Below are 57671 nucleotides of genomic sequence, written 5' to 3'. Positions count from 1 at the left end.
CTGTTTCGTCGCTACAAAGAGACCGGTGATCCGGACGCCCGCGAGCAGCTCGTCATGTCCCATATGAACCTGGTAAGGTTTCTTGCCAACAAATTTAAGAATCGCGGCGAGCCGCTCGACGACCTCATGCAGGTCGGCTATCTGGGTTTGCTCAAGGCTATCGACCGCTTTGACCCCGAGCGCGGACTTGAGTTCACCACGTTTGCCACGCCCACCATCCTGGGTGAGATCAAGCGTCACTTCCGCGACAAGGGTTGGAGTGTGCGCGTTCCGCGTCGCCTACAGGAGCTCTCTGCCAAGGTTAACCAGGCCACCGACAAGCTCACTAACGAGCTGCAGCGCTCGCCTAAGGTTGAGGAAATCGCTGAGTACCTAGACGTGACCGTTGACGAGGTGCTGGAGGCCATGGAATCGTCCTCGGCCTATACCTCGGTGCCCATCGAGGCCCCCGGTGCGTCCGATTCTGACGACGCGCCTTCAATTCTCGACCGTTACGCCGACGACGACAACGAGCTCGACTTTACCGATGACCGCCTGGTGATTGAGGAGGCCATCCGCGATTTCTCGCCGCGCGAGCGCGAGGTTATCGAGCTGCGTTTCGTACAGGGCATGACCCAGATCGAGATCGCCAAGAAGCTGGGTATCTCGCAGGTGCAGGTCTCGCGCCTGCTGCGCCGTACCCTTAAGAAGGTTCAGGACAAGATCGACCCCGACGGAGTGATGGTTCGTTCATGAGTGAACACCCCCAACAAACCGATCGCGCGCTGCGCGATACCCGTATTCTGACGCTTCGCATTTGGGCCGTCGTCGGCTGCATTGTCATCGCCGCCGTCATCTTTAACCTTATGGGTATCTTGGCGCCGGTTATCGAGTTTCTAGCTGTCGGTTCCATCATCGCTTTTGTGATGTCGCCGATCACTAACTGGCTCGAGCATCACGGCGTCAACCGTGGCATTGGTTCGCTCATCGCGCTGATCGTGGTCGTTGCTGTGCTCGTCGGTGTCGTTTGCATCTTGTCGCCGATTCTCTTTGGCCAGATCATGGAAGTCTTGAGCCGCCTGCCTGAGCAGCTTCGTGTTGCGGGCGGTGATCTCAACGAGATGGTCTCGCATGCTAAGACGCTCAACAACACGCCGCTCAAAGAGTATCTGGACGATAATCTTTCTTCGCTGGTTACCGTGGCGTCCAAGTATGTGTCTCAGATTGCCGCTGAGCTTGGTCGCGGTGTATTCCCGTTCATTACCAATACGGCCTCGCAGCTGTTCGTCATCTTCCTCGGTCTGGTGCTTGCCTATTGGTTGGCCTGCGACTATCCCCGTATGCACCACGAGGTCTGCACCATCATTGGTCAGGAAAAAGAGACCTCGTACCGCTTTATGGTCGCGATTCTTTCGCGCTCGGTCGGCGGTTATATGCGTGGCATGGTCGTGACGTCCATCTGCGGTGGCATCCTGGCCTTTATCGGCTTTACGCTTATTGGCCATCCCTACGCGGCACTCATGGCCATCTTTACGGGCATTATGCACTTGGTCCCGGTTGTTGGCCCCTGGGTGAGCGCGGCGATTGCTACGGTGCTCGGCTTTATGTTCAGCCCGATGCTGGCTTTGTGGACCTTGGTCGTGACCATGGTGGCACAAAATGTCACCGACAACGTCATTTCGCCTAAAGTCATGCAGAGCTCGGTGCAGGTGCATCCCATCATGAGCCTGACGGCACTCGTTATCGGTTCGGCGCTTATGGGCGCCATCGGCATGGTTATCGCCATTCCGCTGTGCGCGGCCCTCAAGGGCATTTTCGTCTACTACTTTGAGAACGAGACCGGCCGCCAGCTCGTGGCATACGACGGCGCCGTGTTTAAGGGCACGCCGTATCGCGATACCGAGGGTAACCCGGTCGCCGCTTATGACGCGCTTGGAGACGATACGTTCATCTATGAGTCCGAGCTCATCGGTAACGAGACTGCGCCCGAGGCCCAGGCCATGCCCAGGCCCGAGCTCGATAACCCCTGGATCAAGCTCTCGGGCCTTCAGCCCGATGCTACGGGCTTTTTCAAGAATCCCTTCGCCAAAGACGACGATTCCAACTCGGACGACGATACCAATACCGGCATCGACGGTTCCATGAACGATGATGAGCAGTAAGTCATTTCAAGTTCAAGTTCATAGGCAATAACGTGCAAATTCGCTGGAGGGTCGCTGTTTGGCGGCCCTCCTTTTTGCACAGGCGCGGTGGGATGGTAATATCGTTACGTTTGAACTGTTTCGATGTGAAACCGAGGAGATTCCCTCTATGAGTGCTGACTACCCGTCAATGACTACGGCTGAGATTCGCTCCAAGTTCCTCAACTTCTTTGAGGAGCGCGGTCTTAAGCTCTATCCTTCTTCGTCCCTCGTCCCCGACGATCCTTCGCTGCTGCTTGCCAACGCCGGCATGAACCAGTTTAAGGAGTATTACCAGGGCAAGAAGACCATGAAGGAGATCGGCGCGATCTCCTGCCAGAAGTGCGTCCGCACCAACGACATCGACTGCATCGGCGAGGATGGCCGTCACCTGTCCTTCTTTGAGATGCTCGGCGACTTCTCCTTTGGCGGCGTCTCCAAGCAGCAGGCCTGCGCTTGGGCCTTTGAGCTCATCACCAAGGAGTTCAAGCTGCCGCTCGACCGCCTGTACTTCACCGTCTTTACCGAGGACGACGAGACCCATGACGTGTGGCGCTCTCTGGGCGTTGCCGAGGATCACATCTCTCGTCTGGGCGAGGATGACAACTTCTGGGCCGCCGGCCCCACCGGCCCCTGCGGTCCGTGCTCCGAGATCTACTTCGACATGGGCGAGGAGGTCGGCTGCGGCAGCCCCGACTGCAAGCCCGGCTGCGACTGCGACCGCTTCCTGGAGTTCTGGAACCTCGTCTTTACCCAGTACGACCGCCAGGAGGACGGCTCCATGCCGGAGCTGCCGCACCGCAACCTCGATACGGGCATGGGCCTGGAGCGCATGGCCGCTATCATGCAGCACAAGACCGCCAACTACGACGGCGATCTGATGCAGCACCTCATCAAGCTTGGCGAGGAGATCAGCGGCAAGACCTATGACGCCGACGATTACTCCGGTGCCAGCCGCTCGCTGCGTATCATCGCCGATCACTCCCGTGCCGTCGACTTCATGATCTCGGACGGCATCCTCCCCGGTAACGAGGGCCGCGAGTACGTCCTTCGCCGCCTGCTCCGCCGCGCCGTGTTCCACGGTCGCCTGCTGGGTATCGAGGGCGCCTTCCTGACCAAGTTCATCGACGAGGTCAACGCTCAGATGGGCGAGGCCTATCCCGAGCTGCTCAAGAACGTCGCGCTCGTCAAGGGTATCGTCGCCTCCGAGGAGGAGCGCTTCTCCACGACGCTCGACAACGGCCGCGTTTACCTGGACGAGGCCCTGGCCGCGCTCGCCGACGGCGCTGTCCTTCCGGGCGATGTTGCCTTTAAGCTGCATGACACCTTTGGTTTCCCCATCGACCTGACCGTCGAGATCGCCGGCACCGCTGGCCACGACGTCGACATGGACGGCTTTACCGCCTGCATGGAGGACCAGAAGGCCCGCGCCCGCGCCAATGCCAAGGGCGACGCCTGGGGCAGCTTCAACGACGTGTGGGTCGAGCTTTCCGACAAAGTTGCCGCGACCGAGTTCGACGGCTATGACAACGACGTCATCGAGGGCGCCAAGGTTGTCGCCATCGTGCGCAACGGCGAGTCCGTCGAGTCCGCTGCCGCCGGCGAGGACGTCGAGGTCGTGCTCGACCGCACCCCGTTCTATGCCGAGATGGGCGGCCAGCAGGGCGACGCCGGTGAGCTTTCTGCCGAGGGCGTTGCGCTGACGGTTTCCGATACCAAGAACCACAACGGCCTGTATGCCCACGTCGCCCATGTTGCCGAGGGTACGCTGACCGTCGGCGCCACCGTGACCGCCGCGCTCGACGCCGAGCGCCGTGGCTTCCTGCGCCGCAACCACACCGCCACGCACCTGCTCGACGCCGCGCTTAAGCAGGTCCTGGGCGAGCATGTCTCCCAGGCCGGCTCGCTGGTGACGCCCGAGCACCTGCGCTTTGACTTCACCCACTTTGAGGCCCTGTCCTCCGAGCAGCTCAAGGCTGTCGAGGACCTGGTCAACCAGCAGATCTTCGCTTCCAAGCCGGTCGTTACCCGCGTTATGGGCATCGATGAGGCCAAGGCCGCCGGCGCTGTCGCCCTCTTTGGCGAGAAGTACGGCGACGTTGTCCGCGTTGTCTCCGTGGGCGCCGAGGACCAGCCGTTCTCCCGTGAGCTTTGCGGTGGCACCCATGCCGCCAACACCGCCGAGATCGGTCTGTTCAAGATCATTTCCGAGTCCTCCACGGGCTCCAACGTCCGCCGTATCGAGGCCGTGACCTCTAAGGGTGCCCTCGACTACATGGCCGACCGCCTGGCACTCGTCGACGCCGCTGCCGCTGCGCTCAAGTGCCGCGTCGACGAGGTTCCCGCCCGCGTGGAGAACCTGCAGGCCGAGCTGCGCGAGACGTCCAATAAGCTCAAGAAGGCCCTGACCGGTGGCTCCTCCGACGCTATCTCCAATGCTATCGAGGGAGCCGTCGAGCTCGACGGCTACAAGCTCGTTGTCGCCGAGCTCCAGGGCCTTGAGGCTGCTGACCTGCGCAACGTCTGGGATACTGTGCACCAGAAGGTTTCCGGCCCCGTTGCCTGCGTCGTTGCCAGCGTGACCGAGAAGGGCACCCCGGCCCTGCTTGCCGCCGGCTCCGATGACGCCGTCAAGGCCGGTTTCCACGCCGGCAACGTGATCAAGCAGATCGCGGGCCTGGTCGATGGTCGCGGTGGCGGCCGTCCCAACATGGCCCAGGCCGGTGGCAAGAACGCCGCCGGTATCGCCGATGCCCTCGCGGCCGCTAAGACCGCGCTCGGCGCCTAAGAACCGAAGTAGTCGCTGTGGTCGCGCTCGCACTGGACATAGGGGAGACCAGGATTGGCATTGCCGTCTCGAGCCGTGATGGCAAGATGGCGATGCCTGTCAAGGTACTCCCTGCCGCCGAGGTCACCGGTATGGCCAAGACGTTCCGTTACCTGGTCGAGGACTATGAGCCCGACATCCTGATAAGCGGACGTCCCTTGACCATGGCCGGCGAGCCCGGCCCCCAGGCCGAGCGCGTTGCCGCCGTGGCACAAAAGATCGCCGACGAGCTCGATCTTCCGCTCGAGTTTGAGGACGAGCGTCTGTCCTCGCAAGAGGCAAAGCGTATCTTGCGCGAGCAGGGCCTCAACGAAAAGCAGATGAGGGGCAAGATTGACATGATTGCCGCCAGCCTGTTTTTGCAGACGTGGCTCGATCGTAAAAACGAGGAGGTTTCGCATGCCTAGCGCTTCCGATCCGCGCCAGCCGAATCGTACACGTCAGCCCGAGTCGCGCCCTGCCCAGCCTGGCCAGCGTCCGGCACAGCCGACGCAGCGCGCAGCTCAGCCTGGCGCGCGCCCGGTGCAGTCCTTCGCTCGTTCGGCCCAACCTGCTCAACGGACGGGTCAGCAGCCTTCTGCTCGTTCGGTTCAGCATTCGGCTTCTCGCGCGGCTCAGCAGCCCACTGCTCGTACGGCCCAGCCTGCAGGCGGTACCCGCTTTAAGCAGCAGGCACCTGTCCGGCGAACGCAGGCCACCCAATCGCATTCGCATCATGCTCGCGGTTTGCATGGCGTTGCTCCGGCGACCCGCTCGAGCTACGACACGCGTGCTCGACGCGGTGCTCAAAAGAAGAGTTCTCCGGTTCCCATGATCATCGGCGTTGTGGTGGCGGTGCTCGCGCTTGCTGCGATCGCTTTCTTTGTCGTGCCGGCCGTCAAGGGCTTCTTTGCCGGTGAGGATACGAAGGTTACGGCTGGTCAGCAGGTTACGGTGACCATTCCCGACGGTGCTTCGGGCGACACCATCGCCTCGATCCTCTCCGAGAACCATATCGTCGATAATCCCAAGGATTACTATGCGGCGGTGAAAAAGCTCAATGCCGATATGTCGCTCAAGCCTGGTACCTATACGTTCACCACATTCATGGATGCGACCAAGGTTGTTCAGCAGCTCATGGAAGGCCCCAATGCGGGCTCCAATGCGCTTACTATTCCCGAGGGTCTAACGGTCGATCAAGTCGCCGACCGTGTGGCCCAGGCCTACGGCAGCATCTCTAAGGAAGACTTCCTCAACCAGGCCAAGGCCTCCAACTACGTGGACGACTATAGCTTCCTTAAGGGCGCCGCCAACGATTCGCTCGAGGGTTTTCTGTTCCCCAAGACCTATTCGCTGGGCAAGGACCCGAGCGCCGATGACGTTATCCGTGCCATGCTCGATCAGTTCAACACCGAGTACAAGTCTCTCGATTTTGCCGGTTGCGAGGCCAAGATCAAAGAGCGTTACGGCGTGGAGATGTCCGATTACGACATCATCAATCTCGCTTCCATCGTTGAGCGCGAGGGTCTCAACGCCGAGCAGCGCGCACATGTCGCCTCGGTCTTCTACAACCGCCTTGCCGGCAAGCTCGACGGTCTGCGTTATCTCAACAGCGATGCGACCATGATGTATGTCACCGGTGGCGAGGTTTCCGCCGACGACCTGCAGAGAGATAGTCCGTACAACACCTATAAGCACGAGGGTCTGCCACCCACGCCCATCTGCTCCCCGTCGCTCGAGGCACTCAAGGCCACGCTTGAGCCGACCGACTCCGATGACCTGTATTTCTACATTACGCAGGACGAGGAGTACTTCTCGCAAACCTACGAAGAGCACCAACAGTCTTGGAATTAAACATGAGGATTTTCAGCCCCAAACGATATGTTGCATCCGTCGACCGCATCGACCTTGATACCCTGTGGGCCGACGGCAAACGCGCCATTCTGCTCGATCGCGATAACACCCTGGTGCCGCGCGACACCGAGCAGGTTCCCGCCGCGGTTTCCGCTTGGCTCGACGCCGCCCGCGCCAAAGGCTTTAAGCTGTGCATGGTGTCTAACAACTGGCATCGCGACCAGGTCATGAGCTCTGCACGCGAGCTGGGACTCGAGGCCATTAGCCACGCCATGAAGCCGGCTCCGTTTGCCCTCAAGGCGGGTCTTAAGCGCCTCGGCGCCACGGCCGACGAGGCGGTGCTGATCGGTGATCAGCTCTACACGGACGTGTGGAGCGGCAATTTCGCCGGCGTCGATACCATCCTGGTAAAGCCGCAGGCCACTCAGGACCTGTGGTATACGCAGATCTTCCGTATCTTTGAGCGCCGGGCCCTGCGCGACCTTCCCTGCGAGGAATAGGTCTCGCTATGTCCCAGCACACCAAACACGGCTGCGACCATATCTTCTTTATCGGCTTTTTGGGCGCGGGCAAATCGACGCTTGCGCGCAACGTGGGCACTATGTTCAAACGTCGCTTTATCGATACCGACCGCCTTGTCGTGCGTCGTTGCGGTAAATCGGTGACCGAGATTTTTGAGACCGAGGGCGAGGAGCGTTTTCGTGAGCTCGAGACCTCGGCGCTCCGTTCGCTCCAAAGCGAGCGCAGCCTGCTGGTTTCCTGCGGCGGAGGTATCGTCGAGACTCCGGTGAATATTGAGCTCATGCACCAGATGGGTATCTGTGTGTATCTCGAAGGTGACTTTGAGGATTCGATTCGCCAGATTCGTCGGTCCGACACGCGTCCCGATTTCCGTTCGCCCGAGCATGCCGCGCGCCTGTTTGAGCATCGCCGTCCGCTATATCGCCAGGCCGCCGATATTACCCTTGATATTCGCAACAAGTCCTTCGAGGACGTTTCCTACCTTTGTGCCGAGATGCTTTTGGAGCGTGGGCTGCTATGATTCGCCGTCAACTGATCAATTTCCAAAACCGCAGTGTCGATGTCCGCGTCGGATTGGGCGCGTTCGAGGAGCTGTCGCGCATGTTTGCCTCGGCTGTGGGCAAGCCTAAGCGCGCGTTGGTGGTTTGGAACGACGCCACGTCAGAGCGTTTTGGCGAGGTCGTCGAGCATGCGCTGGTTGATGCCGGTTTTGTCGTGTCGCAGCTCCCACTTGAGGTCTCGCCTGCTGGTGCCACGCTGGCCGATGCCGATGCCATCTTTGGTGCCCTATCTGCCAACGGCATTACCTGCGACGATCTGGTTGTCGCCGTTGGTGATGCCGCAACCTGCTCGGTTGTTAGCTGGTGTGCTAATCAGTGGTGCGGTCGCACCGAGTGCGCCTTGCTGCCGACAACGTTCGACGCCATGCTCACGGTCGCGACAACCATGAAGCCGCTCGTCGCCTCGTCGTCGAATGCGCTTCCCGCTATCGCGTTCCGTCCCGAATCGGGCTTGGTCGTGTGTGACCTCGACCTTGTTCGCGAGGCGGACCCCGAGGATCTCAAGCTCGGCTATGTGGTGCTTGTTGGCACCATGCTTTCGAGCAGCAAGTCCCGCTGGAATCAGTTTACCGAGACTGTTCCCGAGATTCTTTCCGGCGAGGAGGTCGCGCTCGTCAATGCTGTGCAGTGGTCCCAGACCGCGCGCAAAGATGTGCTCATGGCCACGAACCCCAGTGCTCGCCATGCACTCGATTTTGGTAAGACAGGGGAGCGCACCCTTCGCGCCTGCCTGGGCGAGGCCGCGGCTAACGTTCCCGCATACCAGCTCCTTTCCGAGGGTATGCGCTTTGAGGCGCGCCTAGCACATGATGCCTGCGACTTCGATATCGATAATGTGTTTGAGGTCGACGATTGCCTGGAGGACTTTGGCATCGAAGAGCTTGCCTTCGACTTGGAGCCCACCGCGTTTATCGAGGAGTTCCGCAAGCAGCAGTTTGCCCGCTCAAACCGCAGCATGCTGCCGCTGCCCGCGGCGCTCGGCGCCATTCGCCTGACAAATGTCGAGGACGAGATTCTCGAACGTCATGCGCAGGCGTATCTGGCTTCTCGCAAGGAACTTTTTTAACTTTATTGACATCCATCGTCTTTCGTATCATTTTGAGGGACGGGTTTTCAATCGGTTGCGAATCGCTTGTGGTTCGGCTATTCGTTTGAAGCCCGTCCTGCTCTTTTTGAGGACAATAAGAAAGGAATCTGAATGTCTGAGTTTGCTGCCGGTCCTGCCGGTCGTATCGAGCGTGTCCGTGCCCTGATGGTCGAGCGCGGCTACGATGCCATCGTCGTGCGCGATGAGGCCAACCTCCGTTGGCTCACGGGTGTAAAGGGCGTCTTCGATTACACCTTCGAGTTTCCGCACGCCGCATTTATTACGGCCGATCAATGCCTGTTCCATACCGACTCGCGCTATCTCAACAGCTTTGAGGAGAACACGCCCGCCGGCAGCCCCTGGGTCTACGACATGGACGAGGGCACCATCCCCGGTTGGGTTGCCGACAAGATCGCGGCCAACAAGTGTCGTGTCTGCGCCGTCGAGGATGACATGCAGATTAACTTTTACCAGGGTATTCAGCGTGGTCTTGAGGATCGCTCCGTCGCCTGCATGCTGCCGCTGATGCATGACGACATTCGTAAGATGCGCGCCATCAAGGATGCCGAGGAGATCGAGCTCATGCGACACGCGCAGTCGATCACCGATGCCGCCTTTCAGCACATGCTCGGCTTTATTAAGCCCGGTATGACCGAGAAGCAGGTCCGCAACGAGCTCGAGAACTTTATGTTCGCCAACGGTGCCGACAGCTTGGCCTTTGGCTCCATCGTCGCGAGCGGTCCCAACACCGCCAACCCGCATGCCGTCCCGAGCGACCGTGTCATCGAGAAGGGCGATTTCGTCCTCATGGATTATGGCGCGGGCTACTGTGACTATCGCTCCGATATGACGCGTACCGTCGTGATGGGCGAGCCCACGCAGGAACAGCTCGACCTGTACGAGCTCGTGCGCCGCACCCACGAGGAGTGCGTCGCCGCTATCCATCCGGGCGTCGAGGGTAACGATATCTTCAAGCTTTCCAAGAAGATCATCGGCGATGCCGGTTATGGCGATTACTACAACCATGGCCTGGGCCATGGTGTCGGTATCGACATCCACGAGCTGCCCAACTTCAACCGCAGCAAGAACATCATCGAGGTCGGCTCGGTTGTCACCATGGAGCCCGGCGTCTACCTGCCCGGCGTGGGCGGCGTGCGCTTGGAGGATTACGGTGTTGTCACCGAGAACGGCTATGAGCCCTTCACCAAGACCCCGCACGACTTGCACGTCATCGACTGCTAAGCCATTCAGTTCGATTTTGGAAGCGGGGCGTCCGAAATGATTCGGGCGCCCCGCGTTCTCTTTTTATGCGCTCGCCGCAGGCGCCGCCTGCAAGTGTATAATTTCGCTCGTATGTAATTTGGACGCTTGTGCGTTCTACCCATAACAAGAAAGGTCGCTATGCCTACCATTTCTACCGCCGACTTCAAGAACGGCCTCGGTCTCCGCATTAAGGACAAGGTCTACACCATCGTCGAGTTCCAGCACGTCAAGCCGGGCAAGGGCGGTGCTTTTGTGCGCTACAAGACCCGCGATATCAAGAGCGGTCGTGTCGTCGAGAACACCTGCAACGCCGGTACCAAGTTCGAGAGCGTCATGCTCACCACCCGTGAGTTCCAGTACCTCTACAACGACGGCGCCGACTACATCTTCATGGACAACGAGTCCTACGAGCAGGTTCCCGTTCCCGAGGACATGGTGGGCGAGAACTCCAAGTGGCTGCGCGAGAACGACACCTGTCAGCTGCTCTTCGCCGACGACGAGCTCATGGGCGTGACCCCGCCGATGTTCATCGAGACCACTATCGTCCAGACCGACCCGGGCTTTAAGGGCGACACCGTTCAGGGTTCCACCAAGCCGGCCACCATCGACACCGGTGCTGTCATCCAGGTCCCGATGTACCTCAACGAGGGCGAGGTCATCAAGGTTGACACCCGCGACGGCAAGTTCGTCTCCCGCGTCTAGCAACCAACTCTTCTAGGAGGACTCATGCCCCAGGAAATCAAGATTGACGGCATCGGTATTTCGCCCGATGTTCTGACCGCCATCGTCTCGCGCGCCGTCACGGATGTCGAGGGCATCGCCTCCGTGGGCGTCAAGGACCTTGCCACCAACCTTGTCTCCATGATGCTTTCGTCCAAGGCCCCGGCTTCCGAGCCGCCGGTAGAGGCCGAGGTCATCGGCGACAAGCTCGCACTCACCGTGCGCGTCGTGGTGTTCTTTGGCTATCCGTTCAAGAAACTCGCCGAGGCCGTTCGCTCCGCCGTGGTCGCAGCTATCGATGCCCAGGTAGGCGTCGAGGTCGAGCGCGTTGACGTTTGCATCGACGGCCTCGTTTTCCCCAAGGAGTAACCTTTGAGCCTTAAGGTTTATCGCGGGCGTACGCTTGCCCGCAGTCAGGCGCTGCAGCTGCTGTTCCAGGCCGAGGCGACGGACAGCCCGCTCGAGCGCGTCCTCGAGGGCGATTTCCTGATCTCGAAGGGTCCCCTCGACCCCTACGCTCTGGAGCTGTGCCGCGGTGCCTACGAGTATATCGACCGCATCGACTGCGCCCTGCGCTCCATCGCCAAGAACTGGGATCTTATGCGCATGCCCGGCGCCGATCGCAATCTGCTGCGTATCGCCGTCTATGAGATGCGCTTCCTCACCGACGAGGAGGTCTCGGACGCCATCGTGATCAACGAGGCTGTAGAGCTTGCCAAGGCCTATGGCACCGACCAGTCCGCGTCGTTTGTCAATGGCGTGCTGGGCAAGATCGCGCGTAGCGAGGAGCTGCCGGGCGAGGACCTGTATCAGGAGCTGCTGGCCGAGGACCGCGCCCGCGAGGAGGCCCAGGCCGCCGAGGCTGCTGCCAAGGTTGCCGCCGCTCAGGCTGCGGCCGGCGTTCTCGACGAGGGTGCCGAGGTCGCCGAGGTCGAGACCGGTACCGTCGAGGAGTAGCCATGCCAGAGGGTTCCGTCCGCAACTTCGACGAGATCTCGGACCGCTTGGACCAGATCATCGCTACCGTTCGCTCCAAGGATACGTCCTTGGAGCGTTCGCTCGATTTGTTTGACGAGGCGATCGAACTTGGCTCCCGTGCGGTCGATATGGTCGACAAGTTTGAGTTGACGCCTCGTGAGGCCGATAAGCTCGAGCAGGAATACGATGAGGATGCGGCAAACGAATCCCAGGATAGCCAGGCCGCGTCTCCGGATACGAATGGTTGATGGCATTCATGAAACGCGTGCGTCTCGATGACGAACTGATTTCACAGGGCATCTGCGCCGACCGCGCGGATGCCCTTCGCACTCTTATGGCCGGCTTGGTCTCGAGTGGCGGCGAGCGTTTGACCTCGCCGGGCCTTAAGGTGGCGCCCGGTCTGCCCCTGCACGTGAAGGGCCGTATTCCCTACGTGGGGCGCGGCGGGCTCAAGCTCGAGGGCGCGCTCGATGCGTTTGGGATCGATCCCATGGGACTTGCTTGCCTCGATGTGGGCTGCTCCACGGGCGGCTTTACCGATTGCCTGCTCAAGCGTGGCGCCGCAACGGTCGTTTCGGTCGATGTGGGTCGCGCTCAGTTTGATTGGTCGCTGCGCCAAGACGAGCGGGTGAGGCTCCATGAGCGCACCAACGTGACACAACTGCCCGAGCTTGGATATGGCGGCGCTATCGACTTGGCTGTCTGCGATGTGTCGTTTACGAGTATCGCGAATATCATCGACGCCGTGTTGGCGTGCCTGAAGCCTTTGGGTTCGTTCTGCACGCTCGTAAAGCCGCAGTTTGAGGCGCCGGCTGCGCTGGTGGGCGAGGGTGGTATCGTGACCGATCCCTCCGTCCGCCGCGATACGCTTGTGGCGGCGATTGAGCTCTTTGCCGCCAAGGGCCTGTTCCCGCTCGATGTGTGCGTGTCGCCCATCCATGGCGCCAAGGGCAACGTCGAGTTTTTCCTGTACGGCACGAGGTTTGCCTCTGGCGAGCGTGCCGACGATGAGCTGCAATCACAGGTAACGGCTTTGAGCGAGAAAGCTGCAACGCTATGAAGGTCTTTCTGGTTCCCAATTACTACAAGCAAGAGGCGGTCGAGAGCGGCCTGATGCTCGAGCTTTGGCTTTCGCGCCAGGGCTACGAGGTCGCATGGGCTGCCGATCAGCGTTCCAAGATCCAGCGTGCGCCCGATGTTGACGATGCCGACCTGGTCATTACGCTCGGCGGCGACGGCACGCTGTTGCGTGCCGCCCGCATTCTCAACTACCGCGAGATCCCCATTCTGGGCCTTTCCTATGGTCATTTGGGTTTTTTGACGGCTGCGAGCCCCGAGGATCGCGATATTTTGCAGGTCGTGAGCGATGCCCTTTCCGGTGAGCTCCATGTGAGTCGCCGCGCCACCCTCGCCGCGGATATCGTTTCGGTGCGCGAAGATGGCACGAAGGATGTCGTGCGCACGTTTGCCCTTAACGATATGGCGCTTACGCGCGGGCCCCTGTCCGATATGGTTGAGTTCGACATCACGGTGTCTGGCCATCATATTGACCGCCTGCGCGGTGACGGCGTCGTCGTTTCGACAGCGACCGGTTCCACCGGCTACGCGCTTTCCGCCGGCGGCCCCATCGTCAGTCCCGATTACACGGGCATGGTTTGCGTTCCCATCGCCCCACATACCATTCAGGCTCGCGCCTTTTTGACCTCGCCAAGTGATGTCGTCGAGATTTTTATGTCCGATGACCGCCCGAGCGTGCCTGCGATCGCCATCGATGGACAGTTTATTACCTGCGATGGCACGGTCGAGAGCGTGGCCGTGCGTCGCGGTCCCGGCGATGTACTGCTGCTGGATTACGGCCCCGAGAGCTTCTATAACTCGGTGAGCCGCGTGTTCTACGGAGTTCGTCATGATCGATGAGCTGCAGGTTTCCAACATTGCCCTCATTCGCGAGGCGACGTTGGTTCCGAGCGCGGGCTTAACGGTTCTGACCGGCGAGACCGGCGCCGGTAAGACTGCGTTGCTCTCGGCGCTTAAGCTCATTCTGGGCGAGCGCGCGGATTCGTCGACGGTGCGCGAGGGCGAGACGCTTGCCAACGTCGAGGCGCGCCTGTTTGACGGCCCGCACGACACGGAGGGCTTCACCGTTCAGCGCAGCCTTTCTGCCGAGGGTCGAAGCCGCGTAAAAATTGACGGCCGCATCGCCAGCGTGCGTGAGCTTTCCGAGCGCGTCGGTGTGATGATGGATCTTTGCGGCCAACACGAGCACCAGCGCCTGCTCGACCCTGCGCATCATGTTGCCATGGTCGATGCATGGGCGGGGCGCCCGGCGCTCGAGTCGCTCGATCGCTATCGTGCTTGCCTTAAGGCATCGCGCGCGGCTGCCAAAGAGGTCCGTCGCGTCGAAGAGGCCTCACGCGCGCAGGGGAGTCGTGTCGAGGAGGCGCGCTTCGCTCTGGAGCGCATCGCCGAGGTCGACCCCAAGCCGGGTGAGTATGAGGAGCTCGAGGAGCTGTTGCCACGCTCCGAGCATGCCGAGGTGTTGGTGGCAACGGCCAACGATGCCCATGTGTCGCTTGCTGCCGAAGGGGGAGCACTCGATGCCGTGAACAGTGCCGTCGCGGAGCTTTCGCGCATGGCTACTGTCGATCGCAAGTTGGGTGATATCGCCGATGCGCTTTCTGATGCCTGCATCTCGCTCGAGGATTGTGCCAACGAGCTGCGTGCCTATCGAGATGGGGTCGCCTTCGACCCGCGCGAGCTGGCTCGTATGCGCGAGCGGTATTCCGACCTTAAGGGACTTTTGCGTCAGTGGGGTCCCACCATGGACGACGTGTTTGCCATGCGCGATAGCTCGCGAGAGCTGTTGTCGCTGGTAGACGATGGTGATGAGCGGATTAAGAAGGCGCGCGAAGCGCTTGGCGCGGCAGAGCGCGAACTGTTCGCCGCCGCCAAGGCACTTAAGCGTGCACGCAATACGGCAGCCCCGCGCTTTTGCCACGAGGTTGGCCGTCAGATGGCGCGCCTGGAGATGGGCGGCGCCGAGCTCGTTTGGGACTCGCGCGATCTTCCGCGCGCCGAGTGGACGCCGGCGGGCCCTTCGAGCTACGAGCTTTTGTATCGTAGCGGTGCCGGATTGACGCCGCGCCCCCTGCGCCGCATTGCTTCTGGTGGCGAGCTGAGCCGTGTCATGTTGGCGAGCAAGGTTGTTTTGGGTAACGCGGACGGCGTGGATACGTTGGTGTTCGACGAGGTCGATGCCGGTGTTGGCGGCTCTACTGCACGCGCCCTTGCGAGCGTTCTGGCAGATCTTGCCGCAACGCATCAGGTGATTGTCGTAACGCACCTGGCGCAGGTCGCCGTCATGGCCGACAAACATTACGTGGTGAGCAAAGAGCCCGGCGACGTTCCCCAAACCCATCTGGATGAGGTGGCCGGGGACGCCCGTACCGCAGAGATCGCCCGTATGCTGAGCGGCGATCAATCGGAGGCGAGCTTGGCGCACGCTAAGCAGATGCTCGAGGAAGCGCGTGCTTAGGCCGAGCCGTTACATGTATGTTCGACCCGGCCGCCACGAAACCGGCCCATCTACTACGTTTAATAGGCTATAGGCAACCACGCCTTGAATTGCAAAAAGAAAACCGCAGGTAGAACGCCTGCGGTTTTTCTATTTTCGGTATGTGGTTGGGCCATACTGATAAAACGTAGTAGATGGGCCGGTTTCGTGGCGAGTGGCGTTTGTCGGCTCGCCAAAATTTCTATTCCACGACCTTATCTGGCTGGATAAGCTCCTCGTAGTAGCTAATGTGCTCTCGGGCGTCCTCGATTTCGGGCAGCAGGAAGTTGTAGATAACCTCGATGATCATCGTGGCGCTGATCTTGGAGAACGCAAAGTCGCCCGTGGTGAGCAGCGCCTCGTGGTTCACGGTATTAAAGGTGTAGTCGGCTAGGCGAGCAAGCGGAGACTTGCTGTCGCTACTGATGACGACTACGGTGGCACCACAGCCTCGAGCCGCTTTTGCCATGCGATTCAGTCGACGCGACTTGCCAGAGTTCGAGATCAGCACGATAACGTCGCCGGGGCGCAACGTGAGCGCAAAACCAATCGAGGTTTCACTGATGGTGCTTGACATACAGCGAAGGCCCAGTTGCGAAAACTTAAACGTCGCGTCAAGCGCAACGGCGTTGGTATTACCTACGGCCGCAAACTCGATAGCCCCTGCGTTCTTAAACGCGTGCACGACGGCTGCCAGTGTATCGTGATCAATGCCATCGATGGTCGCATTGAGTTCACTGACCTTTGCGGCGAGGATGTTTTTGAGGCTCTGCTCCATATTATCGAGCGAGACCTCGTCTGTGAGGCCCTCGTTGCGCTGGCTCTCCAGGTCGCGCGCCAGCGAAAACTGAAAGCTGCGAAAGCTTCCAAAGCCCAGCTTGCGGCAGAAGCGCGAGACGGTGGCCTCGGAGGTTGCGGCGGCGCGCGAGAGTTGCGCGGCTGTTAGGAGCGGTGCCTCGGACTGGTGCTCTAGGATATAGTCGACAATGCGCTGCTCGGACTCGCTGTATCCCTTGTGCGTGCTAATAAGGGAGAGTGCGCTCTTGCTGCTATCGGACATGGATGACTCCTGGTTGGCATTAAAAGCTGTCTTGTTGTGTGCCGCTCTAGTATACGGGGATTTTAATTACAAGATACACCTTGCTGTTTCAATAGTTGATGGTAAACTTTCATCGACCGTTTACGGTTGTGAAAGAACCTTTCACCGGAGAAATAGGCTTGATTGCTTCTCATATAAGCGGTGGCTTGGTATCTTTCAGGAGTGGAAAAGCGCGCACCGTAGCGCGTGTAGGGGAGCGCCCGCGGGCGCAGTACTCAAGAAGGAGGGACACATGGCTAAGTTTGACATCATCGCCGCCACCGGTTGCCCGACCGGCATCGCGCACACCTTCATGGCGAAGGAGGCGCTGGAGAAGGCAGCTGCCGAGCGCGGTCTGACCATTAAGGTCGAGACTCATGGCCAGGTCGGTGTCGAGAACGAACTCACGAAGGGTGAGATCGCCGGTGCCAAGGCTGTCGTCGTCGCAGCCGATAAGGATGTCCAGGCGGAGCGTTTCGCCGGTAAGCCCATGGTTTCCGTCGGTGTTTCCAAGGCCCTGTCCGTCGAGGCTGCCGGCAAGCTGATCGACCGCGCTCTCGCCGCCAAGGGCGACGACACGGTTGCGGCTGCTGCCGATGTCGAGGATGAGGTCGAGGAGAAGGAGTCCATCGGTCACATCATCTATAAGCACCTCATGAACGGCGTCAGCCACATGCTGGTCTTCGTCGTTGCCGGTGGTGTTCTGACCGCCGTTTCGTTCCTGTGGGGCATCACGTCCTTCGACTCGACGGCTGCCGACTACAACAGCTTTGCCGCTATGCTCAAGATCATCGGCGGCATCGCCATGAACCTCATGGTTCCCGTGCTTTCCGCCTATATCGCCGAGTCCATCGGCAAGCGCCCGGCGCTCGTTCCCGGCTTTGTCGCCGGTATGATCGCCATCCAGGGCCTGCCCGTTAATGCCGAGACCGGCATGATCGATGCCGGCGGTGCCGGCGTGGGCTTCGGCTTCCTGGGCGGCATCGTCGGCGGCTTCCTCTCTGGCTATGTCATCCTGCTGCTCGAGAAGGTTTTTGCCAAGCTGCCCAAGAACCTGGACGGCCTCAAGGCTATCTTCCTGTACCCGCTGTTCTCGACCGCCATCGTCGGCCTGGTCATGCTCGGCATCTCCGGCCCCATGGCTGCCATTAACACCGCCATGATGGACTTCCTCAAGGGTCTGTCTGCCTCTGGCGCTGTTGTCCTGGGTCTTGCCATTGGCTGCATGTGCGCCTTTGATATGGGCGGCCCGGTCAACAAGGCTGCTTACGTCACCGGTACCGCTATGCTCACCGAGGCCTTGGCTGCCGGTGTCGGCACCGACACCTATAACTTTGGCACCAACTTCATGGCTGCCGTCTCCGCCGCCTGCATCGTTCCGCCGCTGATCACCACCTTCGCCGTCATCGTCGGCAAGAAGTACTTCAGCCAGGAGGATCATGACGCCGGTATCGTCAACCTCATCCTTGGTTGCACCCACATCACCGAGGGCGCCATTCCGTTCATGACCAAGAACATCTGGCCCGTCATGCCCATCATGATGCTCGGTTCCTCCATCGCCTCGATTCTGACCATTATGTTCAACGTCCACGATCCGGCGCCTCACGGTGGTTTCCTGGTCCTGCCCGTTGTCGAGAACGGTCCGCTGTGGGTCCTCGCGATCCTCATCGGCGCCGTGGTCGGTGGCATCCTGTTCGTTGCTTTCAAGAAGTATGACTTCGAGAAGAATCAGAAGGCCGCTCCCGCCGCTGCCGCTAAGCCGGTCGAGGCTCCCAAGGCCGCTGCCGTCGAGGCCCCCAAGGCTGAGGCTTCCGACTTCGTGAAGGTCGAGAACGTTTTTGTCGCCGAGGATTTTGCTTCTCGTGACGAGGCCCTGAGCTTTGTCTCCAACCAGGCTGTCAAGGCCGGTATCGCTGACGACGCCGACGCCGTAATGAACGCCTTCCTGGCCCGCGAGGCCGAGGGCACCACGGGCATGATGGAGGGCTTCGCTATTCCGCATGCCAAGTCTGATGCCATTACCGAGGCCGCCGTCATCGTCGTCAAGGACGACTCTGGCGTGACCGGTTGGGACACCATGGACGGCGCTCCCGTCAACGTGGCTATTGCCCTGCTCATCCCCGGTGCCCAGGCCGGCACCACGCACCTCAAGATCCTGTCCAAGGTCGCCGAGGCGCTCATGGACGAGGGCTTCCGTGCCACCGTTAAGGGTTCTACCGACGCTGCCGAGATCGCTAAGACGATCAACGCCCGTCTGGTCTAATCCCGCAGCTTGCGAATAACATCGCCCCCTGTATATAAGGCGGAGACTCCATCAGGGGTCCCCGCCTTTTTCAAGTAACCCGGTACTGAGGGTCATTTCCTTTCTGCCGACAGTTCGGGATACTCCTCAGTTCACAAGAGGGCATAGATAGCCCCATCAACCAGATCAACCAGGCGAACAAATTATCAGCCAAAATTTCGTTCGCACGATATTGCTCTGGACCAACTGAGTTTCCGCAGCTCGCCTGCCGGACGGGGCGGTTAAGTTTGTCGCGAGTTCCGCACGCAAAGGAAAGCACTTAATGTGCTTTCCGTCTTGCGCAGGACTGTAGAGCAGCAAACTTAACCGCCCCGCCCGGCAGGCGAGCGTGCAGGAACGACATCTGTCCAACAATTCGTGCGAAACATAATGAAAAACCGTTTGATGTGAGTTAATATAATCAACGTCGTGAATATGGCTCCTGTCGCATTGCTGATAGGGGTTAAACACAAAAAAGGAGTCAATTATGGTTTCTGAGAAGGCTACCCTCGTTAATCCTCAGGGTCTTCACATGCGTCCGGCTGGCCTCTTCGCCTCCACCATGGGCAAGTACGCCTGCGACGTGACGGTCGTCACCCCCGAGAAGGAGGTCAACGGCAAGTCCCCGATGGCCCTCATGGCTGCCGGCATCCCCTGCGGTACCGAGGTCGAGGTCAAGTGCGACGGCGCTGACGAGGCCGAGGCTCTGGCTGCTGCCATCGAGCTCATCAAGAGCGGTCTTGGCGAGTAGAACTCAAACGGGTCGCATGTTGAACAACTAAGTTCATATTTGGGGGCGCAGTGACTTGTTTAAAGGGAACTGCGCTCTTTTGTCATGGATATGGCAAAACGCTTTATCACATGACACGGAGAGAGGAATAGGAATGTATCAGGGAGTCAACGCTTCCGAGGGCATCGGTATCGGCACCGTCATGGTTGCCGTCGAACCCGACTTGACGTTTGAGCCGCACGAGGTTGCTGATTCGGCAGCAGAGAAGGAGCGCTATCAGACCGCCCTTTCGGTCTTCTGCGAGAAGACCCAGGCTCAGGCCGACCACATGAAGGAGACGGTGGGCGAGGCCGAGGCCGAAATCATGAGCGGACACATTGTCCTGGCTCAGGACCCGGGCATGACCGACGCCATCAACGCCGCCATTGACGGCGGCACCTGCGCCGAGCAGGCGCTCATGGACACCTCGACCATGTTTGAGAACATGTTCCTGTCCATGGACGATGAGATGTTCCGCCTGCGCGCGGCAGACATCGCCGACATCCGCACCGGTATTCTGGCCGAGCTTTTGGGCAAGGAGGTCGTCGATCTCTCCGTCCTGCCCGAAAACACGGTCGTTGTCGTGCACGACCTTACGCCGTCCATGACCGCCACGATCGATAAGGCCCACGTTGCCGGTATCGTCACCGAGACCGGTGGCCGCACGTCGCACTCCGCGATCATCGCCCGCGCCCTCGAGATTCCGGCTGTCCTTTCGGTTGCCAACAGCTGCACCGCGCTGCGCAACGGCATGACCGTTGTCGTCGACGGTGGCAAGGGTATCGTCGAGGCCGATCCCGACGAGGAGACGCTCGCCGCCTACACCGCCAAGGCCGAGGCTTTCGCTGCCGAGAAGGCAGCCCTCGAGGCTTTCCGTGGCAAGCCGTCCGTGACTGCCGATGGCATCAAGAAGATCATTGCCTGCAACATCGGTAACCCCGATGACGTGCCCAACGCGCTCGATCACGACGCCGAGGCCATTGGCCTGTTCCGCTCCGAGTTCCTGTTCATGGACTCCGCCGAGCTTCCTTCCGAGGAGGAGCAGTTCAACGCCTATCGCAAGGTTGCCAGCGCGCTCAATGGCGCTCCGGTCATCATCCGCACGCTCGACGTGGGTGGCGACAAAGAGATCCCGTACCTGCACATGGTCAAGGAAGAGAACCCCTTCATGGGCTTCCGTGCCGTGCGTTACTGCCTGGCCAACCCCGACCAGTACAAGGTACAGCTCCGCGCTCTGCTGCGCGCCAGCGCCTTCGGTGATGTCAAGATCATGATCCCGCTCGTCACTTGCGTCGAGGAGGTCTTGGCCGTTAAGGAGCTCGTCGAGGAGTGCAAGTCCGAGCTGACCGAAGAGGGCCGCAAGTTCAACGAGAACATCGAGGTCGGCATTATGGTCGAGACGCCTGCCGCATCGCTGATCGCTGACCGCCTGGCCGAGGTCGCCGACTTCTTCTCGATCGGCACCAACGACCTGATCGGCTACACCATGTGTGCCGACCGTGGTAACGACACCATTTCTAACCTGTACCAGGTGTACTATCCCGCCGTGCTTCGCTCGCTCAAGAACATCATCGAGAGCGGCGTCAAGGCTGGCATCATGGTCGGTATGTGCGGCGAGGCCGCTGCCGATCCGCTGCTTGAGCCGCTGCTGATCAGCTGGGGCCTCGAGGAGTTCTCGATGAGCGCTCCGTCTATCCTTCGCGCCCGCAAGACCATCAGCCAGTGGACCAAGGCCGAGTGCGACGATCTCGCCGAGAAGGCGCTCGCCTGCAACACTGCCGAAGAGGTCAAGGCGCTGCTTGAGGCTGCCGCTCGCTAATTTGGTATCAGAGGTAACCGCGTGGTTGGAATGGGCTGGCCGCGCGGCCCTCAAATATACAGGGGGTACTGTAAATGTTCTACACGCTAACCGCTAACCCGGCTGTCGACATGACGGTTTCGAGCTCTCCGCTCGAGCCCGACGAGAACGTCCGCACCGGCTCGGCCAGCTACACGGCTAACGGCAAGGGCCTCGACGTGTCCTTCGCCTTTAAGAAGATGGGCGTCGACACCGTCGCGCTCGGCTTCTTCGCCGGCTTCACGGGCAAGTTCATCGTCGAGGAGGTCATGAACCTGGGTTGCCTGTGCCGCCCGGTCTGGACCGACGGCATCACGCGTATCAACACCTATGTCAACGATGGCCAGCACGAGTACGGCATCCTTAACCCCGGCGCCCCGATTACGCCGGAGCACCAGAAGGAGCTCTACAACATCCTGGACACCGCGGGCGATCTTGAGTGCCTGATCGTCTCCGGCTCCGTGCCTCCCAAAGCTACGCCCGACTTCCTGGCTCAGGTCATGGATCACGCTCAGGCTCGTGGCGCCGACGTCGTCCTGGACCTGTCTTCCGACAAGCTCAAGGAGCTCGCTCACAAGAAGCCGCTGCTCATCAAGCCGAACCATCACGAGATGAAGGCCATCTTTGGCGTGCCGGTCGACACCGACGACGAGGTCCGCGTTGCTATGAAGATGGCTCACGATGCCGGCGTCCAGAACGTGCTGCTCACCCGTGGTAGCCGCGGCGACGCTTACTTCTCCAACGGCGAGGACATCTGGTACGCTAAGCGTGAGTTCAACATCAAGCTGGTTTCTTCCGTCTGCGCCGGCGACTGCACGCTCGCTGCGTTCCTGCACAAGTGGTACAGGGATCGCGACAACGTCGAGGAGGCCATGAAGCTCGCTATGGCCACCGGCGCCAACGTTGCCGAGTCCGTGGGCATCGGCGACTTCGGTCACGTCGATGAGTATAGCAAGCGCGTTGCTGTCCGCAAGCTCGATCGCAAGTAAGCGAAACGCTACATATTCGTGGCTATATGGCGCCCCGGTTTAAGCCGGGGCGCTTATTTGTAAATTGCAAATGAGCTTCAGGGCAAGCACTCCTGATTTTTTTGCCCCGCCTTGCTGCTTTTCTGTCGACCTGCACGCGTTCTACACCGTTCGCCGAGTTGCTATGGTCTTTTCACAAGATGTGGAATATACTTTCATTATCACGTTGCTTTGTGAAAGGAACATTCATGATTTACACGCTCACTGCAAATCCCGCCATTGATTACAACATTTCCTGCGACGGACTTTCCGCCAACACCGTCACCCGCACGCGCAACGCGGTCTATACGCCCAATGGCAAGGGTCTCAACGTCTCGTTCACCCTCGATCACTACGGTGTCGACACCACGATCCTGGGCTTTTTTGCCGGCTTCTCAGGCGAGTATATCGTCAAGGGCGCCGAGGCCCTGGGTGTGCCCGTCAAGCCCGTGTGGACTGACGGCATCACGCGCGTCAACGTTTTCCTCAACGCCGGTCCCGATACCGAGTACAACATGGTCAATGCAGGCGCTGCCATCAATGCTGCCAACGAGCAGGAGATGTTTGAGCTCATCGACTCGCTCGACGACATGACCTGCCTGGTCATTAGCGGCTCGCTGCCCCCCAACACCTCCGAGGGTTTCCTGGCCGAGGTTCTTCGCCGTGTTAAGGCAAAGGGTGCCGAGTTCGTGCTCGATATTTCGAGCCATCAGCTGGCCGATCTCATTGCCATGGAGCCGTTGCTCATTAAGCCCAACGACGACGAGCTGCTCGACATCTTTGGCATTAAGGTGAGCGGTGGCGACGACGAGTCCGTTAAGGGCGCTATGGCTGAGCTGCACGCCAAGGGTGCTAAGAATGTGCTGCTGACCCTTGGTGGCGACGGCGCGTACTTCTCCAACGGCGAGCACATTTGGTTTGCCAAACGCACCTTTGAGGTCAAGCTGCTCTCGACGGTCTGCGCCGGCGATTCCTCGCTTGCCGCCTTCCTGTCCGTGTGGCACGATGCCCCCGAGTGCGTCGAGGACGCCCTGCGCCTCTCGATGGCAACCGGTGCCAACGTGGTCGAGTGCCCTGGTTTGGGCGATTTTGCCAAGGTGGACGAATATAAGAAGCACATCGACGTTCGCCAGGTCTGCTAACCGTTTAGACACATCGTTGCCGAACACCCGCTTTGGATCTCCGAGGCGGGTGTTTTTATCTGTTGGCCGCATGGGCTCTACTGTCTCGTTCGCGCGAATCGACGATGTGATTTCATGTGCGCTCACGCTTGTTTCTTGCTAGACTGCTTGAGAACCATCGTTAACACTCGCAAGCGTAGGAGGCCATAGGTATGTGTAATGTTTCGCTCAACGGTACGCAGCCCACAGATGCCTCCCTGCGTGTGCTACGTGCGCTTGAGGACGCCGGTCTCGAGGCCTGGTTCGTAGGCGGTTGGGTGCGTGACGCCCTGATGGGACGTCCCAGCCACGATGTTGACATGTGCTGTAGCGGCCTGTGGCAAGAGTCCAAGGCGGCGCTCGAGGCAGCCGGCATTGCGGTAGTTGAGTCGGGCATAAAATTTGGCGGCATTACCGCCCTTTGTGACGATGAGCGTATTGAGGTCACGACGTATCGCCTGGACGGTTTTTACACCGATGGTCGCCATCCCCAGAGTGTGGAGCGTGCGGCGTCGCTTGAGGACGATCTGGCACGTCGTGACTTTACCGTTAACGCCATGGCTTGGCATCCCCAGCGCGGTCTTGTCGACCGTTATGATGGCCAGGGCGACCTGGAGCGTAAGCTGATTCGTGCCGTTGGAGATCCCAAGCGTCGCTTTAACGAGGATGCGCTTCGCATGCTGCGCGCCGTGCGTTTTGCCTGCCGTCTGGATTTTATGATCGAGCCTAAGACCAAACAGGCGCTTGCCGAGTGCTCGCCGCTGCTCGATGCCGTGGCACGCGAACGCGTGGGCATTGAGCTCGAGGGGATTCTATCGACCGGTCACGGGGGAGACGCGATGCTACGCTATCCCGAGCTTGTTTGCGCCGCCGTGCCCGAGCTTGCGCCGGCTCGTGGGTTTGACCAGCGCAGCGTCTACCACGCCTTTAATGTTTACGAGCATATCGCTCGCGTTTTGACGGTTGCGGGGGAGCTGGCACTGTGTGACGGCGTGGCGCCTTCGTCGAGCTTAATGTGGGCAGCGTTTTTGCACGATGTCTCCAAGCCCGATTGCTTTACGGTCGATCATGCGGGCAGCGGCCACTTTTACGGTCACCCTGAGCTTGGTGCCAAGAAAGCGCGCGCTATTATGGATCGCTTGGCGCTTTCGCACGATTTGGTTCGCGACGTGTGTCTGCTTATCAGGTATCACGATAAGCCGTTGCGCCCCGAGCGCTCCTGTTTGCTCAATATGATGCGCTCGCTTTCGGGTGAGGGCGTCGACACACCGCGTTTGATTGACGAGCTTATGGACCTTAAGCGTGCCGATACGCTGGGTAAGGCACCGTCGTGCTTCTATTACGTCGAGACGATCGAGGAGATGCGTTCGCTCGCCCACGAACTGTTGGAAGCGGGGGAGCCCTATACGCTTAAGATGCTTGGCATCAACGGAGGGGACCTGATTCGCGCCGGCGTCAAACCGGGGCCTGAGCTGGGACAGCTTCTCAACGTCGCCCTCGACGCCGTGATCGAAGACAACGTCCCCAACACCCGCGAGGCCCTTCTGGCTCACCTCAACCTGGGGTAGCTAATTTGGGACGGGGCTTTTTTAGCTACCCCGCTGTCAATAGGACGAACAATAGTGATTCTGGCAGGGGTAGCTAAAAAAGCCCCGTCCCAAATTAGCTACCAGGTTGACCTGCTTGTTCCATAACCTCACGACAAAATTTGGCCAATTTGGAATTTCTTCTTGCGCTCGCGTTTTTTGTCCCGTAATATATGTCCTCGCAGCACGGCAGTGCAGGTGTCATGTGGCCCGTTCGTCTAGCGGTTTAGGACGCCGCCCTCTCAAGGCGGAGATCACCAGTTCGAATCTGGTACGGGCTACCACTTCTTTTCTGCTGAGGCTTATGGCCCGTTCGTCTAGCGGTTTAGGACGCCGCCCTCTCAAGGCGGAGATCACCAGTTCGAATCTGGTACGGGCTACCAAGTTTTGGATACCCGACCTTCTTTTCGAAGGTCGGGTTTTTTATTACATGCGTGCTTGTCTGTTAATCCCATTTGCCCCATAGCATTACGTTTTGCTTATCTCCCATACGGGTACAATAGGCCAGATACATTGACGGTCAGAAGGAGCCTCATGACGGAGTCCTCTCAGCATACCCCAAAGCCTCAAGTCGATGTTTCGGGCGGCGATGACAACAAGAGCGCACGTCGTGGTGCCATCTTTATTGGCATTGTGCTGGCGGGCTATATCGTCTATTTGGTCGTGACCGGTCAGATGGGTCAGTTCTGGGCCGCCATGGCTAGCGTTCAGGCGCCGTGGCTCGCTGCCGCGTGCTTCTGCATGTTCCTATACTTGTTTTTTGGCATCGTGGCGTACGCGATTGCCGTATGGCTCGATCCCAATTCGCCTGTCGGCATCCGCGACCTCATTTCGGTCGAGGCGAGCGGCATCTTCTTTGGCAACCTGACACCCATGATGATGGGCTCCACGCCTGCCCAGATTTATCGCCTGACCAAAGCCGGCCAAAATGTGGGCGAAGCGGGTGCCACGCAGTTCACCCGCTTTATCGTGTACCAGTTTGGTTTGGTGGCATGGGGTGCCATTCTGCTGCTCGCCCGCATGCCGTTTTTCGCCGAGCGCTATGGCGACATGACGCTGCTTTGCGTCTTTAGTTTTGGCGGCCACTGCTGCATTCTTCTCGGCATCTTTGCCGTGGCGTTGATGCCCAAGACCGTCACGCGCGTCGCACATTGTATTATCAATTGGCTCGAGCGCATGGGCGTTTCCGCTACTAAGATCGAGGGCTGGCGTACCTTTGTCGATGGCGAGATCTACTCGTTCTCCGAGAAATTCAAACTCTCTGCCGGCCATTTTTCGTCCATGCTGCTCACGGTCGTCATCACCATGTTGCAGCTGGCGTTTTTCTACCTGGTTCCGTATTTTTTGATGCTTGCCTTTGGTCAGTACGACGTTGACTTTTTCTCGGTCATGGCGGCGAGTGCTTTTGTACAGCTGTTGAGTTCCGCCGTCCCGCTGCCTGGCGGCACTGGTGGTGCCGAGGGCGGCTTCGCGCTGTTCCTGGGTCACTTTTTTGGTACGGCAGCGACTGCCGGCTATCTGCTTTGGCGTCTGATCACCTTTATCGCGCCGACCATTTTGGCCGCCCCTCTTTTGGGCCTTAAGAGCGCTCATAACGAGAGTATCCATGCGCGCTGGGACCGTATGATGTGCAAGCTCGGGCGCACTCCTCAGAAGCCTTCTGCGTCCGTTAAGGCACATCCAACCTCTCAGGTTACCGTGGACCCCAATCAGCATGCTCAAAAGACTGCTGTGGCCTCTAAACCGGCACGGAAGACCTATGTTCGTCAGACTGGCGACGGTATCCGCGTTTCCCCTGCGGCGCTCAATAAAAAGAAGCGGCCCTAGAGCCCAGTTGGTGAGTCGTGCGTTCTTAATGGTGCTCGTCATTGCGATGCTAGATGTAGGATAATCCTCTTACGTTGATTATCTCCCACTTGTACAGGAGCTATAGGTGGGCAGTTGACATGAAGGGGACACGTCTATGGCCACCACTAAACCGCGCCTTGACCGCCGCATCGTTCGCAGTCGCAATGCGATTCTTTCGGCATTCGAGCGACTGCTGATGGAAAAGCCCCTCGCCGATATTACGGTGAGCGCCATCGCGCGCGAGGCAAATGTCGATCGTAAGACCTTCTACGTGCACTTTGGCACGGTGGACGGCTTGCTCGATGCCATTGCCGTGGATGTGGTCGAGATGATTGTCGACTCAGTCGAGAAGACGCTTTCCTCTATGGGCGGTAACACCAACGAGCGCGCACTCGGAGCGGCGGCGACCTTCTTCAAAACCGTTAACGAGGCGCTGTGCAACAATTTGGTGCTCAATCGCCAGCTGATTGAAAACATTCCGCTCGACGATTTTATGACGCGCTTGCGTGTGCCGCTCGAGCACGAGATTGCCGAGCGCGACCTGCTGCCCGATGGCTTAAAGGACGAGCTGTTCGACTATTATCTGGCGTTTTTGCTTTCGGGCATTATCGGCATTTACCGCACGTGGGCACTCTCCGATGGCTCGGTGCCCATCGAGCGCATTTCGGAGGTCGCTAACAATCTGACGTTGAACGGGCTATCGAGTCTGGAATCTCGTTTCGAATAGCACTAGCGCCTTATCCCCTCTGAGTTGCGGTGAAATAAGGACTGAATAGGCCTTTTAACGGCTAAAACACTCCCTATTTCACCGCAACTCAGGGGGGGATTGCATTACTGGTAGCGCAGGCACTCCACGGGGTCGAGTTTTGCGGCCCGGCGGGCGGGGTAGAAGCCAAAGATTACGCCGATGCCGACGGAGACCGCAAAGGCCAGCAGCACCGTGGCGATCGAAAAACTCGGCGTTATGGTACCGCTGGCACCGAGTTCGCCAAGCACTCCGGAACCCGCGGCGAACATCGCTAGGCCCCAGGCAAGCAGGTAGCCAATCAGGACACCTAGCAGACCGCCGGTGATGCACAGCGCCGAAGACTCGGCCAAAAACTGTGCGGTGATATCGCGACGGCTGGCACCCAAGGCTCGACGAATACCGATCTCGCGGATGCGTTCGGTCACATTGGTGAGCATCATGTTCATGATGCCGATACCGCCCACGAGCAGCGAAATGCTGGCAACGGCGCCCATGATGAGCGAAAACGCGCCCATAAAGGAGTTGAGGGCGTCGATGGCGCTTTTCATTGAGGTCGCCGACACGCTGTCATATTCGTCGTCATCCGCGATGTCCTTCATGCTGCGCACCTTGGATTCAATCATCTTGCACAGCTCATCCATGTCCGTACCCTCGGCGGCGAGCGCCGTTACGCTGGGAAAAGACGGGTTCTCGTCGCCAAAGAGGCCCGAGATGGTCTCGCGCGGCATGTAGAGCGTGAGTGAGCCCATGGAGTCGCTGCCGCCGTCGATAACGCCGATAATCTGCACCTCGCCGTTCGACACCTTGATGGTCTTGCCGAGCGCGTCCTGTTCGTTGCCGTACAGCTGGTCCGCGCCGCCGCGGCTGATGAGCGCCACGCGTGCGCCAGATTGGGACTCAGCCTGGGTATAGGTGCACCCCGCGACGAGCTTGCTGGCGCCCACTGCGTCGAGCATGTCGCTATCGACGCCCTGCGCCATGACGTTATAGCTTTTGTCACCGGCCTTGTACTCGGTATAGGCACTGTCCACGATACCGATCTGCTCGATCTGCGGCACCATCTTGCGAAGCTTCTCAACGTCCGACTCGGTGAGCTCTTGCGACGAATAAATCTGCACCATACGCGCGGCGTTGAGGCCCAGGCTGTTGACCAGGCTGTTTTGGATACCGCCGATAAGCGAGGTCATGGCAATGACGGAGGCGATGCCAATAACAATGCCCAGGATGGTGAGTAGGCTGCGTCCCTTGTTGGCCTCGAGGGAGTGAAGGGCTTCTTGGATAAGGTCGCACGTGCTCATGCCTTCACTCCTTTCGTCGGATTGGCGTGTGCGGAAATCATGGGCAGGTTATCAATGGCGCCGTGCAGGGTCTGCGGTGCGTGCGCGATGTACGCGCCGTCGTGGATTCGGCCGTCGCGAATGGTTACGGCACGGTCGGCCTCGGCGGCGATACCGGGATCATGCGTGATGAGCACAATGGTCTTGCCACGTTCCTGGAGTTTGTGGAAGGTCTCCATCACGAGCGCTCCGGTGGCGGAGTCCAGGTTTCCCGTCGGCTCGTCCGCCAGGATGATGGGCGGGTCGTTGACGAGGGCGCGCGCGATGGCAACCCTCTGCATCTGTCCGCCTGAGAGCTCGGAGATGCGGTGGTCCCAGTGGTCGACCGGCAGCGTGACGGCTTGCAGCGCATGAACGGCGCGCATCTCACGCTGAGCCCGCGGCACGTTGGTGTACGACAGCGGCAGCATGACGTTTTCGATGACCGATAGGCGCGGCAGCAGGTTAAAGCTCTGAAAGACAAAGCCGATGCTCAGGGCGCGGACTTCGGTGAGCTCGTCATCGTCGAGCTCTGCCACGTTGAGGCCCTGCAGGTAATAATCGCCTGCCGTTGGCTTGTCCAGGCAGCCCAGGATGTTCATGAGCGTTGACTTGCCCGAGCCAGAAGGGCCGGTAATGGCCACGAATTCGCCGGGATTCACTGCCAGGCTCACGTTATGCAGGATATGGGCGCAGCCGGCCTCGCTCTCAAAAATGCGATGCACGTTGCGGATGTTGATGACGGGACGCATTACAAGCCCTCGTCGGCAGACATGCTGCCAGAGTCGTCGCCGTCGGCCGTCATGCCTGCGCCGGTGTCCACGATGAGGGTGTCGCCGTCGCGCAGCTTGGTAACCGGTACGTCTGCGTTGATCTCATTGCCCTGGTCGTCGCGCTTGACCTGCGTCTTGCCGACCACGGCGTCGTTATCGTTTTGCGTCACAATGGTCACCTTCACGCGGCGCATCTCCTTGCCTTCACCGTCGGTTGCCACGTTGACGTAATAGTGCTCGCCATCCTCGGTCATGAGCGCCATGGTCGGCACCATCACCACATCGTCGAGCTGCTCGGTTACCACCGAGACCTCGGCGGTCATGCCCGGCTTGAGGCGCGCGTCGGGCGCGTCGATCAAAATATCGACGTTATAGGTCACGCTACCGCCGCCACCGTAGGTGGAGTCGGAGTTTGCCACCGAAGCGATTGTCGTGACCGTTCCCTGGCTCACGATATCGGGAAAGGCCGGATAGGTAACGTTGGCGCTCTGGCCCACTGCGATCTTGGCGATATCCTTTTCGCCCACCTGAACGGTGACCTTCATCTTGGAGAGGTCAGCGATCTGCATGCACTGCTTGCCGCCGGTCGTATCGCCTTCGCCCATAATCATGCCGCCCGTCACCGTGGCGCCGACCTTGGCGTTGAGCTCGACGATGCTGCCCGAGCTGGGCGCGGTCACAGTGCGCTCGGCAGCTTTGGCGTTGGCCTGGTCCAGGGTCGCCTGGGCCGAGGCCAGGTTACGTTGGGCGCTCGAGATGGCGCTCGTGTCGGCACTCGTGCCGGTGCTGCCGCTGGCGCCACTTGCGCCTGCCGCATCTGTGTCAGTCGCCGGAGCGGCTTGGGCGGCAGCTACCGCTTTCTGCGCGTTGGCGAGGTCTTCCTGTGCCGCCGCCACCGCGCGCTGCGCCTCGGCAACGTTGCGATCGAGCTCGTCATTTTTAATGGTCATGAGCACATCGCCCTCGTTAACGGACTGGCCGGCTGATACGTTGATCGATGCCACCGTGCCGTCGACAGAAGGGGAGACCACCGAAGCCGAGATGGGCTTGAGCTGGCCTTTAGCCTCGACGGTGGTCGTAAATGTACCCTCGGTGACCATGTCTGTCACCGGCCCGTTGGTACCTGCGGGCCGTGCGTTAATGACGAAGGTTACGACAACGGCGATGAGCACAATGGCGGCCACGACGCCGGCCGCAATGCCACGTCGGATGAGCTTTTTGCGCCGACGCTCGGCACGCTTCGCCTTGAGCTTGGCGTAGGCCTCTTCGTCAGAAATCTCGGTTGCATCGCTTGTGCTGCCGTTTTGCTGTGTGGCGCGCATGTTTGTTATGAGGGGAAGCGTTTCGGTGGCACCCTCGGGCGCTCGCTCGGTATCATTCGGTCCCGGGGTGATGGTGGGGACATTCGACATGGCGTCTCCTTTATAGAAAGTTCTTCGATAAGTATATGCGCCCGTCGCGAGAAGCGGGCGCATATGGCGGATTCTTTCGGAACTGTTAGATTGGAGCGTCAGTTCCCCGTTGTGCGAAGGCGTGTTTCCCTACGAGTGCACGACCACGCACAGGCCGACGCTGATGCAGTCGTGGAGTGCCTTGGCATCGGCCAGACGCAAGTTGATGCAACCGTGGCTGCCGCACCATTTGTACGAATTTGGGTCGTCAAAGCTCTGATCGTTTTGCCATGTTGCATCATGGAAACCAACCATGTTGCCTTCAAACGGCATCCAATACGACACGGGGCTTTCGTATTTTGGTTTTCCGGTCTCTGGGTCTTTGGCACCGATGAGCTTGCTTGCGCCGTCATTGCTATTGATCTGCCAAACGCCCTCGGGAGTGGCATCCTCTCCCGGTTTGCCCGAGATAAAGTTGGCTTCCCACACGATATTACCGTTCTCGTCATAGTAGCGCGCGTGCTGCTCGGACAGGTCGACGTCGATATACGCTTTCCAGTCGGGCTCTCCCTTCGCGGTATAGGTGTCGGCCTTCTGGGAGTACTTAATCTCGATTTCGCCGGTCTGCTTGTTGTTAATGGCGTCCTCGACCTGCTTGGCGAGCGAGCTGCTGTCGATGGACCAGCCAAAGTCACCGCCCTCGACGGCACATTCTTTGCCGTCGGCACGCGTCCACCAGCGGGTGGTGCCCACGGTATTAAAGCCGTTGGCGAGCTCGGCTGCCCAGCTACCGATCTGCGACGTATCGAGTGTGGGGTTGGCCGGATTGGCAAAGCTGATCCACTGCAACACGGAGCTGCCGTCGACCTTGCCGGCATCCTCGCCGTTGAGCTTGAGGGTCACGTTGACGCCCAAGAAGTTGTTGGCGGCATCGCATGCGGCCTGAATCTGATCATTGGTCAGCGTTTCATTGAGCGGCTCATAGGCATCGTTGCCGAGCTTGGAAAGATCTACGGTCTCGGCCAGCGAGGCAAGCTCGAGCTCGGCATACTTAATGACATGCTCGCGGTTGAGTTTTTCGTTGGAGCGCGCCTTCTCGACGGTAAACTTGCCGGCTTGCTCGTCATAGGAGCTATTGGCCTCGAACGTACCCGAACGGCCCTCGTTAAACTCGTCAATGGCGGCGCCCAGATCCTCCTCAAACTTCTTTTGGTCAAAGGTGTCAGAGAGCATGGACAGGTCGACGTCTTGTTCAAGATCGACTTCGTTGGAGGTAGCGGTTGTTTTGGTCTTGCCGCTTAAGGATTCCACAAGGCGGACCGGCCATATAAAGGCTTCGTTGCGGCTGATGATTTCTTTTGCGGCAGCTTCGCCGTCGACGATGGGTTCATCGGACTCGGGTTGATAGATCCAGTTAAAGTCGTCGCCTGTCACGGTGAGCTTATAGTGCTTCCACGCCGAGTTGACCTTAGTGGCAGCAGACGAAGCGTTGGAGAACGAGACGTCGACGCCGGCAATGGTGGTGTTGGGGTAGGCTACCTGCGAAAATGCGACAACGCCAACAATGTAAACGACAACAATGAGGCCCAGAGCAACGAAAAGGGTCATTTTGGCCCCGGATTTTTTCCCGTCGGCGTGATTCTCTGACCCACGGGGACCCTTGTGATGGTTTTGCGTGTGTGAAGGCGCGTGCTTAGTCGCTTTATTGCTCTGACGCTGCTGATATGCATGAGGGATCTGGCGCTGTGAGGTGTTTCCCGAACCATGCTTTGTGCTACGCGTTGGCGTAATGGGGCGCGGCGACTGGACGCCGTCGGTAGGCCTAGAAGGCTGTTTAGGATCGGGAATCAGTTGGGTGCGGTCGTTTTGCGACATCGTATGCATATCCTTCGAGTTTCGCCTTGCGGCTCATCGTGTTTTTACTGGGCTTGCATTATAGCGATTACCCTGTTGTTTGTGGTATTGAAACGGTGGCATTGGCAAGAGGTTGGACATTTGTCCCACCTCTTGTTTTTGGACTGCTCTTTATCCGCACACACCGCATTTAGCGCAAGCCGAAAGCGCGGCCGGAGCCTGCGCGATGCCGCCCTTGGCCGTCTCTCGTAGTGTAGTTGGAAGTGCGTGTCCAACGGAGAGCATCACATGTGCCATCTGGTCAAACGGCACCAGGCTCTTAATGCCGGCAAGGGCGAGCTGCGCCGAGCTAAATGCGGCCGCCACGCCGATCGCGTTGCGGTTTTGGCATGGCACTTCGACAAGGCCGCCCACGGGATCGCATACAAGACCAAGCAGATTGCTCAGTGCGATAGAGCTAGCGTCGAGTGCCTGCTCGGGCGTGCCACCCAGCATCTGGACTAGCGCGGCAGCGGCCATGGCGGCGGCGCTGCCCACCTCAGCCTGACATCCGCCCTCGGCGCCGGCGACGCAGGCACTTGTGGTGAGGTTGAGACCAATCGCGGCAGAGCAGTAAAGTGCGTCCATGACCTGTTCGTCATCGAGCTGTAGATGGTCGGCGAGCGCCAGCACGCAGCCGGGCACGACGCCCGCAGAGCCGGCCGTTGGGGCGGCGACGATGACGCCCATGGTGGCAGAGCGCTCAAGCACAGCCATGGCGCGGGCTACGGCTTCGGTTTGGACGGCGCCCATCAGGTTTGTGCTCAGATCGTTGCGGCATGTGGCGTCGACGAGTTTTGCCTCGCCGCCGATAAGCCCGCCGAGCGAGCGCTGTGGTGCGGCGATGGGCGTCGTGGTCTCCTCGCGCATGACCTCGAGTACGCGGCGCATGGCGGCGACGGCGTGCTGCTCGCCGGTCAGGCGGGCTTCGCGTACGGCCATGACGGCGCCAATGTTGAGGCCCAGTTCGGCGCAGGCGTCGAGGAGCTGTTCGCCATCGTCGAAGATTTCCTTGGCAGAAACGCCGGGGGAGAGCGATGAGGCCGAGCCGGGAAGCTCAATGAAGGTGGCGTAATCGACATTGTCGAGCATGCGTAGCATGGGAACGACGATGTCATCGGGGGTGCCGTCGGTCTCAAATACGGAATAAGCTTGGCCGCCTACCTCGGTTCGGTAGGTGCGGCAGAAGGCAATGTTTACGTGTGCGTAGGCGAGCTGGTTCGTGAGCGCGGCGAGAACGCCGGGGACGTCTTGGTGCGCCACAAACAGGGTGGAATACATGCCCGAGATATCGACGCCGACGCCGTTGATGCGGCTGATGCGCATCTTGCCGCCGCCAAGGCTCTCGCCGCGGACCTGCGCCGTGGCGCCCGTGTCATCGACCATGTCGATGTCGACGGTGTTGGGGTGGATGGAGGCGTCGTCGCCCTTAATGTCAAAGTGATAGCTGAGGCCCTGCTCGCGCGCGAGGTCAAAGGCCTGCTTGATGTTCTCGTCGTCGGTATCGAGGCCCAAGATGCCCGCGACGAGTGCGCGGTCGGTGCCATGGCCGCGGTAGGTGTGGGCAAAGGAGTTCCACAGGCCAAAGGTGACCTTGGTGATGCGGCCTTCCAGCAGGCTGGCGGCAACCTGGGCGCAACGCAGGGCGCCGGCGGTGTGCGATGAGCTGGGGCCGACCATGATGGGGCCCAAGATCTCGAATGCCGAGGTCGTAGCTAGTGTTTGCGGCTTGCCTGCCATGGCTGCTCCTTTTCTATCCCGTCGTCCCGAGGGGCGGGGCATACGCTGTCCCGCCGTTCCGAGGGCTTTAGTATTTGGTCGCCTGCTCGGACAGTCCTGACTCGCACGGAGAGCACATTAAGTGCTCTCCGGCTCGTGCGGAACTCGCGATCGACCAAATACTAAAGTCCTCGGAACTTAGGATACATGGTAGAGGCGCGCGTGCTTCAAAATTCATCGGTTGGTGACCTATTCGGTGTCCCATGTCGATACATCTTCACCACCTTTAAATAAAAAAGAGGTACCGGTTGTTCCGGTACCTCTTTTTGGTACGTTTTTATTTGGCTGTGGTTTTTGCCGCTGGCTTACAGGCCGCAGGCTGCTTTGAGTTCGTCGATGCGGTTCGTTTTCTCCCAGGTAAAGTCGGCGTCTTCGCGGCCAAAGTGACCGTAGGCTGCCGTCTTTTCATAGATGGGGCGACGCAGGTCCAGGTCGCGGATGATTGCGCCCGGGCGTAGGTCAAAGGTCTTCTCCACGGCCTCGACGATCTTGTCCTCGGCAACATGCGCGGTGCCAAAGGTGTCGACCATGATCGACAGCGGCTTGGACACGCCGATGGCGTAGGCCAGCTCGACCTCGCAGCGATCGGCCAGGCCGGCGGCGACTACGTTCTTGGCGACCCAGCGAGCGGCGTACGCGGCAGAGCGGTCGACCTTGGTGCAGTCCTTGCCGCTAAAGGCGCCGCCGCCGTGACGGCCGTAGCCGCCGTAGGTGTCGACGATGATCTTGCGGCCGGTCAGGCCCGTGTCGCCCATGGGGCCGCCCACGACAAAGCGTCCGGTGGGGTTCACATAGATATCGGCGCCATCCCACGGCATGTTCTCGGCATCCATGACGGGTGCGATGACATGCTCGATGAGGTCAGCCTTGATCTTGCCCATGTCCTCAACTTCGGCAGCGTGCTGCGTGGAGATGACGATGGTTGTGACCTCCACGGGCTTTCCGTCCTCGTAGCGCACGGTGACCTGGGTCTTGCCGTCGGGGCGCAGATAGGGCAGGGTGCCGTCGTGGCGCACGGCGGACAGGCGTTCCGCCAGGCGGCTTGCCAGGTAGTGCGGCATGGGCATGAGGGTCTTGGTCTCGTTGGAGGCGTAGCCAAACATCATGCCCTGGTCGCCGGCACCGATCAGGTCGATCGGGTCGGTGGTGGCGCCGGTCTGGGTCTCAAATGACTCGTCGACGCCCTGGGCGATATCGGGCGACTGCTCGTGGATGAGGCTCATGACGCCGCAGGTATCGCAGTCAAAGCCAAACTTGGCGCGGTTGTAGCCGATGCGGCGGATGACGCCACGGGCGATTTCCTGCACGTCGACGTATGCCTGGGTGCGAATCTCTCCGGCGACGATGACGGTGCCGGTGGTCACGAGGGTCTCGCAGGCGCAGCGGACGTTTTCCACATTGGCGGGCACGCCGTTGGGCGCAATATAGCCCTGCTCCTGCAGCTCTATTTCTTTGGCGAGGATTGCGTCGAGGACGGCATCGCTGATCTGGTCGGCGATCTTATCGGGATGGCCTTCGGTCACCGACTCCGACGTAAACACAAAAGACCCCTGCTGGGGCGGGATGGAACGAAGCTCTTCTGACATGATTGTCCTTTCGAATAACGTGTCCCAGCGACCGTTACCATTCCGCTGGGCTCTGTATGCAGGGGCACATCATAGCGCGTAAATCCAACATTCACACCCTTTCCGCACCTACTCAAAAGGTAGCTAATTTGGGACGGGGCTTTTTTAGCTACCCCGGCTGATTGTTTGCTGGTTTAGCCGATAGCCTGCGGGGGCAGCTAAAAAAGCCCCGTCCCAAATTAGCTACCCGGCTTCGATGACTGGGTCGGTGCCCTTTGTGCGGAGGTGGGCATTGTTGCTTTATACTGGTGCGGTTAGACATCCATCCTGCAATCGAGGAGATTTCCATGGCATCAGACGTTCGCGTCCGTTTTGCACCCTCACCGACGGGCAAGCTGCACATCGGCGGCGCCCGCACCGCTATCTATAACTGGGCTTTTGCCCGCGCAAACGGTGGCACGTTCATCCTGCGCATCGACGACACCGACCCCACCCGCTCTACCGACGAGAACACGCAGATCATTCTGCGCGCTATGCGTTGGCTGGGCCTGGACTGGGACGAGGGCCCCGAGGTTGGCGGCGACTATAGCCCCTATGCCCAGACCGAGCGCCTGGACCTGTACAAGCAGGCCGCCCAGAAGCTTTGGGACGAGGGCAAGGCCTATCCCTGCTTCTGCACCAAGGAGCAGCTCGAGGCCGACCGTAAGGCCGCCCAGGAGCGTAAAGACCCCTTCCAGGGCTATCAGCGCCGCTGTCGCGATCTCGATCCCGAGGAGGCACGCCGCCGCATCGAGGCCGGCGAGCCCTACGTCCTTCGCATCAAGGTGCCCGAGGACCGCGGCGATGTCGTCATCCACGACGCCGTCCACGGCGAGGTGACCTTCGATGCCAAGGAGCTCGACGACTTTGTCATCTTCCGCTCCGATGGCACGCCCACGTATAACTTCGCGACCGTCGTCGACGACGCCATGATGAAGATCACCCATGTCATCCGCGGCGACGACCATCTGTCCAACACCCCGCGCCAGGTCATGGTTTACGAGGCCCTCGGCGCGCCCGTTCCCACATTCGCCCACATCTCCATGATCTTGGGTGCCGACGGCAAGAAGCTCTCCAAACGCCACGGTGCCACCTCGGTGGAGGAGTACCGCGACGCCGGCTACCTGTCCGACGCGTTCGTTAACTACCTGGCGCTGCTCGGCTGGTCGCTCGACGGCGAGACCACGATCATCCCGCGCGATGTTCTTGCCAGTAAGTTCTCGCTCGACCGCATCTCTAAGAACCCGGCGACCTTCGATCCCAAAAAGCTCGACTGGGTCAATGCCGAGTACATCAACAACATGTCCGACGCCCAGTTTGCCGACGAGATCATGGTCCCCGAGCTGCACGAGGCCGGTATGATCGAGGGTAACATCGAGTACGGCGAGGACTGGATCGACGCGCTTGCCGCCATCGTCAAGCCCCGCACCAAGATGCCGGCCGACGCCGTGACCGTCGCCGCTCCCATCTTTGCCACGGCCGAGACGCTCGAGTATGACGAGAAGTCTGTCAACAAGGGTTTGGCCAAGGAAGGCATGGGCGCCATTCTGGATGCCGCCAAGGCCGCGCTCGAGGGCGTGGATGAGTGGACGGCTGCCAACATCGACGCCGCGCTTGAGCCGCTGCCCGAGCAGATGGACCTCAAGAAGCGCGTGGTGTTCCAAGCTGTGCGCGTCGCCGTCTGCGGTAACATGGTGAGCCCCCCGCTGGGCGAGACCATGGCGCTCGTCGGTCGCGACGACTGCTTGGCGCGCATCGACCGCGCCCGCACGATGGCGCTGTAGCAGCTGCGTAAACGCATGTATCCGAGCCCCGTTCACCCGAGCGGGGCTCTTGTTTCTAAAGACGTATGGGATGGGAGGTGCAGAGACCATGGCCGAGCAACTGTCGCTGTTTGGTTCGCCGGAACCTAAGGAAGCTCCGAGGTCCACGGCCCCTGCCGCCGCCCCGGCGCAGCCCGAGCCCGCACCCGAACCCGTCTCCGCCTACGCGAGCGTGGTCCTCGACATCCCGACCCGTGCGCTCTCCGAGCCATTCGACTACGGCATCCCGCAGTCCCTTGCCAACGATGCCCAGATCGGGTCCACGGTCCTGGTCCACTTTGGCAACCGTGCGGCCGCGGGCTATATCGTCGATATCGCGCCCGAGCTGGGCAACCTGCAAGGCAACGACGCCCTCGACCCCTTGCGCATCAAGCCCATCGAGGCCATCCTCAGCAAGCCGCTCTTTACCGCCGAGGCTGCACGCATTGCGCGCTGGATGAGCCACGAGTACGTCGCGACGCTTTCCGAGTGCCTGCGTCTGTTCTTGCCTCCGGGCGGCAGCCCGCGTGTCGTGAAGGGCGATGACGGCGTGTGGACCGTTGAGCGCCCCGCCGTAAAACCCATCCAAAATCGTTGGGTCATGCTCACGCCCGAGGGATTCGACTACACGCCGCCCAAGACAGCGGTCCGTCAGCGTCAGCTCATCGACGCGCTCCAATGCGGCCCGGTCACGACGCGCGACCTCAACCTGCTCTACAACAGCATGTCGGCAACCATTAAAGCGCTCGAAAAACGCGGCGTCGTGGTGGTGGAGGAGCGCCGCGCCTGGCGTGGGTGTAGCGAGCAGACCACGTTGTCCTCGGCAAGCGGCAAGGCGCCGGTTTCTCTCACCAACGGCCAGCAGCAGGCGCTCGCCCAGATTGAACGCGCCCGCCTTGATGCCCATGGCGACGTGGTCCTTGTCGATGGCGTCACCGGTTCCGGCAAAACCGAGGTTTACCTCTCGGCGATTGAGCGCGTGCTGGCTGCCGGCCGTTCGGCCTGCGTGCTCGTGCCCGAGATCTCGCTGACGGCCCAGACCGTCGGCCGCTTCCGCTCGCGCTTTGGCGAGACGGTCGCGGTCTTCCACTCGCGTCTTTCGGCCGGCGAGCGTCTGGACCAGTGGGATATGGTTGCCAGCGGTGCCGCGCGCGTGGTCGTGGGCGCCCGCTCGGCGCTCTTTTGCCCGCTCAGCGATCTTGGCCTCATCATCATCGACGAGGAGCACGAGACCAGCTACAAGCAGGGCTCCAGCCCGCGCTACCATGCGCGCGAGGTGGCTGCCGAGATGGCGCGCCGCTATCGGTGCCCGCTCGTGTTGGGCTCCGCCACGCCCTCGGCCGAGGCTCTCGACCGCTGTTGCCGCGGTATGTACAACGGTGCCACCTGGACGCGCGTCGAGATGCCCGAGCGCCCGGGACACGCCGTGCTGCCCACGGTACGCATTGCCGATCTGCGCCGCGAGTTCGCGCACGGCAGCCGCTCCATGTTCTCTAAACCGCTGATGGAAGGCCTGGAGCGTGTGGTCGAGCGCCGCGAGAAGGCCGTACTGCTGCACAACCGCCGCGGTTTTGCGCCGTTTTTGATGTGCCGTGAGTGCGGCTGCGTCCCCACCTGCAACCACTGTTCTACCGCGCTCACATACCACGAGCGCACGCACACACTGCAGTGCCACACCTGCGGATCTTCCTGGCGCGTGCAGCCCTATCCGGCGCCCACGAGTCGTTGTCCCAAGTGCGGCAGCCGCTACCTGGCAAAAATGGGCCTGGGTACGCAGCAGATCGAGGACGCCCTACACCAGATACTGCCCGAGGATGTCGCCATCATTCGCATGGACGCCGATTCCACACGCGGCAAGGATGCGCACAAAAAACTACTCGAGCAGTTCGATGCCGCCGATTGCGCGGTGCTGCTGGGTACCCAGATGATTGCCAAGGGCCTCGATTTTCCCGAGGTCACGCTCGTGGGCGTGGTCAATGCCGACTTTGCGCTAAAGCTGCCCGATTTTAGGGCGGGGGAGCGCGCCTACGATTTGCTGGAACAGGTCGCCGGTCGCGCCGGCCGCGGCGATCGTCCCGGCGAGGTTGTCATCCAGACGTATCTGCCCGAGGACCCGGTCATTCGCGCCGTCGCAGAGCACGATCGTTCGATCTTTACCGACTACGACCTGAACCAGCGCCGCGACGCGCTATACCCGCCTTTCGTGCGTCTTGTCAACATTTTGGTGTGGTCGGCGAATCGTGATAATGCGCAGGACTACATTGGGCGCATCGCAAAGCTCCTCAAGCGCCGCTGGCATGCCGCCGCGCCCGACTTTTTGCGGGCCGGAAGCGCCGTGCCCCAGGTGCTGGGCCCGGCTTCGTGTGTAATCGAGAGAGCCAAAGACCGTTACCGCTTCCATCTGCTTGTAAAGTCGCCGGTAGGGTACCATGTCTCTGATGATATCGACGCCTGCCTCAAAGAGGTGGGCTCCGTGCGCGGCGTGAGCGTGAGCGTTGACGTCGACGCCTATGATTTGATGTAACAACCCGAAAGGATGGCCATGGAAGCCAACGGAATCGTACTTTCGCCCGACCCTCGTCTGCGCCAGGAGTGCGCCGTTATCGAGGAGATCACCCCGGCGATCGAGGCGCTTGCCGAGAAGATGAAGAAGATGATGTTCGACAACGGCGGTTGCGGCCTGGCCGCCCCGCAGATCGGCGAGCTCATCCAGCTCGTCACCATCGACTGCGACTACACCGACAAGAACGACTATGACCCCTACGTGCTCATCAACCCTGTCATTGTTGAGCAGAGTGACCATCTGGTGCCGTTTAGCGAGGGCTGTCTTTCCATCCCCGGCATTAGCTGCGAGATCGAGCGTCCCGACCATGTCGTTGTCGAGGCATACGATCTGGACGCCAACCTGATTCGCTATGAGGCCTCGGGTGACCTGTTCTGCGTGTGCCTGCAGCACGAGATCGATCACCTGCACGGCAACACCATGTTCGAGCGACTCAAGCCGATGCAGCGCATCAAGGCCGTCAAGGAGTACCAGGACGCCCTGGCCCGCGGCGCTCGACCGGGCGAGACGGAGTAGGTCCCACCGTCCCCTTCCGCCGCAGGGCTTAGGTTTTGCTCCATGCTCAAACAGTCCTGCTCGCACGAAGAGCACATTAAGTGCTCTTCGGCTCGTGCGGAACTGCGCGTGGAGCAACAACCTAAGCCCTGCGGCGGAAGGGGACTGCGTTTTCGTGCTCCTTTTCGCCCGGGTGCCGTCGGGCCAGGGAGGGGCGTCTTCGCTGATAATTGCTTTGTTGGAAGAGCTGCTTTTATTGCGGCTCTTTCTTTGGTTTTGGGTATATTTGTTCTTGTTGAATTGTTATTGCGGATGGGCTGGCGACTTGGCTTTCCGCTGGTATTTGTAGCCGTCTCGGTTTTGTTTGAGGGGAGACGTTCTTTATGCGTATTGTGTTTATGGGTACGCCCGATTTTGCGGTGCCGTCGCTGACTTCGCTTGTTGAGGCTGGGAATGAGATTACGCTGGTAATTACGCGTCCCGATGCTGTTCGCGGGCGTGGTAAAAAGCTGGAGCCGTCTCCTGTTAAGGCCAAGGCGCTTGAGCTTGGTCTGCCCGTTGTTGAGGCAAATCGTATGACGCCGGATGTTATTGATCGCCTTAAGGCTGCTGATGCCGATATTTTCTGTGTGGCTGCCTATGGCTGCATTTTGCCCGATGAGGTGCTGCATATGGCGCCGCTCGGTATTGTGAATGTTCATGCTTCGCTGCTGCCCCGTTGGCGTGGCGCTGCTCCCATTCAGCGTGCCATTCTTGCTGGTGACGAGGTTGCCGGCGTTTCCATTATGCGCATTGGGCATGGCGTGGATACGGGCGCTTATTGCGCGCAGGTGTCGACCTCGGTTGCCGGTAAACATGCCGAGGCATTGACCATGGAGCTTGGTGAGCTGGGCGGTAAGTTGCTTGCCGATACGCTTCCCTTGCTTGCTGATGGCTCGGCTGTTTGGACTGAGCAGGATGAGTTCCTTGTCACGCATGCTGCCAAGATTTCCAAGCAGGAGATGCGTCTGCATCCGCAGATGGGGGTGCTTGATTGCGTGCGTCATGTGCTTGCCTCTTCCGACACCGCTCCCGCTCGCTGCGTGATTGCCGGCAAGACCGTGCGCGTCCTCGATGCCGCGCCGGCAGATGTATCGCTTGGCGAGGGGCTCGTCGCCGTTCGGGCCAAGCGCGTCTACCTGGGCCTGTCCGATGGCGCGGTCGAACTGCTCGAGGTTAAGCCCGATGGTAAGCGTGCTATGGCTGCTTCTGCCTGGGCTGCCGGCCTGCAGGGTGCGGATCTTTCGTGGGGTGTTTTGTCATGAGTAAGCTTTCCCCCGCGCGCAAGCTCGCGCTCGATGTTTTGATGGAGGCCGATCGCCGCGGCATGTACGCGCGCGACGTGCTCTCGTCCCGCGCCTCGGCCAAGGCCATTGACCAGCGCGATTCTGCTTTCGCCGCTCGTTTGGCACTGGGCGTTGCAGCCACCCAGGGCATTTTGGATGAGCTGCTCGACCAGTTTTTCGATAAGCCCAAAAAGGTCGCGCCTCGTGTGCGCATGGCACTTCGTATCTCGGCCTTCGAGATGCTCTACCTGCATACCCCGGGTCGCGTTGCGGTGAGTCAGGGCGTTGAGCTCGTGCGCAGCGGTGCTAAGTCTGCCGCCGGTCTGGCGAACGCCGTGCTGCATAAGGTTGCGAACAACATCGAGGACTTTGCCGCTGCGACGGATGCCGATGAGTCCGAGCGCCGTTTGGTTCGCCTATCTCGCTTGATGGGCATGCCGCGCTGGCTGTGCGCTCGCATTATGGCGTCGTTCGATACACCCGAGGGCGCGCTCGGCTTTGCCGGCAATTTGGCGCCCGCGCCGCTGGCTTTGCACGAGAATGCCTTTGCAACCAAACCCGATCCGTACATTTCGCAGCTTGTGGCACCCGTGTTCCCGGGTTGCCATGCGCCGGTCGACGCGCAGGCCACGGTTGCGTCGGGTGTGTTTGAGCGCGCAGCTGCCGTGGCCTCGGACCTTAACGCCCAGCTCATCGCTACCGCAGCGACCCGTCCCGGGCGTTGTCTAGAGATTGGCGCCGGTCGTGGCACTAAGACCTATGTGATGATGTGCCAGGCCAAACGTGCCGGTTACGACCGTCAGCACACCGCACTCGATTTGCACGACCGCAAGTGCGACCAGAATCTCGCACGTCTGCATAAGGCGGGTATTACGGGTGTTCGTACGGTGTCGGGCGATGCCTGCGAGCTCAATGAGGTCCTCACGTCCTTTGACGCGATGCTTGGCGAGCCTGCCCTGTTCGACACGGTGTTTATCGATGCTCCGTGCTCGGGCACCGGCACCATGCGCCGTCATCCCGAGATTCCCTGGCGCCTTGCCGAGGGCGACGTTACGACTGAGCTGCCCCGCCTGCAGCTGACGATGCTCAAGGAAGCAGCCGCGCGCGTGGCTGCCGGCGGTGAGCTTATCTATGCCACCTGCTCGGTCTTCGACGAGGAGAACACGCAGGTCGTTGATGCCTTCCTAGCCTCTCCCGAGGGCGCCGGCTTTACCGTGGCGCCGCTCTCCGAGGCGCAGATTCTGCAGCTACCCGAGTTCGCCCAGGCCAAGAAACTCGTATCGGTACGCCAGAACGACCGTGGACTTTTCCAAAGCGTCCCCGCAAACGCCGATTCCTACGACGGCCACTTCTGCGCCAGACTGGTCCACAAGTAAAACGGATTCCAAGGGTAGCTAATTTGGGACGGGGCTTTTTTAGCTGCCCTGGCCGCCAGTCGGCCAAACATTTGCGTTATCAGCTGGGGCAGCTAAAAAAGCCCCGTCCCAAATAAGCTACCCTACGTTTCAAGATGATCCGCTTGCCACGAAATGGGCCTATCTACTACATTAAACCCATTACCCTCAACCATGCCAAATTTAGCGAAATCAAAACCGCAGGTAGACGGCTCGTCGATTTTGTAAAAACGCAGGTGTGCTCGGACCATACGGGTCAAACGTAGTAGATAGGCCGTTTTTGTGGCGCAACCCCAGACCAGTCGCCGGGGCGTGGGACATTCCTGAAAAATTCGACCCCGCGATCGGGCTTGAACGCGGGGTCGCTTGTCGCTAGTGGTTATGTGGGCAGTCGGCGCAGCAGCCACTGGTGGCGCTGGTGCTGGACCCGCCACTGCGCTGGTCGGTGTTGTAGAAACCGCTGCCGTCGAACTTAATGCCGCTGGCCGAGAACGTCTTGGATGCCGGGGCGCCGCAGCTGGGGCATACGACCTCGGGAGTCTCGGACATGGGGTGCTCAACCTCAAAAACGTTGCCGCAGCTCGTGCACTTATATTCGTAGCGCGCCATAATACTTCCTTTTCAGCACAAAGCGGGCAGATCGCTCTGCCCGCAAAAATTCAAACAGCTGTAACTGTACCCCATATCGAGGGTTTTATCACGCTTCGCCCCAGAATCTATGGGTGCTGCGCAGGAGCTTCGCAGTTTTCCCTTCGGCCTCCGCAACGTCTGCCTCTTGTGCCTGCCACGTCCAGTTGCCTGTGGCTACACCCGGCACGTTCATACGTGCGTCGTCCCCCAGCCCCAGCACATCCTGCAGCGGCATCATCACCAGGGGGGCGTCGCTTGCGAGCGCGTCGCCCATCAGCTTGGCCGCCACCTCAGCACCGCTCGTCTCGTCGCCGCCTGCAAAGGAGCGCGTGCACCAGCCAGCGAGTGTCGAAGTGTCGTGCGTCGAGGTGTACAGGATTTTGCCCGGCGTGGGATGAATTCCGCAGCGAACGTCGTAGTCACTAAACTCCAGTACGTCCATGCCGGGAAAACCGCAGGTCGAAGCCATAGCTCGAACGCCAGGCGTCAGATAGCCCAGATCCTCGGCAATAAAATTGAGCGGACCCAGCTCGTCGTAGGCGGTCTGGAACAGGTCCTTGCCCGGACCAGCAAGCCAGCGGCCGTCGGCACAGGCTTTGCCAGCGGGAATGCTAAAGTAGTTGTGGAAGCCCAGGAAGTGGTCCAGGCGCACGCGGTCGTAGAGCGCGAACGCTCGGCGCAGGCGATCGAGCCACCAGCGATAGCCGCTCTCCTTCATGTGATCCCAGCGGAAGGTGGGGTTTCCCCACACCTGGCCTTCGGGCGCAAAGTTGTCGGGCGGCGCACCGGAGATCTCGATTGCCTTGCCGGTATCGGACAGCCAGAAGTTCTCGGGCTCGCTCCACGCATCTGCCGAATCGTCCGATACATACATCGGGATATCGCCGATGACCTCGATGCCCTTCTTGTGCGCATAGTTCATGAGCTCGCACCAAGCCAGGTCAAAGCGGTACTGCATGTACGCCTGAAGCTCGGCCTCGTCGTGGAAGCGCTTGTCGTCGATCAGATGCTCGTTGTAGCGCGCGACATCTGCCGGCCAATTGTGGCGCGACTCGCCCTCAAAGTATTTCTTAACGGCCATGTAGACGCAGTACTTCTCGAGCCAATCGGCATTGCGATGTTTAAACGCGGTGTACAGCGGGTCGGCATCTTCGCCACCGTGGGCCTTCCAAGAAGCGAAGTCGGCGGCCAGCTCCTCGTGACTCTCGGGCAGCAGGTCGATGTTACCCGCAAAAGCCGAGGGTCCGGCATAGGGGGAGCGGAAGAAATCCGTCGGGTTGACGGGCAGGACCTGCCAGTAGCGCATGCCCATGGCGGCCAGGTGGTCGATAAAGCGGCGCGTGGGTGCGCCGATCGTACCCGGCTTGCCATCGTCAGTCGGCACCGAGGTAATGTGGCACACGACGCCCGCGCCATGATCGAGCGGCTCTTGCAGGCGCCTCTCGGCATGGTGATAGATGATCGAAGAGCCTAGCGGGTACAGGTCGAGCGTGACCGTGCCGTTGTGGATCTCGCACTCGTGGCCGCTGATCACGTCACTCGCGCATTCACCGAGCGCCGGAATCGTCACGCGGTGCGAATTGCGCAGGCTGCGATTGACGATAACAGTCGCAGCCTCGCCGTCTTTGCCCGTGCGGGTGTAGGCTAGGACGTCGTCGTTAAGCGCGAAGGCCTTGATCTCGCCGTCAACCATAAAAGGCAACGCGCGGCGCAGGGCGGATGCGTTCTTCACGATGGCCAACGTATCGAAATCGTGGAGCTGGTCCTTTGTCGGCAGGGTACGGCGGTTGCCCGGATCGGTGAGGCCCTCCAGGCCGTACTCATCGCCATAATAGATCGAGGGCACGCCGGGGAAGGTCATCTGCATGAGCGTCGCCAACCAAAAGCGCCTCTTGGCCAGGTCCATGGAGTTCTCGTCCAAGCGCCATTTGCTACGCTCGCTCTCGGGTAGCTGCGACTCGTCGGGACCACCGCCGAGCACCGAGATAATGCGCGGACGGTCGTGGCTCGAAAGCAGATTGAGCGCGCAGGCCAGTGCCTCGCGCGGGTAGTTCTCGCGCAGTGTCTCGATGTCCTCGGCAGCCTGATAGGCATCTCTGTAGCCCATCAAAAAGCCGATGACCATGTCGCGGAAGGGGTAGTCCATGGCGGAATCGAGTTCGGAGCCCTGCAGATAACGGCGCAGATGGCCATAGCTGATCTTGTTGGAGGCGTCCTCCCAGACTTCGCCGAGCAGCAGCGCATCGGGCTTCTCTTCGAGCACGGCGGCCTTGATATCGGCCAGGAAGTCATCGGAAAGCTCGTCGGCCACATCGAGTCGCCAGCCGTGGGCACCGGCGCGCAGCCATTTGCGAATGACGCCGTCCTTGCCCAGAAGCTTTTTACGCACGAGCTCGGAATTCTCGTTGAGGGCGGGCATATTGCTCACGCCCCACCAGCAGTCATACGTGCCGTCCTCGTGGAAGGTAAACGCATCGCGCCACGGGGAGTCCTCGCTCTGCCACGCGCCGACGCCGGGATAGTTGCCGTAGCGGTTAAAGTAGATCGAGTCGTCGCCCGTATGGTTGAAGACGCCGTCCAGGATGATGGAAATGCCGAGCTTCTCGGCCGCCTCGCATAGCTCCGTAAAGTCCTGCTCGGTTCCCAGAATCGGGTCGATCTTGGTGTAATCGGCCGTGTCGTAGCGGTGGTTGCTCGCGGCCTCAAAGATCGGGTTGAGGTAGATGGCCGTAAAGCCCAGCTCGGCGATGCGGGGCAGGTCATTTTGGATACCCTTGAGAGAGCCGCCGTAAAAATCCCAAGTCTTGATGGAGCCGTCTTCGGCACGCTCGTACACGGGCGGCTCGTTCCAGTCCTCGACCATGCGACGCTGGATTCCCTTACGCGGTTTTTCGACCTCGGCCAGCGTGCGTTCGCGCCAGTTTTCGTCGCGGGCGTAGCGGTCGGGGAAAATCTGGTAGACCATGCCGTGCTCGTACCAGGTGGGACGGTTCTCGCGGTGCTTGTAGACGGTAATCTGGAAGGACGGAACCTCGGCGTAGTCGTATACAACGCCCTCGCCGCCGGTGCGACCCTGCGGCGCACCCAAGCGGACCTCGGGCTGGCCTTCGATATTGCATATAAAGCTGTACCATACAAGACAGGGCTCGGCGCAGTTGAGCTCACCGGTAAAGATGCCATCGCCCTTGTGCTCCATGGGGATCAAGGTCTCTCCGATGCCGTCGACCCAGGTGCGCAGGGTGAGCGTTGCCTGGTTGGGGTCGGCATCCTCCAAAATCACCGAAAGCGAAACGGAAGTTCCAGTGGTCACAGCGCCAAAAGGAGTGCGAAACTGCGTCAGGCGGCTGTTGTGTATCAATCTCATAGTACGGTCCAGTTCTATACAATCATGGCCAGCTGGTCATGGGCTTAACGCACAGTGCATAAGTATATCCGTTGCACTTTAGTTGTATAAACTACAGTCGCTCACTATCGGCGAACGGTTGTCCTAGAAAATCGTTTTACCAACTATCTACAGAGAAGGGGCGCCCGGTTGGAGCGCCCCTTGTTTAGGGTTTTTTAGGTTTTAGATCGTCCGGACTAGCGGCGCTTGCGAGTGGCCGTTGCCTTGCGGACGGAGGTCTTCTTGGTCGGAGCCTTTTCCTCGGCTGGAGCGGCGGGGGAGACCGGGGCCTTCTTGGCGGGTTCGGTCTTTGCAGTAGCCTCTGGAGCGGTCTTGACCTCGGCGGCCTTCGGTTCCGGCTCGGCCTTTACTGCGGGTTTGTCCTTGGCTTTAGCCTCTGCCTTGGGAGCGGCTGTCTTGGTCGTAGCCTTTTTGGCCGTTGTCGTGGCGCGCTTGCGTGTGGTGGTCTTGGCGGCCGGCTTTGCCTCGACAGCAGCCTCGGCCTTGGGCTCGGAGGGTGCCTCCTCAACCTTGACGGCGGGCTTTGCAGCAGCCTTCGGGGCCGTCTTCGCGGCGGTCTTCGTCGTAGCAGCCTTGGTCGCCGGCGACTTTGTAGCCGTGGCCTTCTTGGCGGTCGCGGTCTTGGTCGCGGTCGTCTTCTTGGCAGCGGTCTTGGCCGGAGCCTTTGCCGCGGTCTTAGCCTCGGCAGTGGTAGCCTCAGCGGTGGCCTCGGCCTTTACCTCGGGAGCGGCCTCGGCTTCGACGGCCTTCTTGGCAGCGGCGGTCGTACGCTTGCGCGTGGTGGTCGCCTTGGCAGCGGTGGTTTTGCTCGTAGCGGCCTTCGTGGTCGTGGCCTTCTTAGCCGTCGTCTTGCGGGTCGTCGTCTTCTTGGCGGCAGGCTTCGCCGTGGGCTTTACCTCGCCGTCGTCAGCCGGCTTCTCCTCGGACTTGGGCTCCTCGGCAGCAGCGGGCTCCTTAACGGGTGCCGCAGGCTCGGCCTCGGCAGCAGCGGGCTCCTTAACGGGTGCCGCAGGCTCGGCCTCGGCAGCAGCGGGCTCCTTAACGGGTGCCGCAGGCTCGGCCTCAGCGGCAACCGGCTCCTCCACAGCCGCAGCAGCCTCCACAGCCACCGGCTCCTCCACAGCCGCAGCAGCCTCCACTGCCACCGGCCTCTCAATCTCCGGGTGCATAAAGAAGTACAGGTCCAGATACTTATCGGCCGAACGTGTCCAGCTAAAGTCCTGGCTCATGGCCTGCGTGACCAGCTGATTCCAGGCCTCGCGGTTATCCCAGAACAGGCGAGCCGCGCGGAACACCGCGTCGCCCATCTCGTCGCCGTTAAAGTGACTAAATGAGAAGCCCGTGCCCTCGCCGGTAAACTCGTTGTACGGTTGCACGGTGTCCTTCAGGCCACCGGTCTCGCGCACAATGGGCAGGGTGCCGTAGCGCATGGCGATGATCTGCGACAGGCCACAGGGCTCAAACTTCGAGGGCATCAGGAACATATCGGCGGCGGCGTACATGCGCTGCGAAAGCGCCGGGTCAAACTCGATACGCGCCGCCATGGTGCCGGGGTATTTGCCCTGGAAGTAGCGCAGGCCGTCCTCGTAGTCGCGGTCGCCGGTACCCAGCACGGCCACCTGAACGCCACCGGACAGGATGCGGTCGAGCGCGTACATGACCAGGTCCATGCCCTTCTGTCGCGTCAGGCGCGTGACCATCACCATAAGCGGGCGGTCGTCGCGAATCTCGAGCCCCAACTCCTCCTGCAGCTTGGCCTTGCATACGGCCTTCCCCGCACGGTCATCAACCGTGTAGTTGGCGGCAATGCGCTTGTCGGTCGCCGGATCAAAACCCACAACGTCAATGCCGTTGAGGATACCCTGCAGAGCGTACGAACGCTCGCGCAGCACGCCGTCCAGGCCCTCGCCAAACTCGGGCGTCTGGATCTCGCTCGCATAGGTGGGGCTCACCGTGGTGATGGCATCGGCATAGTGCAGCGCGCCCAGCATATAGTTAATGCTGCAGGCGTCACAGCGCAACTGCGTGGCGGCTGCCGGAATATGCGCCATACCCAGTATGTCTTCCATCACGGTGTCGCTAAACTGACCCTGGAACGCCACATTGTGGATCGAGAACACGGTCTTGACGCGGTCGTACAGCGGCAGGCCTTGGTAGAACTCTCGCAAGAACACGGGCGCCAGCGCCGTCTGCCAGTCGTTGCAGTGCAGGATGTCGCACTCAAAGCCTTCGGGCAGGTGCTGCAGGCTCTCGGTGATGGCCTTGGAGAAAAACGCGAAGCGCTCGCCGTCGTCAAAGAAGCCGTAGGGATAGTCGCGCGCAAAGTAGTGCTCGTTGTCCACGAACATATAGGTGACGCCGTCGTGCTCGAGCTTCTCCAACCCGCAGTACTCGTTGCGCCAGCTCAGGCTCACGTAAAAGTCGGCAAAGTGCTCCATCTGCGCCTTGTACTCGTCCTTGATGGTGGCGTACTTGGGCACCATCACAATGACTTCGGCGCCAGCGCGCACAAGTGCCGCAGGCAGCGAGCCCGCCACGTCACCCAAGCCGCCGGTCTTAACAAACGGCGCGCACTCTGCCGAGGCAAACACGATCTGCATCTTTTTGCTGGTTTGTGCCATTTTGTCTCCCATGTTGCAATTCGAGAATAGTCGCCTGGCGCTAACCGGGCGACTATTCTACAAGTTACGTGCGATTATGTGGTGCCAACGTTAACGAGCGATGGTGGTATCGGAAGTTAACGGAGCCTTGCCCAGCACCAGGATGTTCTCGGGCGTACCGCGAAGCTCGGTGTTGGTGGGAACCACGTTGTTCTTGTCCAGGATGGCGTTCTCAACACGGGCGCCGCTCTTGATGATGCAGCTCTGGTTGATGATCGAGTTGGTCACCGAGGCGCCTTCCTCGATCACAACGCCGCGCGACAGGATCGAGTTGCGCACGGTGCCCTTGATGATGCAGCCGGCCGAGATGATCGAGTTGCAGGCGTGGCTGCCGGTCGCGTAACGCGAAGGCGGCACGTCGTGGGCCTTGGTCAGGATCGGGCGCTCGGGGTCAAAGAGCCGATCGGCCACGGTCTGGTCGAGCAGGTCCATGCTGCGGCGATACAGCGACTTCTCGCTAAACACGCCCACGACCTCGCCCTTGTACTTGTAGCTGCACACGTCGATGTTGCCAAAGTCGCCCTGGAGTGCCTCGAGCAGGTCCAGATAGTCGGCGGCCTGGTAGTGGTCGATAATCTCGAGCAGCGTCTCGCGGTTGACGATGCAGCAGTCCATAGAGGCGTTGTCGCCGTACGCGACGCCGGCGCTTACGCCCGTCAGGCGGCCGTTCTCGTTGATATCGAGCTTGGTCTCGTCTTCGACGTTGTGCGTGGCCTTGCAGTACACCACGGTCATCTGGGCACCGGATTTCTCGTGCGCCTCGATGATGGTGTTGAGGTCCATGTTAAAGATGACGTTGGTGCCCATCATCACAACATAGGGCTTGTCCGAGCGCTGGAACAGCGTCTTGTTGGAGATGATGTCGCGGAGCAAGAAGCGCATGCCGCCCTTGGTGGTGCCATACGCGTTGCCGGGCACCATGAACAGGCCGCCGTTCTTGCGGTCCAGGCCCCAGTCCTTGCCCGAGCCCACGTGGTCGATCAGCGAGCGGTAGTTGCCCGGCATGACAACGCCTACGGTCTTAATGCCGGCATTCATCATGTTGGACAGCGGAAAGTCGATCAGGCGGTAGCGGCCCAAAAACGGAACGGACGCGATGGGGCGATCCTTGAGCAGCACGCTGCCGTAGGTCGAAGAGTAGTTAGCGGTGATATAGCCGATGGCCTTGCGATTGATCATCGGATCATTCCCCCTTCCCGACAACGACGTCATTTCCAACGACGGCCGTATCCTTGGTGGTATCGACAGAGCCGAGCTTCACGCCCTCTTCGACCGTGGAGTTCTCGCCCAAAATAGCGCGGCAAATGTGCGCGCCGCTCTTAACGTGCGCACCCGGCAGCAGCACGGAGTCCTCGACCACGGCGCGCTCCTCGATGATGACATCGGTCGAAAGGATCGAGTGGCGAGCGGTGCCGTAGATCTTGCAGCCATTGGAGACCAGGCAGTCGTCCAGGCGACCGTCCGGGCCAATGTAGTGCGGCGGACGCGTGGTGATGTTGGACATAATGGGGAAGCTCTTGTCAAACAGATCGAACTCGGGGTTGTTGCCCAGCAGGTCCATCGAGGTCTCGTGGAAGCTGGCGATGGTGCCAACATCCTTCCAAAAGCCGTGGAACTCGTAGCTGTACAGGCGCTTGTTCTCGCCGAGCAGCTTGGGGATGATGTCCTTGCCAAAGTCGTGGCTCGAGCGCTGGTCCAGAGCGTCCTCCTCGAGCGCCTTGATCAGCACGTCGGCCGAGAAGATGTAGATGCCCATGGACGCGAGGTTCGAATCGGGCTTCTCGGGCTTCTCCGTAAACTTGGTGATGCGGCCGTCCTCGGGGTCGGTGGTCAGGATGCCAAAGCGGCTGGCCTCCTCCCACGGCACGGGCATAACGCTCACCGTGAGGTCGGCGTTGTTCTCAATGTGCGTCTTGAGCATCTTGCGGTAGTCCATGCGATACAGATGATCGCCCGAAAGAATCAGGACGTACTTGGGGTCGTTGGACTTGATGTAGTTGAGGTTCTGCGTGATGGCGTCGGCCGTGCCCGCATACCATGCGCCGCCGTTTTGCGTCTCGAACGGCGGCAGGATCGACACGCCACCGTCGCGGCTGTCCAGATCCCACGCCTCGCCAGAGCCCACGTAGGCATGCAGCAGATAGGGACGATACTGCGTCAGAACGCCCACCGTGTCGATGCCCGAATTGGAGCAGTTGGACAGCGAAAAGTCGATAATGCGGAACTTGCCACCAAAGCTAACCGCCGGCTTAGCGATCTTTTGGGTGAGTGCCCCCAATCGACTGCCCTGTCCTCCTGCGAGGAGCATCGCGATGCATTCTTTCTTACTCATCGATTTCTCCTTCTGTCATCGATGTTCCTAAACCCATTAGCGACGGGCGCGGCGCTCGGTCGCGCCCGTCGAGTAATGCCGTGCGGCAAAGGGAACTCGCGGCCTTTAAGCGTGCCAGATCTCGTCGCGGTACTCGCGAATGGTGCGGTCGCTCGAGAACCAGCCGCTCGAGGCGGTGTTGAGCAGGGCCTTGCGGTTCCAGGTCTCCTGGTCGCCATAGCTGCCCGTGAGCTTCTCCCATGCATCCACGTAGCTGCGGAAGTCTGCCATAACCAGGTCGGGGTCGTTGTTGTTCATAAGCTCGTTGTAGATGCTCTCAAAGTTGCCCGAAAGGCCGGCAAACGTGTTGTCCTTGAGCTCATCCATCACGCGGCCCAGACGTTCGCGATCATTGTTGAGCGTATCCCACGCAAAGTAGCTGTTCGATGCCCAGAGCTGCTCGACCTCGGGAGCGGTCAGGCCAAAGATCGCCTCGTTCTCGCGGCCGGCCAAATCGGCGATTTCGATGTTGGCGCCGTCGAGGGTGCCCAGCGTAATGGCGCCGTTCATCATGAGCTTCATGTTGGACGTGCCCGAGGCCTCCTTGCCAGCTGTGGAAATCTGCTCCGAAATCTCGGCGGCAGGGTAGATGAGCTGTGCGTTGCTCACGCGGAAGTTGGGGATAAAGCAGACCTTCATGACTTCGTTGACGCGCGGGTCGTTGTTGATGACCTCAGCCACCGAGTTGATCAGGCGGATGGTCTCCTTGGCAAAGGTGTAGCTCGAGGCAGCCTTGCCGCTAAAGATAAAGGTCGTCGGTGTCACGTGGAAGTTGGGATTGGCGATGCGACGGTTGTAGATGTCCATCACCTTCATGATGTTCATGAGCTGGCGCTTGTAGGCATGGAAACGCTTTACCTGAACATCGAAGACGGTGTTGGGGTCTATAACCAGACCGGTCTCTGCCTTAACGTAGGCGGCAAGACGCTCCTTATTGGTGCGCTTGGAGGCACCCACGGCCTTCAGGAACTCGGTGTCGTTCTGGAAACCTTTAAGTTTCTCAAGCTCAAAGGCGTCCTTCAGCCAGCCGTCGCCAATGGCCTCGGTCACGAGCTTGGCGTAGGTGGGGTTGGCCTCGGCAAAGAAGCGACGGTGCGAGATGCCGTTGGTCTTGTTGTTGAACTTCTCGGGCGTCAGGGCATAGAAGTCCTTGAGCACATTGTTCTTAATGATATCGGAGTGAATCTTGGCCACGCCGTTGACGCTGTGGCTGCAGATCACGGACAGGTTGGCCATGCGAACCTCGCCGTCCCATAGGATAGCGGTCTGGCGCAGGCGCTCCTGCCAGCCTTCCTGCGTAGTATCGAACGACTCATGCCAACGACGGCTGATTTCGTCGATGATCTGGTACACACGGGGGAGGAGCTTAGAGAACGTGCCGATGGGCCACTTCTCCAGGGCCTCGGGCAGGATGGTGTGGTTGGTGTAACTCACGACCTGCGTCACGATGTTCCAGGCGTCATCCCACTCGAGCTTCTTCTCGTCGATGAGGATGCGCATGAGCTCGGGGCCACACATGGCGGGGTGCGTATCGTTGGTGTGGATGGCCACAAACTGCGGCAACAGCTCCCAGTTCGCGCCGTGCTCCTTCTCAAAGGTGTCGAGCAGGCTATAGATGCCGGCCGAGACAAACAGGTATTCCTGCTTCAGACGAAGCAGACGGCCGTGCTCGCCGGCGTCGTTGGGGTAGAGGATGGCGCTGATGGCCTCGGCCTCGGCGCGCTCGGCGTCGGCCAGGGCGTAGTCGCCGCGGTTGAAGGCCTCCAAATCGAAGTGCTCCTCGACCGGCTCAGCGGCCCAGACGCGCAGCTTGTTGACGGTCTCGCCGGCATAGCCCACCACGGGGATGTCATAAGGGACGGCCAGGATGTCCTGCGTGTCCACGGTTCGATAGAACGTGCGGCCGTTCTCCTCAAAGCCCTCGACGCGGCCACCAAACTTAATGGTCACAGCCTTGTCCTGACGACGGACCTCCCAGGGATAGCCGTTGGTGAGCCACTCGTCGGTGGTTTCGACCTGGCTGCCGTTGACGATCTCCTGTTTAAACAGGCCGTAGCGGTAGCGCATGCCGTTGCCGTAGCCGGCAATGCCCTCGGCTGCCATGGAATCCAGGAAGCATGCGGCCAGACGACCCAGGCCACCGTTGCCCAGCGCCGGATCGGGCTCCTGGCTCTCGATGACGGACAGGTCAAGGCCCATATCGTCGAGCGCCTCGGCGACCATGTCGCGCACGCCAAAGTTGAGCAGGTAGTTGTCGAGCAGGCGGCCGATCAAAAACTCAATCGAGAAGTAGTACACACGCTTCTTGCCCTCGGCTGCCGCACGGGCGTCGCTCTTGGTGGCAACGGTGCGGGCCTTCTCGGCCACGAGCTTGGCCAGGGCGTTAAAGCGATCCAGATCGCTGGCGGCCTCGACACTCTTGCCGCTAATGCTCATGACGGCATCGCGATAGAGCTCGGTAAACTCCTGCTTGTTGTCGAAGATCTTATTCATACGTTCCTTCCCCCGGGGATGTTTCTCCCGGAACGGTTGTGACTTGTATCCTACGCCCTGCTGGGACGGGTAATTACAGCTGTAACGGCTTTGTTACGCATCCTTAGGTGACGACTTAACAGAAGCAGACTTGGCTTTGGTAGCGGCCTTTTTGGCAGCCGGCTTCTTGGTCGCGGTAGCCTTGGCAGCGGGCTTTGCGGCGGCCTTAGCCTTGGCCTTGGCCGGAGCCTTCTTGGCGGCCGCTGGCTTGGGCTTTACCGTGGACGTGCGCTTAAGGGTCGCCTTCTTGGGCTCCTCGACCACGGGCGGCTTATAGCTGCTGGGGCCGCGACGCTTAAGCACCACGCCTGCCAGGCTGGGCACCTTAATCTCGATGGAGTCCATCTGCCCGTTCCAGGGATAGGGCTCGCTCGAGCAGGTGTAGGGCTCCTCGCCAGCATAGCCGCTGCCGCCAAACTCGGGACGGTCGGAGTCAAAGATGACCTCCCAGTCGCCCTCACGCGGCACGCCCACACGGAAGCTCTCGTAGGCCGCCGGGTCAAAGTTGATCAGGATCACGAGGTCGTCATCGACGTTTTCGCCCTGACGCACAAAGCTCACGATGGACTGCTTGGAGTTGTCCGCGTCGATCCAGGTAAAGCCGTCGTCATTGTAGCCGCGCTCGTACAGGGCGGGCTCGGCGGTATACAGGTGGTTGAGCGCCTTAATGAACGCCTGATGGTGTGCATGGGTCTCATACTGCTCGGTCAAGAACCACTGAATAGATTCGTAGTAGCGCCACTCGATAAACTGGCCAATCTCGTTGCCCATAAAGTTGAGCTTGGCACCGGGGTGCGTCATCTGGTAGAAGGCGAGCGTGCGCAGGCCGGCAAACTGGCGCCACCAGTCACCCGGCATGCGGCCGATGAGCGAGCACTTGCCGTGCACGACCTCGTCATGGCTCAGCGGGCAGATAAAGTTCTCGGTAAAGGCGTACATGATGGAGAACGTGAGCAAGCCATGGTTGCCGGGGCGCCACGGAAAATCGGTCTGCATGTAGTGCAGGGTGTCGTTCATCCAGCCCATGTCCCACTTGTAGTGGAAGCCCAGGCCGCCGTCCTGCGGCGGATAGGTCACAAGCGGCCACGCGGTGGACTCCTCGGCCATCATCATCACGTCGGGGTAGTGCGCCTCAACAGCGCAGTTGACCTGACGGATAAACGCGCTGGCGTCCAGGTCCTCCTCGGTACCGTACTTGTTGAACTTCTTTTGGCTAGGATCATCAATGCCAAAGTTGAGGTACAGCATGCTGGACACGCCGTCCATGCGAATGCCGTCCACATGGAAGTTCTCGATCCAGTACAGCACGTTGGAGACCAAGAAAGAGCGGACCTCGCCGCGGGCGAAGTCAAACTTGTGCGTGCCCCAGTTGGGGTGAATCTCGTGCTCAAACAGCATGTGGCCGTTAAAGGTGGCAAGGCCGTGGGAGTCGGCGCAAAAACCGCCGGGCACCCAGTCCATGATCACGCCGATGCCCGCCTCGTGGCACGCATCGATAAAGTGCATGAGCTGCTGCGGGTTGCCGTAGCGTGACGTGGCGGCAAAGTATCCGGTCGTCTGGTAGCCCCAGGAGCCATCGAAGGGGTGCTCCATAAGCGGCATGACCTCGATATGCGTGTAGCCCATATCGCGCACGTAGTCCACGAGCTCCACCGACAGGTCGTCGTAGGTGTAAAACTCGCCGCGCTGCGCAGGGAAGGGGTCCATGGGACCGGGGTAGTTGCCGTACTCGTCCGGCTCGCCCTGTGGCTCGTCTCCGTGGCGCTTCCACGAGCCAATATGCACCTCGTAGATGTTGAGCGGCTGCGACATGTGGTTGTGGCCGGCGCGGCGCTTGAGCCACGCGGCGTCGTTCCACTGGTAGCCATCGAGGGTCCACAGCACGCTCGCCGTTCCCGGAGGGCACTCGGCCTTAAAGGCGTAC

General features: G+C 60.3%; 43 protein-coding genes and 2 tRNA genes (2 of these 45 running past the window's edge). 31 read left to right on the top strand and 14 right to left on the bottom strand.

Features of this window, described 5'->3' with window-relative positions; genetic code table 11:
- From ACTQ40_RS03785 to ACTQ40_RS03710, 16 genes are all read left to right on the top strand, one after another.
- Nucleotides 1–735: the 3' portion of an RNA polymerase sigma factor SigF gene (locus ACTQ40_RS03785; protein ID WP_441563380.1), read on the top strand. Its footprint begins 57 nt before the window's first position; only the last 735 of its 792 coding nucleotides appear in the window; its start codon lies beyond the left edge, outside the window; it ends in the stop codon at nucleotides 733–735.
- Nucleotides 732–2141 carry an AI-2E family transporter gene (locus ACTQ40_RS03780; RefSeq protein ID WP_441563379.1) on the top strand — a complete coding sequence of 470 codons (1410 nt, stop codon included), beginning with the start codon at nucleotides 732–734 and terminating at the stop codon, nucleotides 2139–2141. The genes ACTQ40_RS03785 and ACTQ40_RS03780 overlap by 4 nt, the downstream gene beginning before the upstream one ends.
- 148 nt (nucleotides 2142–2289) lie before the next feature.
- The gene (alaS, locus tag ACTQ40_RS03775; RefSeq protein ID WP_441563378.1) at nucleotides 2290–4947 is read left to right on the top strand and encodes an alanine--tRNA ligase; all 2658 of its coding nucleotides are present in this window, start codon (nucleotides 2290–2292) and stop codon (nucleotides 4945–4947) included.
- Nucleotides 4948–4964: 17 nt separating this feature from the next.
- On the top strand, nucleotides 4965–5393 hold the full coding sequence (gene ruvX, locus ACTQ40_RS03770; protein ID WP_441559255.1) for a Holliday junction resolvase RuvX: 429 nt from the start codon (nucleotides 4965–4967) through the stop codon (nucleotides 5391–5393).
- Nucleotides 5386–6819 (top strand): endolytic transglycosylase MltG, encoded by a 1434-nt coding sequence (mltG, locus tag ACTQ40_RS03765; RefSeq protein ID WP_441563377.1) that lies wholly within the window; start codon nucleotides 5386–5388, stop codon nucleotides 6817–6819. The genes ruvX and mltG overlap by 8 nt, the downstream gene beginning before the upstream one ends.
- Nucleotides 6820–6821: 2 nt before the next feature.
- A complete protein-coding gene (locus ACTQ40_RS03760; RefSeq protein ID WP_117646451.1) occupies nucleotides 6822–7319 on the top strand; it encodes a YqeG family HAD IIIA-type phosphatase in 498 nt (165 codons plus the stop codon).
- Between the two features lie 8 nt (nucleotides 7320–7327).
- Complete coding sequence (locus ACTQ40_RS03755) at nucleotides 7328–7861, top strand: shikimate kinase (RefSeq protein ID WP_154515515.1); 534 nt, start codon at nucleotides 7328–7330, stop codon at nucleotides 7859–7861.
- A complete protein-coding gene (locus ACTQ40_RS03750; RefSeq protein ID WP_441559257.1) occupies nucleotides 7858–8967 on the top strand; it encodes a hypothetical protein in 1110 nt (369 codons plus the stop codon). Before ACTQ40_RS03755 ends, ACTQ40_RS03750 begins: the two co-directional genes overlap by 4 nt.
- A 132-nt stretch (nucleotides 8968–9099) precedes the next feature.
- Nucleotides 9100–10230, top strand: a complete 1131-nt coding sequence (locus ACTQ40_RS03745) for a M24 family metallopeptidase (RefSeq protein ID WP_427717316.1) — start codon at nucleotides 9100–9102, stop codon at nucleotides 10228–10230.
- A 159-nt stretch (nucleotides 10231–10389) separates the two neighbouring features.
- A complete protein-coding gene (gene efp / locus ACTQ40_RS03740) occupies nucleotides 10390–10953 on the top strand; it encodes an elongation factor P (RefSeq protein ID WP_154515524.1) in 564 nt (187 codons plus the stop codon).
- 24 nt (nucleotides 10954–10977) lie between these two features.
- A complete protein-coding gene (locus tag ACTQ40_RS03735; protein WP_154515527.1) occupies nucleotides 10978–11340 on the top strand; it encodes an Asp23/Gls24 family envelope stress response protein in 363 nt (120 codons plus the stop codon).
- A gap of 3 nt (nucleotides 11341–11343) precedes the next feature.
- The gene (gene nusB / locus ACTQ40_RS03730; RefSeq protein WP_427717322.1) at nucleotides 11344–11928 is read left to right on the top strand and encodes a transcription antitermination factor NusB; all 585 of its coding nucleotides are present in this window, start codon (nucleotides 11344–11346) and stop codon (nucleotides 11926–11928) included.
- A gap of 2 nt (nucleotides 11929–11930) precedes the next feature.
- On the top strand, nucleotides 11931–12197 hold the full coding sequence (locus ACTQ40_RS03725) for an exodeoxyribonuclease VII small subunit (RefSeq protein ID WP_154515533.1): 267 nt from the start codon (nucleotides 11931–11933) through the stop codon (nucleotides 12195–12197).
- A gap of 8 nt (nucleotides 12198–12205) precedes the next feature.
- Nucleotides 12206–13009 carry a TlyA family RNA methyltransferase gene (locus ACTQ40_RS03720; protein WP_441563376.1) on the top strand — a complete coding sequence of 268 codons (804 nt, stop codon included), beginning with the start codon at nucleotides 12206–12208 and terminating at the stop codon, nucleotides 13007–13009.
- A complete protein-coding gene (locus tag ACTQ40_RS03715) occupies nucleotides 13006–13866 on the top strand; it encodes an NAD(+)/NADH kinase (protein ID WP_427728169.1) in 861 nt (286 codons plus the stop codon). Before ACTQ40_RS03720 ends, ACTQ40_RS03715 begins: the two co-directional genes overlap by 4 nt.
- The gene (locus ACTQ40_RS03710; protein ID WP_441563375.1) at nucleotides 13856–15484 is read left to right on the top strand and encodes a DNA repair protein RecN; all 1629 of its coding nucleotides are present in this window, start codon (nucleotides 13856–13858) and stop codon (nucleotides 15482–15484) included. The genes ACTQ40_RS03715 and ACTQ40_RS03710 overlap by 11 nt, the downstream gene beginning before the upstream one ends.
- A 220-nt stretch (nucleotides 15485–15704) precedes the next feature.
- Here ACTQ40_RS03710 and ACTQ40_RS03705 read toward each other — a convergent pair whose 3' ends face one another.
- A complete protein-coding gene (locus ACTQ40_RS03705; RefSeq protein WP_154515542.1) occupies nucleotides 15705–16562 on the bottom strand; it encodes a MurR/RpiR family transcriptional regulator in 858 nt (285 codons plus the stop codon).
- Nucleotides 16563–16833: 271 nt separating this feature from the next.
- Between ACTQ40_RS03705 and ACTQ40_RS03700 the strand changes: the two genes are divergently transcribed.
- The 10 genes from ACTQ40_RS03700 to ACTQ40_RS03655 all read left to right on the top strand — a co-directional run bounded on the left by ACTQ40_RS03700 (nucleotide 16834) and on the right by ACTQ40_RS03655 (nucleotide 27795).
- Complete coding sequence (locus ACTQ40_RS03700) at nucleotides 16834–18843, top strand: fructose-specific PTS transporter subunit EIIC (protein WP_441048795.1); 2010 nt, start codon at nucleotides 16834–16836, stop codon at nucleotides 18841–18843.
- A 505-nt stretch (nucleotides 18844–19348) separates the two neighbouring features.
- The gene (locus tag ACTQ40_RS03695) at nucleotides 19349–19612 is read left to right on the top strand and encodes an HPr family phosphocarrier protein (RefSeq protein ID WP_022094575.1); all 264 of its coding nucleotides are present in this window, start codon (nucleotides 19349–19351) and stop codon (nucleotides 19610–19612) included.
- Between the two features lie 133 nt (nucleotides 19613–19745).
- Nucleotides 19746–21449, top strand: coding sequence for a phosphoenolpyruvate--protein phosphotransferase (gene ptsP / locus ACTQ40_RS03690; protein WP_427728175.1), 1704 nt, complete (start codon nucleotides 19746–19748; stop codon nucleotides 21447–21449).
- Nucleotides 21450–21523: 74 nt separating this feature from the next.
- Complete coding sequence (locus ACTQ40_RS03685; RefSeq protein ID WP_154515554.1) at nucleotides 21524–22456, top strand: 1-phosphofructokinase family hexose kinase; 933 nt, start codon at nucleotides 21524–21526, stop codon at nucleotides 22454–22456.
- 227 nt (nucleotides 22457–22683) lie between these two features.
- Nucleotides 22684–23616: a 1-phosphofructokinase family hexose kinase gene (locus ACTQ40_RS03680; protein WP_427728177.1), complete on the top strand. Its 933-nt coding sequence runs from the start codon at nucleotides 22684–22686 to the stop codon at nucleotides 23614–23616.
- A gap of 191 nt (nucleotides 23617–23807) precedes the next feature.
- A complete protein-coding gene (locus ACTQ40_RS03675) occupies nucleotides 23808–25202 on the top strand; it encodes a CCA tRNA nucleotidyltransferase (protein ID WP_427717346.1) in 1395 nt (464 codons plus the stop codon).
- A gap of 225 nt (nucleotides 25203–25427) precedes the next feature.
- Nucleotides 25428–25504: transfer RNA gene (locus tag ACTQ40_RS03670), tRNA-Glu, on the top strand.
- Nucleotides 25505–25526: 22 nt separating this feature from the next.
- A tRNA-Glu gene (locus tag ACTQ40_RS03665) sits at nucleotides 25527–25603 on the top strand.
- 151 nt (nucleotides 25604–25754) lie between these two features.
- Nucleotides 25755–27047 (top strand): lysylphosphatidylglycerol synthase transmembrane domain-containing protein, encoded by a 1293-nt coding sequence (locus tag ACTQ40_RS03660; RefSeq protein ID WP_441563374.1) that lies wholly within the window; start codon nucleotides 25755–25757, stop codon nucleotides 27045–27047.
- Nucleotides 27048–27183: 136 nt separating this feature from the next.
- Nucleotides 27184–27795, top strand: a complete 612-nt coding sequence (locus ACTQ40_RS03655; RefSeq protein WP_441041102.1) for a TetR/AcrR family transcriptional regulator — start codon at nucleotides 27184–27186, stop codon at nucleotides 27793–27795.
- A gap of 104 nt (nucleotides 27796–27899) precedes the next feature.
- On the opposite strand, the gene ACTQ40_RS03650 is transcribed toward ACTQ40_RS03655, so the two are convergent.
- The 6 genes from ACTQ40_RS03650 to metK form a co-directional block, all read right to left on the bottom strand.
- On the bottom strand, nucleotides 27900–29114 hold the full coding sequence (locus ACTQ40_RS03650) for an ABC transporter permease (protein WP_441563373.1): 1215 nt from the start codon (nucleotides 29112–29114) through the stop codon (nucleotides 27900–27902).
- Nucleotides 29111–29884 carry an ABC transporter ATP-binding protein gene (locus tag ACTQ40_RS03645; protein WP_427717357.1) on the bottom strand — a complete coding sequence of 258 codons (774 nt, stop codon included), beginning with the start codon at nucleotides 29882–29884 and terminating at the stop codon, nucleotides 29111–29113. The genes ACTQ40_RS03650 and ACTQ40_RS03645 overlap by 4 nt, the downstream gene beginning before the upstream one ends.
- Entirely contained in the window at nucleotides 29884–31317 is a 1434-nt protein-coding gene (locus ACTQ40_RS03640; RefSeq protein WP_441048461.1) for an efflux RND transporter periplasmic adaptor subunit, read from the bottom strand. The genes ACTQ40_RS03645 and ACTQ40_RS03640 overlap by 1 nt, the downstream gene beginning before the upstream one ends.
- A 129-nt stretch (nucleotides 31318–31446) precedes the next feature.
- Nucleotides 31447–32904 carry a L,D-transpeptidase gene (locus ACTQ40_RS03635; protein ID WP_441559266.1) on the bottom strand — a complete coding sequence of 486 codons (1458 nt, stop codon included), beginning with the start codon at nucleotides 32902–32904 and terminating at the stop codon, nucleotides 31447–31449.
- 417 nt (nucleotides 32905–33321) lie between these two features.
- Nucleotides 33322–34929, bottom strand: coding sequence for an L-serine ammonia-lyase, iron-sulfur-dependent, subunit alpha (sdaAA, locus tag ACTQ40_RS03630; protein ID WP_441559267.1), 1608 nt, complete (start codon nucleotides 34927–34929; stop codon nucleotides 33322–33324).
- 344 nt (nucleotides 34930–35273) lie between these two features.
- A complete protein-coding gene (gene metK / locus ACTQ40_RS03625; RefSeq protein WP_441559268.1) occupies nucleotides 35274–36554 on the bottom strand; it encodes a methionine adenosyltransferase in 1281 nt (426 codons plus the stop codon).
- A 326-nt stretch (nucleotides 36555–36880) separates the two neighbouring features.
- On the opposite strand from metK, the gene gltX reads away from it, so the two are divergent.
- From gltX to ACTQ40_RS03600, 5 genes are all read left to right on the top strand, one after another.
- Nucleotides 36881–38356 carry a glutamate--tRNA ligase gene (gene gltX, locus ACTQ40_RS03620; protein ID WP_441559269.1) on the top strand — a complete coding sequence of 492 codons (1476 nt, stop codon included), beginning with the start codon at nucleotides 36881–36883 and terminating at the stop codon, nucleotides 38354–38356.
- Between the two features lie 88 nt (nucleotides 38357–38444).
- On the top strand, nucleotides 38445–40898 hold the full coding sequence (priA, locus tag ACTQ40_RS03615; protein ID WP_441563372.1) for a replication restart helicase PriA: 2454 nt from the start codon (nucleotides 38445–38447) through the stop codon (nucleotides 40896–40898).
- An 18-nt stretch (nucleotides 40899–40916) separates the two neighbouring features.
- A complete protein-coding gene (def, locus tag ACTQ40_RS03610) occupies nucleotides 40917–41453 on the top strand; it encodes a peptide deformylase (protein WP_118449363.1) in 537 nt (178 codons plus the stop codon).
- 362 nt (nucleotides 41454–41815) lie between these two features.
- The gene (gene fmt, locus ACTQ40_RS03605) at nucleotides 41816–42736 is read left to right on the top strand and encodes a methionyl-tRNA formyltransferase (protein WP_441563371.1); all 921 of its coding nucleotides are present in this window, start codon (nucleotides 41816–41818) and stop codon (nucleotides 42734–42736) included.
- Nucleotides 42733–44133: an RsmB/NOP family class I SAM-dependent RNA methyltransferase gene (locus tag ACTQ40_RS03600; protein ID WP_441563370.1), complete on the top strand. Its 1401-nt coding sequence runs from the start codon at nucleotides 42733–42735 to the stop codon at nucleotides 44131–44133. Before fmt ends, ACTQ40_RS03600 begins: the two co-directional genes overlap by 4 nt.
- 390 nt (nucleotides 44134–44523) lie before the next feature.
- Here the strand turns inward: ACTQ40_RS03600 and ACTQ40_RS03595 are convergent, their stop codons facing one another.
- The 7 genes from ACTQ40_RS03595 to glgB all read right to left on the bottom strand — a co-directional run.
- Complete coding sequence (locus ACTQ40_RS03595) at nucleotides 44524–44760, bottom strand: FmdB family zinc ribbon protein (RefSeq protein WP_154518065.1); 237 nt, start codon at nucleotides 44758–44760, stop codon at nucleotides 44524–44526.
- Nucleotides 44761–44848: 88 nt separating this feature from the next.
- Nucleotides 44849–48145, bottom strand: a complete 3297-nt coding sequence (locus ACTQ40_RS03590) for a 4-alpha-glucanotransferase (RefSeq protein ID WP_441563369.1) — start codon at nucleotides 48143–48145, stop codon at nucleotides 44849–44851.
- A gap of 215 nt (nucleotides 48146–48360) precedes the next feature.
- A complete protein-coding gene (gene glgA, locus ACTQ40_RS03585) occupies nucleotides 48361–50805 on the bottom strand; it encodes a glycogen synthase GlgA (RefSeq protein ID WP_441563368.1) in 2445 nt (814 codons plus the stop codon).
- A gap of 90 nt (nucleotides 50806–50895) precedes the next feature.
- Nucleotides 50896–52023 (bottom strand): glucose-1-phosphate adenylyltransferase subunit GlgD, encoded by a 1128-nt coding sequence (gene glgD, locus ACTQ40_RS03580; protein WP_441030892.1) that lies wholly within the window; start codon nucleotides 52021–52023, stop codon nucleotides 50896–50898.
- A gap of 4 nt (nucleotides 52024–52027) precedes the next feature.
- Nucleotides 52028–53176, bottom strand: coding sequence for a glucose-1-phosphate adenylyltransferase (locus tag ACTQ40_RS03575; protein WP_441563367.1), 1149 nt, complete (start codon nucleotides 53174–53176; stop codon nucleotides 52028–52030).
- 105 nt (nucleotides 53177–53281) lie between these two features.
- Nucleotides 53282–55708, bottom strand: a complete 2427-nt coding sequence (locus ACTQ40_RS03570; protein WP_441563366.1) for a glycogen/starch/alpha-glucan phosphorylase — start codon at nucleotides 55706–55708, stop codon at nucleotides 53282–53284.
- A gap of 93 nt (nucleotides 55709–55801) precedes the next feature.
- Nucleotides 55802–57671, bottom strand: partial view of a 1,4-alpha-glucan branching protein GlgB gene (glgB, locus tag ACTQ40_RS03565; RefSeq protein ID WP_441563365.1) — the 3' portion only. Its footprint extends 389 nt past the window's final position; 1870 of the gene's 2259 nt are visible here — the last part of the coding sequence; its start codon lies beyond the right edge, outside the window; its stop codon occupies nucleotides 55802–55804.

Origin of the sequence: Collinsella sp. Sow4_D11, assembly GCF_052116465.1 — a bacterium.
Lineage (GTDB): Bacteria > Actinomycetota > Coriobacteriia > Coriobacteriales > Coriobacteriaceae > Collinsella.
The sequence above is the reverse complement of the archived record's forward strand: the minus strand, read 5'-3'. Positions and strand labels throughout refer to the sequence as shown.

What these genes read in the sequence shown, in the direction of transcription:
- ACTQ40_RS03780 (WP_441563379.1), top strand. Translation starts at nt 732, where the DNA reads ATGAGTGAACACCCCCAACAAACCGATCGCGCGCTGCGCGATACCCGT.
- alaS (WP_441563378.1), top strand. Translation starts at nt 2,290, where the DNA reads ATGAGTGCTGACTACCCGTCAATGACTACGGCTGAGATTCGCTCCAAG.
- mltG (WP_441563377.1), top strand. Translation starts at nt 5,386, where the DNA reads ATGCCTAGCGCTTCCGATCCGCGCCAGCCGAATCGTACACGTCAGCCC.
- ACTQ40_RS03760 (WP_117646451.1), top strand. Translation starts at nt 6,822, where the DNA reads ATGAGGATTTTCAGCCCCAAACGATATGTTGCATCCGTCGACCGCATC.
- ACTQ40_RS03755 (WP_154515515.1), top strand. Translation starts at nt 7,328, where the DNA reads ATGTCCCAGCACACCAAACACGGCTGCGACCATATCTTCTTTATCGGC.
- ACTQ40_RS03750 (WP_441559257.1), top strand. Translation starts at nt 7,858, where the DNA reads ATGATTCGCCGTCAACTGATCAATTTCCAAAACCGCAGTGTCGATGTC.
- ACTQ40_RS03745 (WP_427717316.1), top strand. Translation starts at nt 9,100, where the DNA reads ATGTCTGAGTTTGCTGCCGGTCCTGCCGGTCGTATCGAGCGTGTCCGT.
- efp (WP_154515524.1), top strand. Translation starts at nt 10,390, where the DNA reads ATGCCTACCATTTCTACCGCCGACTTCAAGAACGGCCTCGGTCTCCGC.
- ACTQ40_RS03735 (WP_154515527.1), top strand. Translation starts at nt 10,978, where the DNA reads ATGCCCCAGGAAATCAAGATTGACGGCATCGGTATTTCGCCCGATGTT.
- ACTQ40_RS03725 (WP_154515533.1), top strand. Translation starts at nt 11,931, where the DNA reads ATGCCAGAGGGTTCCGTCCGCAACTTCGACGAGATCTCGGACCGCTTG.
- ACTQ40_RS03720 (WP_441563376.1), top strand. Translation starts at nt 12,206, where the DNA reads ATGAAACGCGTGCGTCTCGATGACGAACTGATTTCACAGGGCATCTGC.
- ACTQ40_RS03715 (WP_427728169.1), top strand. Translation starts at nt 13,006, where the DNA reads ATGAAGGTCTTTCTGGTTCCCAATTACTACAAGCAAGAGGCGGTCGAG.
- ACTQ40_RS03710 (WP_441563375.1), top strand. Translation starts at nt 13,856, where the DNA reads ATGATCGATGAGCTGCAGGTTTCCAACATTGCCCTCATTCGCGAGGCG.
- ACTQ40_RS03705 (WP_154515542.1), bottom strand. Translation starts at nt 16,562, where the DNA reads ATGTCCGATAGCAGCAAGAGCGCACTCTCCCTTATTAGCACGCACAAG.
- ACTQ40_RS03700 (WP_441048795.1), top strand. Translation starts at nt 16,834, where the DNA reads ATGGCTAAGTTTGACATCATCGCCGCCACCGGTTGCCCGACCGGCATC.
- ACTQ40_RS03695 (WP_022094575.1), top strand. Translation starts at nt 19,349, where the DNA reads ATGGTTTCTGAGAAGGCTACCCTCGTTAATCCTCAGGGTCTTCACATG.
- ptsP (WP_427728175.1), top strand. Translation starts at nt 19,746, where the DNA reads ATGTATCAGGGAGTCAACGCTTCCGAGGGCATCGGTATCGGCACCGTC.
- ACTQ40_RS03685 (WP_154515554.1), top strand. Translation starts at nt 21,524, where the DNA reads ATGTTCTACACGCTAACCGCTAACCCGGCTGTCGACATGACGGTTTCG.
- ACTQ40_RS03680 (WP_427728177.1), top strand. Translation starts at nt 22,684, where the DNA reads ATGATTTACACGCTCACTGCAAATCCCGCCATTGATTACAACATTTCC.
- ACTQ40_RS03675 (WP_427717346.1), top strand. Translation starts at nt 23,808, where the DNA reads ATGTGTAATGTTTCGCTCAACGGTACGCAGCCCACAGATGCCTCCCTG.
- ACTQ40_RS03660 (WP_441563374.1), top strand. Translation starts at nt 25,755, where the DNA reads ATGACGGAGTCCTCTCAGCATACCCCAAAGCCTCAAGTCGATGTTTCG.
- ACTQ40_RS03655 (WP_441041102.1), top strand. Translation starts at nt 27,184, where the DNA reads ATGGCCACCACTAAACCGCGCCTTGACCGCCGCATCGTTCGCAGTCGC.
- ACTQ40_RS03650 (WP_441563373.1), bottom strand. Translation starts at nt 29,114, where the DNA reads ATGAGCACGTGCGACCTTATCCAAGAAGCCCTTCACTCCCTCGAGGCC.
- ACTQ40_RS03645 (WP_427717357.1), bottom strand. Translation starts at nt 29,884, where the DNA reads ATGCGTCCCGTCATCAACATCCGCAACGTGCATCGCATTTTTGAGAGC.
- ACTQ40_RS03640 (WP_441048461.1), bottom strand. Translation starts at nt 31,317, where the DNA reads ATGTCGAATGTCCCCACCATCACCCCGGGACCGAATGATACCGAGCGA.
- ACTQ40_RS03635 (WP_441559266.1), bottom strand. Translation starts at nt 32,904, where the DNA reads ATGACCCTTTTCGTTGCTCTGGGCCTCATTGTTGTCGTTTACATTGTT.
- sdaAA (WP_441559267.1), bottom strand. Translation starts at nt 34,929, where the DNA reads ATGGCAGGCAAGCCGCAAACACTAGCTACGACCTCGGCATTCGAGATC.
- metK (WP_441559268.1), bottom strand. Translation starts at nt 36,554, where the DNA reads ATGTCAGAAGAGCTTCGTTCCATCCCGCCCCAGCAGGGGTCTTTTGTG.
- gltX (WP_441559269.1), top strand. Translation starts at nt 36,881, where the DNA reads ATGGCATCAGACGTTCGCGTCCGTTTTGCACCCTCACCGACGGGCAAG.
- priA (WP_441563372.1), top strand. Translation starts at nt 38,445, where the DNA reads ATGGCCGAGCAACTGTCGCTGTTTGGTTCGCCGGAACCTAAGGAAGCT.
- def (WP_118449363.1), top strand. Translation starts at nt 40,917, where the DNA reads ATGGAAGCCAACGGAATCGTACTTTCGCCCGACCCTCGTCTGCGCCAG.
- fmt (WP_441563371.1), top strand. Translation starts at nt 41,816, where the DNA reads ATGCGTATTGTGTTTATGGGTACGCCCGATTTTGCGGTGCCGTCGCTG.
- ACTQ40_RS03600 (WP_441563370.1), top strand. Translation starts at nt 42,733, where the DNA reads ATGAGTAAGCTTTCCCCCGCGCGCAAGCTCGCGCTCGATGTTTTGATG.
- ACTQ40_RS03595 (WP_154518065.1), bottom strand. Translation starts at nt 44,760, where the DNA reads ATGGCGCGCTACGAATATAAGTGCACGAGCTGCGGCAACGTTTTTGAG.
- ACTQ40_RS03590 (WP_441563369.1), bottom strand. Translation starts at nt 48,145, where the DNA reads ATGAGATTGATACACAACAGCCGCCTGACGCAGTTTCGCACTCCTTTT.
- glgA (WP_441563368.1), bottom strand. Translation starts at nt 50,805, where the DNA reads ATGGCACAAACCAGCAAAAAGATGCAGATCGTGTTTGCCTCGGCAGAG.
- glgD (WP_441030892.1), bottom strand. Translation starts at nt 52,023, where the DNA reads ATGATCAATCGCAAGGCCATCGGCTATATCACCGCTAACTACTCTTCG.
- ACTQ40_RS03575 (WP_441563367.1), bottom strand. Translation starts at nt 53,176, where the DNA reads ATGAGTAAGAAAGAATGCATCGCGATGCTCCTCGCAGGAGGACAGGGC.
- ACTQ40_RS03570 (WP_441563366.1), bottom strand. Translation starts at nt 55,708, where the DNA reads ATGAATAAGATCTTCGACAACAAGCAGGAGTTTACCGAGCTCTATCGC.